Source organism: uncultured Brachyspira sp. (genome assembly GCF_949287625.1).
Taxonomy (GTDB): domain Bacteria; phylum Spirochaetota; class Brachyspiria; order Brachyspirales; family Brachyspiraceae; genus Brachyspira.
Genome location: NZ_CASEGO010000001.1, coordinates 57,672 through 115,342, shown reverse-complemented (window position 1 = coordinate 115,342; position 57,671 = coordinate 57,672). Strand labels below are relative to the sequence as shown.

Annotated in this window: 62 protein-coding genes, 1 other RNA gene and 1 pseudogene (1 of these 64 only partly in view); 19 read left to right on the top strand and 45 right to left on the bottom strand. The window is 27.3% G+C overall.

Annotated elements, in window-relative coordinates; genetic code table 11:
- The first annotated feature begins 53 nt into the window (after positions 1–53).
- The 3 genes from gltX to Q1X91_RS00635 all read left to right on the top strand — a co-directional run bounded on the left by gltX (position 54) and on the right by Q1X91_RS00635 (position 2,947).
- Positions 54–1,499 (top strand): glutamate--tRNA ligase, encoded by a 1,446-nt coding sequence (gene gltX / locus Q1X91_RS00645; RefSeq protein ID WP_300752352.1) that lies wholly within the window; start codon positions 54–56, stop codon positions 1,497–1,499.
- Positions 1,500–1,516: 17 nt separating this feature from the next.
- Positions 1,517–1,909: a response regulator gene (locus Q1X91_RS00640; protein ID WP_300752350.1), complete on the top strand. Its 393-nt coding sequence runs from the start codon at positions 1,517–1,519 to the stop codon at positions 1,907–1,909.
- Between the two features lie 78 nt (positions 1,910–1,987).
- A complete protein-coding gene (locus Q1X91_RS00635) occupies positions 1,988–2,947 on the top strand; it encodes a glycosyltransferase (protein ID WP_300752348.1) in 960 nt (319 codons plus the stop codon).
- Positions 2,948–3,028: 81 nt separating this feature from the next.
- Here Q1X91_RS00635 and Q1X91_RS00630 read toward each other — a convergent pair whose 3' ends face one another.
- The 5 genes from Q1X91_RS00630 to Q1X91_RS00610 all read right to left on the bottom strand — a co-directional run bounded on the left by Q1X91_RS00630 (position 3,029) and on the right by Q1X91_RS00610 (position 6,290).
- Positions 3,029–3,238: a hypothetical protein gene (locus Q1X91_RS00630; RefSeq protein ID WP_300752346.1), complete on the bottom strand. Its 210-nt coding sequence runs from the start codon at positions 3,236–3,238 to the stop codon at positions 3,029–3,031.
- 21 nt (positions 3,239–3,259) lie between these two features.
- Positions 3,260–3,706 carry a CAP domain-containing protein gene (locus Q1X91_RS00625; RefSeq protein ID WP_300752344.1) on the bottom strand — a complete coding sequence of 149 codons (447 nt, stop codon included), beginning with the start codon at positions 3,704–3,706 and terminating at the stop codon, positions 3,260–3,262.
- A gap of 78 nt (positions 3,707–3,784) precedes the next feature.
- A complete protein-coding gene (gene rfaD, locus Q1X91_RS00620; RefSeq protein ID WP_300752342.1) occupies positions 3,785–4,732 on the bottom strand; it encodes an ADP-glyceromanno-heptose 6-epimerase in 948 nt (315 codons plus the stop codon).
- Between the two features lie 24 nt (positions 4,733–4,756).
- Positions 4,757–5,215 carry a D-glycero-beta-D-manno-heptose 1-phosphate adenylyltransferase gene (rfaE2, locus tag Q1X91_RS00615; RefSeq protein WP_300752340.1) on the bottom strand — a complete coding sequence of 153 codons (459 nt, stop codon included), beginning with the start codon at positions 5,213–5,215 and terminating at the stop codon, positions 4,757–4,759.
- A gap of 85 nt (positions 5,216–5,300) precedes the next feature.
- Positions 5,301–6,290, bottom strand: a complete 990-nt coding sequence (locus tag Q1X91_RS00610) for a LacI family DNA-binding transcriptional regulator (RefSeq protein WP_300752338.1) — start codon at positions 6,288–6,290, stop codon at positions 5,301–5,303.
- 441 nt (positions 6,291–6,731) lie between these two features.
- Between Q1X91_RS00610 and Q1X91_RS00605 the strand changes: the two genes are divergently transcribed.
- Entirely contained in the window at positions 6,732–6,986 is a 255-nt protein-coding gene (locus Q1X91_RS00605; protein ID WP_300752336.1) for a DUF4160 domain-containing protein, read from the top strand.
- Between the two features lie 2 nt (positions 6,987–6,988).
- Complete coding sequence (locus Q1X91_RS00600; RefSeq protein ID WP_300752334.1) at positions 6,989–7,240, top strand: DUF2442 domain-containing protein; 252 nt, start codon at positions 6,989–6,991, stop codon at positions 7,238–7,240.
- 175 nt (positions 7,241–7,415) lie between these two features.
- Here Q1X91_RS00600 and Q1X91_RS00595 read toward each other — a convergent pair whose 3' ends face one another.
- The 3 genes from Q1X91_RS00595 to Q1X91_RS00585 form a co-directional block, all read right to left on the bottom strand.
- Positions 7,416–8,003: a PIN domain-containing protein gene (locus tag Q1X91_RS00595; RefSeq protein ID WP_300752332.1), complete on the bottom strand. Its 588-nt coding sequence runs from the start codon at positions 8,001–8,003 to the stop codon at positions 7,416–7,418.
- Positions 7,996–8,697, bottom strand: coding sequence for a hypothetical protein (locus Q1X91_RS00590; protein ID WP_300752330.1), 702 nt, complete (start codon positions 8,695–8,697; stop codon positions 7,996–7,998). The genes Q1X91_RS00595 and Q1X91_RS00590 overlap by 8 nt, the downstream gene beginning before the upstream one ends.
- A 98-nt stretch (positions 8,698–8,795) precedes the next feature.
- Positions 8,796–12,062, bottom strand: a complete 3,267-nt coding sequence (locus Q1X91_RS00585) for an N-6 DNA methylase (RefSeq protein ID WP_300752328.1) — start codon at positions 12,060–12,062, stop codon at positions 8,796–8,798.
- A 432-nt stretch (positions 12,063–12,494) separates the two neighbouring features.
- Between Q1X91_RS00585 and saoT the strand changes: the two genes are divergently transcribed.
- The 9 genes from saoT to saoL are packed head-to-tail and all read left to right on the top strand — an operon-like array spanning position 12,495 to position 18,957.
- Positions 12,495–12,758, top strand: coding sequence for a thioredoxin-like (seleno)protein SaoT (gene saoT / locus Q1X91_RS00580; RefSeq protein WP_020003912.1), 264 nt, complete (start codon positions 12,495–12,497; stop codon positions 12,756–12,758).
- A 7-nt stretch (positions 12,759–12,765) separates the two neighbouring features.
- Complete coding sequence (gene saoE / locus Q1X91_RS00575; RefSeq protein WP_300752324.1) at positions 12,766–13,872, top strand: efflux transporter SaoE; 1,107 nt, start codon at positions 12,766–12,768, stop codon at positions 13,870–13,872.
- Complete coding sequence (gene saoC / locus Q1X91_RS00570; RefSeq protein ID WP_300752323.1) at positions 13,866–14,318, top strand: Cys-Cys-COOH (seleno)protein SaoC; 453 nt, start codon at positions 13,866–13,868, stop codon at positions 14,316–14,318. The genes saoE and saoC overlap by 7 nt, the downstream gene beginning before the upstream one ends.
- 41 nt (positions 14,319–14,359) lie before the next feature.
- Entirely contained in the window at positions 14,360–15,532 is a 1,173-nt protein-coding gene (gene saoX / locus Q1X91_RS00565; RefSeq protein ID WP_300752321.1) for an ABC transporter substrate-binding subunit SaoX, read from the top strand.
- 40 nt (positions 15,533–15,572) lie between these two features.
- Positions 15,573–16,400 (top strand): ABC transporter substrate-binding (seleno)protein SaoB, encoded by an 828-nt coding sequence (gene saoB / locus Q1X91_RS00560; protein WP_300752318.1) that lies wholly within the window; start codon positions 15,573–15,575, stop codon positions 16,398–16,400.
- Positions 16,352–17,179 carry an ABC transporter permease subunit SaoP gene (gene saoP / locus Q1X91_RS00555; protein WP_300752316.1) on the top strand — a complete coding sequence of 276 codons (828 nt, stop codon included), beginning with the start codon at positions 16,352–16,354 and terminating at the stop codon, positions 17,177–17,179. Before saoB ends, saoP begins: the two co-directional genes overlap by 49 nt.
- A complete protein-coding gene (saoA, locus tag Q1X91_RS00550) occupies positions 17,166–17,945 on the top strand; it encodes an ABC transporter ATP-binding protein SaoA (protein ID WP_300752314.1) in 780 nt (259 codons plus the stop codon). Before saoP ends, saoA begins: the two co-directional genes overlap by 14 nt.
- A gap of 49 nt (positions 17,946–17,994) precedes the next feature.
- Positions 17,995–18,327, top strand: coding sequence for a DsrE-related protein SaoD (gene saoD / locus Q1X91_RS00545; RefSeq protein ID WP_300752312.1), 333 nt, complete (start codon positions 17,995–17,997; stop codon positions 18,325–18,327).
- 9 nt (positions 18,328–18,336) lie between these two features.
- Positions 18,337–18,957 (top strand): MerB-like organometallic lyase SaoL, encoded by a 621-nt coding sequence (gene saoL / locus Q1X91_RS00540; protein ID WP_300752310.1) that lies wholly within the window; start codon positions 18,337–18,339, stop codon positions 18,955–18,957.
- A 70-nt stretch (positions 18,958–19,027) separates the two neighbouring features.
- Here the strand turns inward: saoL and Q1X91_RS00535 are convergent, their stop codons facing one another.
- The 4 genes from Q1X91_RS00535 to Q1X91_RS00520 all read right to left on the bottom strand — a co-directional run bounded on the left by Q1X91_RS00535 (position 19,028) and on the right by Q1X91_RS00520 (position 26,681).
- Positions 19,028–22,369: a helicase-related protein gene (locus tag Q1X91_RS00535; RefSeq protein ID WP_300752308.1), complete on the bottom strand. Its 3,342-nt coding sequence runs from the start codon at positions 22,367–22,369 to the stop codon at positions 19,028–19,030.
- Between the two features lie 97 nt (positions 22,370–22,466).
- A complete protein-coding gene (locus Q1X91_RS00530; RefSeq protein ID WP_300752306.1) occupies positions 22,467–23,900 on the bottom strand; it encodes a hypothetical protein in 1,434 nt (477 codons plus the stop codon).
- On the bottom strand, positions 23,897–25,663 hold the full coding sequence (gene ptsP / locus Q1X91_RS00525) for a phosphoenolpyruvate--protein phosphotransferase (RefSeq protein WP_300752303.1): 1,767 nt from the start codon (positions 25,661–25,663) through the stop codon (positions 23,897–23,899). The genes Q1X91_RS00530 and ptsP overlap by 4 nt, the downstream gene beginning before the upstream one ends.
- A gap of 301 nt (positions 25,664–25,964) precedes the next feature.
- The gene (locus tag Q1X91_RS00520) at positions 25,965–26,681 is read right to left on the bottom strand and encodes a 5'-methylthioadenosine/adenosylhomocysteine nucleosidase (protein WP_300752301.1); all 717 of its coding nucleotides are present in this window, start codon (positions 26,679–26,681) and stop codon (positions 25,965–25,967) included.
- A 325-nt stretch (positions 26,682–27,006) separates the two neighbouring features.
- Between Q1X91_RS00520 and Q1X91_RS15585 the strand changes: the two are divergent.
- Positions 27,007–27,137, top strand: a pseudogene (locus Q1X91_RS15585) (transposase); the annotation flags it as partial.
- Positions 27,138–27,511: 374 nt separating this feature from the next.
- Positions 27,512–28,459 (top strand): alpha/beta hydrolase, encoded by a 948-nt coding sequence (locus Q1X91_RS00515; protein WP_300752299.1) that lies wholly within the window; start codon positions 27,512–27,514, stop codon positions 28,457–28,459.
- Between the two features lie 396 nt (positions 28,460–28,855).
- Here the strand turns inward: Q1X91_RS00515 and rnpB are convergent.
- The 3 genes from rnpB to Q1X91_RS00500 form a co-directional block, all read right to left on the bottom strand.
- Positions 28,856–29,196: RNase P RNA component class A (gene rnpB / locus Q1X91_RS00510), an RNA gene on the bottom strand.
- A gap of 241 nt (positions 29,197–29,437) precedes the next feature.
- Complete coding sequence (locus tag Q1X91_RS00505; protein WP_300752298.1) at positions 29,438–30,205, bottom strand: TSUP family transporter; 768 nt, start codon at positions 30,203–30,205, stop codon at positions 29,438–29,440.
- A 1,519-nt stretch (positions 30,206–31,724) separates the two neighbouring features.
- Positions 31,725–32,873 (bottom strand): site-specific integrase, encoded by a 1,149-nt coding sequence (locus Q1X91_RS00500; RefSeq protein WP_300752296.1) that lies wholly within the window; start codon positions 32,871–32,873, stop codon positions 31,725–31,727.
- 498 nt (positions 32,874–33,371) lie between these two features.
- Between Q1X91_RS00500 and Q1X91_RS00495 the strand changes: the two genes are divergently transcribed.
- Entirely contained in the window at positions 33,372–33,569 is a 198-nt protein-coding gene (locus Q1X91_RS00495; RefSeq protein WP_297285459.1) for a hypothetical protein, read from the top strand.
- A gap of 455 nt (positions 33,570–34,024) precedes the next feature.
- On the opposite strand, the gene Q1X91_RS00490 is transcribed toward Q1X91_RS00495, so the two are convergent.
- The 26 genes from Q1X91_RS00490 to Q1X91_RS00365 all read right to left on the bottom strand — a co-directional run bounded on the left by Q1X91_RS00490 (position 34,025) and on the right by Q1X91_RS00365 (position 52,270).
- On the bottom strand, positions 34,025–34,456 hold the full coding sequence (locus Q1X91_RS00490) for a thermonuclease family protein (RefSeq protein WP_300752292.1): 432 nt from the start codon (positions 34,454–34,456) through the stop codon (positions 34,025–34,027).
- Between the two features lie 362 nt (positions 34,457–34,818).
- Positions 34,819–35,004 carry a hypothetical protein gene (locus Q1X91_RS00485; protein ID WP_300752290.1) on the bottom strand — a complete coding sequence of 62 codons (186 nt, stop codon included), beginning with the start codon at positions 35,002–35,004 and terminating at the stop codon, positions 34,819–34,821.
- Positions 35,005–35,009: 5 nt separating this feature from the next.
- Positions 35,010–35,741, bottom strand: coding sequence for a putative phage tail protein (locus Q1X91_RS00480; RefSeq protein ID WP_300752288.1), 732 nt, complete (start codon positions 35,739–35,741; stop codon positions 35,010–35,012).
- Positions 35,741–36,949 (bottom strand): baseplate J/gp47 family protein, encoded by a 1,209-nt coding sequence (locus Q1X91_RS00475; protein ID WP_300752286.1) that lies wholly within the window; start codon positions 36,947–36,949, stop codon positions 35,741–35,743. Before Q1X91_RS00475 ends, Q1X91_RS00480 begins: the two co-directional genes overlap by 1 nt.
- A gap of 9 nt (positions 36,950–36,958) precedes the next feature.
- Positions 36,959–37,405, bottom strand: coding sequence for a phage GP46 family protein (locus Q1X91_RS00470; protein WP_300752284.1), 447 nt, complete (start codon positions 37,403–37,405; stop codon positions 36,959–36,961).
- A 9-nt stretch (positions 37,406–37,414) separates the two neighbouring features.
- Positions 37,415–38,035, bottom strand: a complete 621-nt coding sequence (locus Q1X91_RS00465; protein WP_300752282.1) for a hypothetical protein — start codon at positions 38,033–38,035, stop codon at positions 37,415–37,417.
- Positions 38,036–38,074: 39 nt separating this feature from the next.
- Complete coding sequence (locus Q1X91_RS00460) at positions 38,075–39,298, bottom strand: hypothetical protein (RefSeq protein WP_300752280.1); 1,224 nt, start codon at positions 39,296–39,298, stop codon at positions 38,075–38,077.
- A gap of 191 nt (positions 39,299–39,489) precedes the next feature.
- Positions 39,490–39,666, bottom strand: a complete 177-nt coding sequence (locus Q1X91_RS00455; RefSeq protein WP_014487955.1) for a hypothetical protein — start codon at positions 39,664–39,666, stop codon at positions 39,490–39,492.
- A 27-nt stretch (positions 39,667–39,693) separates the two neighbouring features.
- Positions 39,694–40,944, bottom strand: coding sequence for a DNA circularization N-terminal domain-containing protein (locus tag Q1X91_RS00450; RefSeq protein WP_297285450.1), 1,251 nt, complete (start codon positions 40,942–40,944; stop codon positions 39,694–39,696).
- The gene (locus tag Q1X91_RS00445; protein ID WP_300752278.1) at positions 40,945–42,780 is read right to left on the bottom strand and encodes a hypothetical protein; all 1,836 of its coding nucleotides are present in this window, start codon (positions 42,778–42,780) and stop codon (positions 40,945–40,947) included.
- A gap of 10 nt (positions 42,781–42,790) precedes the next feature.
- The gene (locus Q1X91_RS00440; RefSeq protein ID WP_014487959.1) at positions 42,791–42,931 is read right to left on the bottom strand and encodes a hypothetical protein; all 141 of its coding nucleotides are present in this window, start codon (positions 42,929–42,931) and stop codon (positions 42,791–42,793) included.
- Between the two features lie 62 nt (positions 42,932–42,993).
- A complete protein-coding gene (locus Q1X91_RS00435) occupies positions 42,994–43,413 on the bottom strand; it encodes a hypothetical protein (protein ID WP_300752275.1) in 420 nt (139 codons plus the stop codon).
- Between the two features lie 3 nt (positions 43,414–43,416).
- A complete protein-coding gene (locus Q1X91_RS00430; RefSeq protein ID WP_020003535.1) occupies positions 43,417–43,797 on the bottom strand; it encodes a hypothetical protein in 381 nt (126 codons plus the stop codon).
- A gap of 316 nt (positions 43,798–44,113) precedes the next feature.
- A complete protein-coding gene (locus Q1X91_RS00425; protein ID WP_300752271.1) occupies positions 44,114–45,586 on the bottom strand; it encodes a phage tail protein in 1,473 nt (490 codons plus the stop codon).
- Positions 45,587–45,720: 134 nt separating this feature from the next.
- Positions 45,721–46,410 carry a hypothetical protein gene (locus Q1X91_RS00420; RefSeq protein ID WP_300752269.1) on the bottom strand — a complete coding sequence of 230 codons (690 nt, stop codon included), beginning with the start codon at positions 46,408–46,410 and terminating at the stop codon, positions 45,721–45,723.
- 19 nt (positions 46,411–46,429) lie between these two features.
- Positions 46,430–46,810, bottom strand: a complete 381-nt coding sequence (locus tag Q1X91_RS00415) for a hypothetical protein (RefSeq protein ID WP_300752267.1) — start codon at positions 46,808–46,810, stop codon at positions 46,430–46,432.
- On the bottom strand, positions 46,807–47,061 hold the full coding sequence (locus tag Q1X91_RS00410; protein ID WP_300752263.1) for a hypothetical protein: 255 nt from the start codon (positions 47,059–47,061) through the stop codon (positions 46,807–46,809). Before Q1X91_RS00410 ends, Q1X91_RS00415 begins: the two co-directional genes overlap by 4 nt.
- A gap of 24 nt (positions 47,062–47,085) precedes the next feature.
- Positions 47,086–48,174, bottom strand: a complete 1,089-nt coding sequence (locus Q1X91_RS00405; RefSeq protein WP_300752261.1) for a major capsid protein — start codon at positions 48,172–48,174, stop codon at positions 47,086–47,088.
- Between the two features lie 91 nt (positions 48,175–48,265).
- A complete protein-coding gene (locus Q1X91_RS00400; RefSeq protein WP_297298577.1) occupies positions 48,266–48,634 on the bottom strand; it encodes a hypothetical protein in 369 nt (122 codons plus the stop codon).
- An 11-nt stretch (positions 48,635–48,645) separates the two neighbouring features.
- Positions 48,646–49,722, bottom strand: coding sequence for a head maturation protease, ClpP-related (locus Q1X91_RS00395; RefSeq protein WP_300752259.1), 1,077 nt, complete (start codon positions 49,720–49,722; stop codon positions 48,646–48,648).
- Between the two features lie 201 nt (positions 49,723–49,923).
- On the bottom strand, positions 49,924–50,151 hold the full coding sequence (locus tag Q1X91_RS00390) for a hypothetical protein (protein ID WP_300752257.1): 228 nt from the start codon (positions 50,149–50,151) through the stop codon (positions 49,924–49,926).
- Positions 50,152–50,167: 16 nt separating this feature from the next.
- Positions 50,168–50,428, bottom strand: coding sequence for a hypothetical protein (locus Q1X91_RS00385; protein ID WP_300752254.1), 261 nt, complete (start codon positions 50,426–50,428; stop codon positions 50,168–50,170).
- A gap of 91 nt (positions 50,429–50,519) precedes the next feature.
- A complete protein-coding gene (locus Q1X91_RS00380; RefSeq protein WP_297285438.1) occupies positions 50,520–50,813 on the bottom strand; it encodes a hypothetical protein in 294 nt (97 codons plus the stop codon).
- A gap of 1 nt (position 50,814) precedes the next feature.
- The gene (locus Q1X91_RS00375) at positions 50,815–51,225 is read right to left on the bottom strand and encodes a hypothetical protein (protein WP_300752249.1); all 411 of its coding nucleotides are present in this window, start codon (positions 51,223–51,225) and stop codon (positions 50,815–50,817) included.
- 13 nt (positions 51,226–51,238) lie between these two features.
- Positions 51,239–51,820: a glycoside hydrolase family 19 protein gene (locus Q1X91_RS00370; protein ID WP_300752246.1), complete on the bottom strand. Its 582-nt coding sequence runs from the start codon at positions 51,818–51,820 to the stop codon at positions 51,239–51,241.
- Between the two features lie 165 nt (positions 51,821–51,985).
- Positions 51,986–52,270 (bottom strand): hypothetical protein, encoded by a 285-nt coding sequence (locus Q1X91_RS00365; protein ID WP_300752244.1) that lies wholly within the window; start codon positions 52,268–52,270, stop codon positions 51,986–51,988.
- 195 nt (positions 52,271–52,465) lie between these two features.
- Between Q1X91_RS00365 and Q1X91_RS00360 the strand changes: the two genes are divergently transcribed.
- Entirely contained in the window at positions 52,466–52,762 is a 297-nt protein-coding gene (locus Q1X91_RS00360; protein ID WP_300752242.1) for a hypothetical protein, read from the top strand.
- A gap of 20 nt (positions 52,763–52,782) precedes the next feature.
- The gene (locus Q1X91_RS00355) at positions 52,783–53,424 is read left to right on the top strand and encodes a phage tail protein (RefSeq protein ID WP_300752240.1); all 642 of its coding nucleotides are present in this window, start codon (positions 52,783–52,785) and stop codon (positions 53,422–53,424) included.
- Between the two features lie 55 nt (positions 53,425–53,479).
- On the opposite strand, the gene Q1X91_RS00350 is transcribed toward Q1X91_RS00355, so the two are convergent.
- From Q1X91_RS00350 to Q1X91_RS00335, 4 genes are all read right to left on the bottom strand, one after another.
- Complete coding sequence (locus Q1X91_RS00350; protein WP_300752238.1) at positions 53,480–54,445, bottom strand: hypothetical protein; 966 nt, start codon at positions 54,443–54,445, stop codon at positions 53,480–53,482.
- A gap of 58 nt (positions 54,446–54,503) precedes the next feature.
- Positions 54,504–56,120: a phage portal protein gene (locus Q1X91_RS00345; RefSeq protein ID WP_300752236.1), complete on the bottom strand. Its 1,617-nt coding sequence runs from the start codon at positions 56,118–56,120 to the stop codon at positions 54,504–54,506.
- 24 nt (positions 56,121–56,144) lie between these two features.
- The gene (locus tag Q1X91_RS00340; protein ID WP_300752235.1) at positions 56,145–56,441 is read right to left on the bottom strand and encodes a hypothetical protein; all 297 of its coding nucleotides are present in this window, start codon (positions 56,439–56,441) and stop codon (positions 56,145–56,147) included.
- Positions 56,442–56,523: 82 nt separating this feature from the next.
- Positions 56,524–57,671, bottom strand: the 3' portion of a protein-coding gene (locus Q1X91_RS00335) for a terminase gpA endonuclease subunit (RefSeq protein WP_300752234.1). It continues 814 nt past the right edge of the window; only the last 1,148 of its 1,962 coding nucleotides appear in the window; the start codon falls outside the window, past its right edge; it ends in the stop codon at positions 56,524–56,526.

The following is a 57,671-nucleotide window of genomic DNA, read 5'->3' as shown; positions in this document are numbered from 1 at the left end:
TATTTGTTTTGATGTATAATTAGGAAAGTTTAAAAGAACAAGGAGTAATTTTTATGTCGGATATAAGAGTTCGTTTCGCTCCATCTCCAACAGGTTTTTTACATATCGGAAATGCTAGAACTGCATTATTTAATTGGCTATATGCCAAAGCTATAAAAGGTAAATTAATTTTAAGAATAGAAGATACTGACCAAGAAAGAAGCACAAAAGAAGCTGTTGACATGGCTATAAAATCATTAAAATGGCTTGGTATAGATTGGGACGAGGGTCCTGAAGTTGGAGGAGATTACGGACCATATTTTCAGTCTGAAAGACTTGATATATATAAAAAATACACTGAAAAACTAATGGAAGAGGGTAAAGCATACTATTGTTTTTGTACTTCTGAAGAGTTAGAAAAGAAATCTAATATGCAGAGAACTCTTAATCAGCCCATTATTTATGACGGTAAATGTAAGGATATACCTTTAGAAGAGGCTAAAAGAAGGGTAGCTAATGGAGAGCCTGCTAAAATAAGATTTAGAGTGCCTAAAGGACAAGTTGTTGCTTTTGATGATTATGTAAGAGGTGTTGTAAAGACAAACAGTGATGAAATAGGCGATATCATTATTGTAAGAGAGAATGGTTTTCCTACTTACAACTATGCTGTAGTTATAGATGATATGCTTATGAAAATATCACATGTTATAAGAGGTGAGGATCATATATCAAACACTCCGAAACAGATACTCATTTATCAGGCATTAGGTGCTGAAGTTCCTAGATTTGCTCATACTTCCTCAATACTTGGAAATGACAGAAAGAAATTATCAAAAAGACATGGGGCTGCAACCTTAATGGAATATAAAGATGAAGGGTATCTTCCTCAGGCTATGAGAAACTTTTTAGCTTTGCTTGGCTGGACGCACCCAGATGCTTTAGAGACTATGGTTGATGATGATATGATTAAAGCTTTTAAATTAGACCGTTTCTCCAAAAGTCCTGCTATTTTTGATACAGCCAAATTAAGACATTTAAATGCTTGGCATATTAAAAATACTGATTTGGACGAAATAACTAAATTATTTATACCGTATTTGGTTAATGGCGGATTTTTAAAAGAAAATTATACGGAAACTGAATATGCTTGGGCTAAAAAGCTGGTATCAGTTATAAGATATAACTGTGTTGTTTTATCAGATATTGTCAAATATGTACCAGTATTTTTTGAGAATGATTTTGAGCTTACAGATGAGATGAAGGAACTTGTAAACAAAGAAGAAAGCAAAAAACTTCTTCAATTCATAAAAAATGACATAGAAAATACTGATGAAATCACAGATGAATATATGAAAGCCTTAATTAAAAAAGCACAGAAAGAAACAGGATTAAAAGGACCTAATCTATACCACCCAATACGTTATGTATTGACTGGAAGTGCCGCAGGAAGCGAATTGTCTCATATATGCGAACTTCTGGGCAAAAAAAATGTTCTTTACAGACTATCTAAATACATTTAATATTGGGGAATTAAAATATGATAAATGGTAAACCTTTAATACTTGCTGTAGATGACGAAGAGCCTATTAGGGATCTTATAACATATACTTTAGAACCTCATAATCTTGAAGTTGTTACAGCAGAAAACGGCAAATCTGCTATAACTATATTAGAACATAATCCTGTAGATGTTATTATTACAGATTTGCTTATGCCTTCTATGACAGGGCTTTCTCTTATAAGAGAGATGAAGAAAAGAAAGAGTTCTATACCTATTATAATAATTACTGCTTACGGCAATACTGAAATGGTAAAAGAAATTATTGCTGAAGGAGTATTCAGACTTATAGAAAAGCCTCTTGATTTTGATGTATTAGTTCCAATAGTTTATGAGGCTATAGAATATAAAAATAAGCAGGAAAATAAATAAATTAGTTATTTATATAAAAAAGGCTTGAGTTTAATTAAAAAACTTAGGTCTTTTATTTTTTATAATTAAGGAATGATTATGTTTTTTTTCAATAAAAAATTACACTTTCCTCCGCAGCCTGCATCAGGAGATAGCTATACTAATTTCAAACATATTAACGATGAGAAATTATATACTGATAATGAATATGCATTAGAATTCTTAAAAAATAGTGTAAATAATTATACCGCAGATAAAGAAAATATTTCTTATCATTCATATTGGTATGGTAAGATAAATGAAAAACATGTTTTTTCGATAAAATCTCTTTTATGTACACAAAAGAATAAAAAAGTATATTTATGGCTTGATAATAAAACTATAAAAGAAAATTCAAACAATAAATATATTAGTGAAATAGAAAACTATATTGAGATAAAAACTTATAATCCAAAATTTGAAATAAAAAATACATGCTTTGAAAAATTTGATTATATTTTTAGTCAAAATAAAAATTTACCAGCTAGAGCAGATGCTTTTAGATTATTAATACCATATAAATATTTATCTGAAAATAAATATGAAGGTGTAATATATTTTGATTTGGATGTACTTTTTTTAAGAGATTTTTCAAATATATTAAATGATAGTTTCTGTTATCAATGGGAAAAACAGCCTTATGCTAATACAGCGGTATTATTTTTTGATAATGAGAATATAATAGAAAATACTATTAGCTCTATAGATAAATATAAAACGGTTTTACCATGGGTGGTATTTAATTTTTCCAATTTAGAATTAAAAGATATGATGGTTTTTCCTTGTACTTATTTTGACCCTGTTTGGAATATAACAGACAAAACAAAATATGATTATCCTATATTGTATCCTGATGATTTTTTTAAAAATTATTCTGGAAATATAACATCATATAAAGAATTCTTTACTGGATGTTATGCATATCATTGGCACAATCAATGGAATGTAAAACCAGACAGTAATTCATTATTCAATAAATTTCATGAGGAATTTAACTATATATTAAAAAATAATAAATAGTTATAAACTAAAAAATAATAAAAGGCTTGAGTTAATAAAAACTTAAGCCTTTTTAATTTTTCACAGCAAAATATTGACAAATCAATCAAAAAGATTCTCTATTTTTTCTCCTGCTTCATCTAATGCTTTCTCAGCTTTCTCACCTGCTTTTTCCATATTTTTTTCTGCTTTATCCATTGACTTTTCTATTTTGTCAGTTACTTTATCAATTTTCTTTTCCACTTTGTCATCTTCGCATGATATAAATATCATTGAGATTATCATACAGGAAATAAAAATAATTTTTTTCATACAGTTTTACTCCTAAAATATTTATTCTGCTAATGAACAGTAAAGTATAGCCCAATATGTATTCTTAGCATTTTTATATATTCCAATGCCAATATGAGTATAATCCATATCTAATATAGAAGACGAATCGCTAGGATCTTTAATCATAGCTTTGAAAATACCGCTTGCTGTTTCATATCCAGTTCTTATGGATTCTCCGTAATATGCAACTCTTATACCGTTTTCTGCATATATGGTATGCATTTCGCTTCCGTCAGGTCTTTTAGATTCGAAAACTTTAGATATCTCTTCTGCCCTGATAGCTGCTGCATTTTGCAAATCTTCATTTGTTTGATATGCCTCAAGTCCTGCTTTTTGCCTCTCCTCATTTATTAACTCAAGAAGTTTTGCTGACTGCTCGGGATCTTGAGAGAATAAAGGCAATGCTAAAAATAAAATGCTAAATACAATAATACTTATCTTTCTCATAATAAAATCCTAAAAAAGTTTATATAAATATATAATCATTATAAAAAATAATTGTAAAACATTTTATACAACTTTTTTTTACATTAAATAACCGCTGCTTTTTTCCAAAACTTCAGCATATTTTTTCACACCAGTATTAACATTCATAAAATCTTTATTGTATCCAGCTGCTCTCAATTTTTTCAAATCTGCCTGAGTGTATTTTTGATATTTACCATTTAAAGCATCTGGAAATCCTATATATTCTATTTCAGAAGATTTGTAAACTTCTCTTAAAGCCTTTGCTATTTCTACAAAACTTTCAGCATTTCCAGTACCGCAGTTAAATATACCAGATTTATTTTCATTTTCAAAGAAGAAATTATTAACTGCCGCTACATCATCAATATGTATAAAATCTCTTAAAAAGTTTTCGCTTCCTTCAAATATTTTCATTTTTTCTCCTGCTTTTATTTGATTAAACAAGTGAAAAGCAACAGAAGCCATTCTTCCTTTATGATTTTCCTGCGGACCATAAACATTGAAATATCTAAGTCCAACTACCTGACTTTGAACCTTATTTTCTTTGAACAATTTATTTAAATATCTGTCAAACTGATATTTGGAAAAAGCATAAACATTCAAAGGATATTCATTTTTTTCGTTTTCTTCAAAGCCGTTATCTCCGTTTCCATATACTGAAGCACTTGAAGCATAAAAAAGTCTTATTTTCTTATCCAAACATACATGTAAAATATTTTTAGTATATTCATAATTATTTTTCATCATATATTTACCGTCTGTCTCCATAGTATCAGAACAAGCACCTTGATGAAATATTGCTTCTGTTTTATTATTATTTACAAAAGAGGCTGCGTCAAAATCCTCTTTATCCATATAATCTTTAAACTTAATTCTATTTAAATTTTTGTGTTTTGAGGCATTTTTAAGATTATCTACAATTAGTATATCATCAATGCCCAAATTGTTTAATCCCCTTACAATATTAGAGCCTATAAATCCAGCTCCTCCTGTTACTATAATCATATTAATAACTCCTATAATTTTATTTTAACTGTTAATTTTTTTTATAATATTTGTAGTAGAATATCCATCAACAAAATCTATAAGTACAGTTTCCTTAGCAAACTCTCTTCCGACAACATCTTCTATTTTATAATCGCCGCCTTTTACCAATATATCGGGCTTTACTATTTTGATAAGTTCAAGCGGGGTATCTTCATCAAATATCGATATATAATTAATACATTCCAAAGCTGATAAAACAATAGCTCTGTCTGTTTCATTATTGATTGGTCTGTCATTACCTTTTAAGCGTTTAACAGAATTATCGCTGTTAAGTCCTAGTACAAGCAAATCTCCAAGTTCTCTTGCTTTTTGCAGGTATTCAACATGTCCGCGATGAAGTATATCAAAACAGCCGTTTGTAAATACTATTTTTTTATTTGCTTTTCTATATTCTGACAGTACATTATTTAACATGCTTCTTTCTATAAGTTTATTATTCATATTTGTTTCCAAGTATAAAATTTATTTAATTATAGCATAGAACATATTAATAACAACAATATAATATTAAGGCTATATATTAAAATTATTTTTTTTCGCTGCCTCTTAAATGAAATTGTGCAGAATAATTATATATTTGTTTTGGAGTATTGAGGCTTTTTTGTTCAAGCAGTACAGTTGTAGCATTAACTCCTATGTCAAAAGCAGGAAATACAACTTCTGATATATTATCATTTTCATAGTATAATGATGGGTAAAGATTTACTAATTTATCGAAAGTAATTATTGATACATCATTAGGTATTGATAATTTTAATTCTCTTAAGGCTTTTAATATTCCTATTGCTAATATTTGATTGGCTGCCAAGATAGAATCAAATTCAACTTTTTCTTTTACTAGAGTTTTTACCATATCATATCCGCTGTAGCTGTTATTAAAATCTCCGTAATAAACTCTATTAATACCATTATCCAAGTTATGATTTTTTATGCTTTCCAAAAATCCCTCTTTTCTTTCTTGGGCATTGCTTAGATTCAAACTCCCTGTTATTATGATAGGATTTCTAGCTCCGCCTTCTATCAATAAATCTGCGGCTTTTTTTGCAGCACTGAAGTTATTAGACAAATTTTTTATATATATATCTTCAAATTCCAAATTTCTATCAACCAATGATATGATATTAGCATTTTTATTATAGGGCAGTTTATCTCTTTTATCTGAAGCTGGAACCCATATTACACCTATACCTTTATCTTCTTCTATTCTTGAGAAAATTTTTATTTCTTCCTCTATAGATTCATTAGTTAAATATATTTCAAAAGGTATATTATTTTTTTGAACCACCGAAACTATTCCATTAAACAAATCCAAATAAAAAGTGTTGCTCAAATCTGGAATAACTAATATCACTCTTTTTACACATTTTATACCAAAGCATTTATCCATGCCGTTATTTTTTAATATATTATTAACTTTATTTCTTGTAGATTCTTTTACAGAATTTGGGTCTTTTAGCATTCTAGAGATAGTAGCAGGCGAAATTCCGCTTATCCTAGATAGTTCTCTTATTTTCAATTTTATATTTCCTCAAAATTATTTGCAAATTTAGTATTTGATAATAAATATCAAAAATATATTATAATATTAGATAAAAAAAATCAATCTATATTATTATTTAAAAAAAAATAATTACTATTAAGAATATTATACTTGTTTTATCATTATATCAAATAAATATTTATAGTATTTTATAATTAGTTTTTTTAATTAGAGTAAAAGCCAATTATAGATTCTATTTGTTTTTCTGCACTATCAAATCATATTTTCTATACAGGCATCCAGCTACTCACCTATCTAGCGCACTCCCACTTGCCGTAGTGGCATTCCGCACGGTATTGCAAAACGTTATCAAACGCCTCCTATACGTGCGGCTGATTACCCAATATTAAACAATAATAAAACATTTGTAAAAACATAATATGCATGTTAAAATTAATAAAAAAATAAGGACTTCAAATGCCTGTTATATCAAGATTTTATGGTATCATTATCAAAATGTACTTTCAGCAAAAAGAACATAATCCTCCGCATTTTCATGCTATATATGGTGAGTATGTTGGAGTTATTGATATAAACGAATTAAAAATGATAGAAGGTGATTTACCTAATAAAGCATGTTCTCTAGTATTGGAATGGGCAAAAAACAACCAAGAGGAACTATTAAATATTTGGAATACACAAAACTTTAAACAATTAGAACCTTTGGAGTAATTATGATTTTCCACAAAATAAAAAATGTTAAAGCTATGGACAATCTAATCTTAAAAATAATTTTTGAAAATGAAGAAGTAAGATATTATGATGTAAAGAATCTAATTTGCGAACATAAAGATTTTGAGATATTGAAGGATATCAATTTATTTACTCTGGTAAAAGTAGATACAGGCGGCTACGGTATTTCTTGGAATGATGAATTGGACATATCATGTAACACCCTATACTATTCTCACTACTCGCCTAGCTAACGCACTCCCTACGGTCGGGGGCTTACCGCCTACAAGCTGTAGCACCTTCCCGCACAGCATCGCCCACATTACTGATAGTCAACAGTATGCGATCGAAGGAAGTACTGTAAAGTATGTGGCTGATTACCAAATAAATATAATCTATAAAACAAAAATTTTATAATTTAAAATATTATCATAAAGGAAGTACATCTTCAATTCCAAGATTTATTTTTGCATCCTTAAATGAGTAAATCTTTAAATTATTAGTTTTATATTTTTTCATATTTTTATCTTCTGTTAGTAACCAAAATTCAGAATATTTATCATTATTATAAATATTATTAGCATAGGCAGATGCTTGAGCTACTATTAAAGCATCAATTTTATGTTTATATTTTTTTGATTTACATACTTCTTTTTTATTATCACATTGACATTCTATTAGGAATCTAGTATTTTTATATAGGTTTCTGTATTCTGTAATAGAGTCTTCATTAAGATCTATAATTTCAACTTTATCAATACCAAAAAAATATTTAAAGAAGTTAAAAATTTTTTTTAATACTAAATTACTATCTTTGTTATCTTTGGATTCTTGGATATTTATATTTAATGATAATTCATGCATTACTAGTGAAGATATTACAAAGACATCTATTTTATTTTTTATAAGTTCAAAACTATTATACCATTCTTTTTCACTCTTATTTAACTCACTTTCTTTTTCTAATAAAAAAGATAATGCACATGTATCTAATACGCAGCAAATTTTATTATTCATCTTTATGCCTCATATCTAAAATTCTTTCTGTCAAATTACTGAAATCTACCTCTTTAATTAGCTCTTGAAATTCTTTATAAACTTTTGTATTATCTATTTTTTCAATAGGTTCTAATTTAAATATCTCTATTCCTTCAGTAATTGTTCCATCAGTACCTTTTTTTACTTTGGCATAAATTTTAACATCTTCATATAAATAAATACCCCATTTTTTAGCAATTTTTTTATCCTTAATTGGAAATTTTATTGTTTGATTATTTATAAGAATATGAATATTAATATTAGGAATTTTACCGCCAACATCTGTAATATGCCCCGCAAAATAACCAACATAATTATATATAATATCATCATATATATAATTATTTTTCACAGATTCAAGTAATACATCATTTTCTTCTATGTCTATTTTATCTATACCGTACCTTTCATTAGGGAAGAACTTAGTACTTAATACATCTTTTATTTTATTAATCCAATTTTCAGATTTTTTATTACTATTTTCTATAAATTCTTCCATATCTAATGAAATAAGCAGAGAGCCAGATTTTATATTATTAAGTTTAAAATTTTTATCAATTTTTCTTATTGTTTTTACAAAATTTTTAATAACAGAAATAGCATCTTCCGGCTTCATATCATTAAGATTGATATTATTTCCTTGTAATTTAAAAGTAATAACTTTATTCTTCATATAAAATATATTAATCAATAATAATAAAAAGTCAAATATTTTTTATCTTATTTTGAGTCAAAAAAGAACAAGTAAAGGTTTGCTTTCTTTCCAAAGAACTAACCCTCAATAATCTTTATTTCTTCATCATTCAACCCATAAAGCGAATAAACAATCTCATCAATATTTTTTTCTAAAGCGGTAGTATCTTTATTTTGTTTTTTTAGTATTATAATTTCATCGACGAGTTTTGTTATATTATTTTTAGTCTTAGAGTCGGCTTCTGGAATGCATAATTTTTCTAAAAAATCTTTTTTGTATCTGAAACCATCATTTCCAAGACCTCCACCTGCAAAAAACTTTTTGAAAGCATACTCCCCAAAACGAGAATTAAGAACACCCAACAAATATTTAATATCTTTTCCTGTCATCAAAAAAGTAGTAGCTTCTGGATAAATACCAGTATCATCATAACTAAAAGACGCCCCACGTACTATTTCAGCGTATATCAATTTAGGTTTATCAAATTCTTCATAATAAGAAGCTGCACATCTCTGTAAAGCATACCATTCATACCTAATTCCTGTTTCTGATTTATTTCTATTTGATAATTTATCTTTATGCTCCAATAAATGATTATAAATAGCTTTATATTGCTTTTTAAATTCTTTTTCTGCTTTTTCAGATGCACCTGTAATACTATCATCTTTATGCAAAGGAAAATGCCAAGGTATAAATAGTAAATATAAACCGCTATTGACATAAGAATACCTTTTAATATCACGTCCCCTAAGTAAAGGCTTTATTAAATCTGCACTCTTTTTATCCTCTTTAATAAGCCTATCTTTAGTTTCCTCATCTATAATAAACGCCTCATTATAACCAGTCTTGATACCATAATTAATTTTTATATCCCAGTCCTTCAAAGCCTTGTACCTGCTAATCTTGTTAAAAATGCTCCTCTCCAAGCCGCTCATTATCACCCATTCTCTGCCAGCCTCACTCACCACAGCGTCAAACTCGGCACTTGCAATCTCTTTCAAACTGCCCGAATATGTAACCCCTTCAAAACTACGCTCGCCCCGAGTATGTTTTTCTTTAGTTTTAGAATAAAAAATTATGTTAACATCCACCGTAGCACTTTCAAACCTGCCTGCTCCCAAATCTATGATACGAAACACATCGGCATTCTTATAAAAATATTCCCTAGTACTAGCTCCATAACCTGCACGCATCCACTTATTAGAAGTTATCAAACTAGCCGCCCCGTCATCGCTGAGAAGTCCCAAGCATTTTTCATAAAACAGCTGATATATGTCCCCAGTCGATTTAAAACTCTCATAACCAGCATTCTGATACATCTCTTTTAATCCCTTAGCCATACCCTGAAGCTGTATATAAGGCGGATTTCCTATCACAATGTCAAAATCTCTATCAATACCAAACTGCACCAAAGGCGAAAAGAACTCAGCCGATTTATTATCAAACGGACACCAAGACAAAATTTTCGCTTTTATACTCTCATCTATAAAAGCAGAATTTTTTACAAACTCCCGAAACTCTTCAAATTTTATTTTTACCCTCTCTTTTTCTTCCAAAGACGAAGCCACATAAAACATTTCAGATATATTTTTCATCATTGTTTTTATGCCCTCTAATACGCTGTACTCAAAAGTTCCTTTCTTTATATTAAAATCCACCCCTATTAACGCATTGGTGCAAAGAAATTGAAACTCCAAATTCGGCAAAGTTCTAATACCCAAATTATGCTCTTTTTTCTCTTTTTTCTCATCAACTACCAAAGATAAAAACGCCCTCAATTTACTAACTTCAATCGCTATAGGCTGTATATCCACCCCATGTATCATACTCTGAAGTATATCAAGTTTATACGCATAGCTGAATTTCTTTGCATCATACAATTTTTTAAACTCAGCCTTAGCCCCAGAAGGCAGCTTATCAATAACATAATTTTTATAATATTCATGATTAGGATCTAGCTTATCAATCACATTAAAAACCCTCTGCAGTATCCCCAAAGGAAAAGCACCGCTTCCGCAGGCAGGGTCTAATATTATCATGTCATGTATATTCTTCAAAATACCCTTTCGCTCTTCGTCTGTATATTTTACGCTCTCATCAACATCAAAAATCCTGTCAATCTTGTTTTTCACCATATCGGGCATTTTCTTATACAGATAAAGTTTTATAGCCTCCATTACCATATAGTCCACAATCTCACGAGGCGTATAAAATGATCCCGTCTCCTTCCTAGCACTCTCTTTTGTCTCTGGGTTTATCTCTGCAAGCAGATTTTCAAAAATACGTCCCAGCATCTCTGGGTCTATGCTTATCTCCACATCAAAAGGGGCACTCTCATCAACAGTGAAATTATACATCTCAAAAAATTCAAACAAACCCTTTATTATCTCATCATCTATACTCTCTACCGCCTCATCGTCCTCTTTCTTTGAAAATAATCCCCCGTTCAAAAATGGTATAGCCTTCTCATAATTATATATCACTCTCTCTTTTGAAAATTTACGCTTCTCCATATCCATATTAAGAACATTAAAAAACAAATCCTCAAGCACATCGCTGTAATAATTTTTCTTGTATTTAAGATTTTCAAAAACACCGCTGTTTAATATCTCATTCGGTATCAATTCCTTCTCCCGTAAAAACCAGCAGAAAAGCACACGTCCCAAAAACCTTAATGCAAACTCTTTAGCCTTGTTTTCGTCATTATCAAAATATTTTATGATATCATTATGTATTTTCTTAAAATATTCCTTAACCCCTTTATAAAACTCCTCATTAACACCCTCTATACTAAAAGCATTTTCTATACTCTCAACACTTCCAAAAATATCGCTTGTAATCCTGCTTGCCGGCGTATGTACCTTTATTCCCTCACCAAGCAAAAAAGTATATCTTTTAGGATTACTGTAATCATCTTTCATTATGATAAGACCATTTTCGCCTTTTACACCTGTCTTGTCATGCTTTACATACGATATCCTATAATTATTTTTATTATCTTCATAAAGTATAAAAAATATACCCTTACCATAATTCCCAGACATTAATATTCTGCTGCAAATCCTAGAAATTTTTACTCTGCTAGCAAGCCTCGTATTTTTTATATATACTTCAAACACCCCAATCGTTTCATTTTCATTTATATTCAAATCCCCAATCCAAATAATGCTATTTAAAAAATCTTTATTTTTTTCTATTATCTCTTCTTCGCCAGACACAGAGCCATATTCTTCTTTAAAATTCTCTCCGAAATGCTCTGCCCATTTTTGTTTATTGTAAGGCTCATCAAATTTAAAATAGTTATTTTGAGTATTAACATTTTTCACACTATTATTTTTTTTCATAATTATTTCCCTTAAAATAAATTGATAGTTAATAATAATACTTAATATAATAATATATTAAAACATCATAAAAATAAACATTATTTATCTAGTTTTTATATACCAAAAAGATTTTTTATTTATAATAAAATAAGTTAGAATATATTAAAAAAAAAACAAAAAGTGATAATATTTAATTGACTTTAATCTAATTTATGTTAATATATGTTTATCATTTATAGGGTATAATTAATATGTTTATAATTAATAATTTAAAGCTAACTTTATTTACTAATCAGTACGCTTTTCCCGAGACACACTCTCTATAATATACCGTGCGTATATTCTAAAAATCATATCTAACAATAATAATTAAATTATTTTAAAGAAATTTTTATATTAGTTTTTTATTTTTTGAAATTAAGTTTTATTAACATTTTATAAGGATTTTTTATGTCTAAAGTATTAGTTGAATTTATTAATACATGCCCAACCTGCGACGGCTACTCATCATTTTTAAACGAATTGCAAAAACAATACAATGACCAAATAGAAGTAAAACTCTATTATGCAGGTAAAGATTTTGATTATTTAGAAAAATACGGAATGGTAGACAGAGGTACATTAATTATAAACGGAAAAGACAGATACGATGTCTTAAGCAAAAAATTAATAGAAAAAGAAATTAAAAAGGCACTAGAAGCACAAAACGCTTAATAAAATTATGATAATGAATTTTTTGTATGTATTTTGGGACTTTCTCCTAATAAGTTCTGAATGGATTGTCATAAGTTTGATATTATCTGGAATAATACATGCTTTTGTACGTCCGCAGGTACTGCAAAAATCAATAGGCAATAAAAAAATATCTTCTTTAATAAAGACTACAATATCGGGAGCAATTCTTCCTATATGCAGCTGCGGAGTACTTCCTCTTGCATTAAGTTTGTACAGAACAGGTGCCTATTTAGGACCTACACTTTCATTTTTGGTATCAACCCCAATAATTAACCCAGCGGCAATAATAGTGGCTTTTGCTATGCTAGGCAAAGAAATTACTATTATATATATATTATGCGGAATATTTCTTCCCTTAATAATAGGAATATTAGGAAATACTTTTGGAGGCAAAGAATTAATAGCTCCTGAAGTTTTAAAATTGCAAAGTATGAATATTAAAATCCCAGAAACTAAATATATAGATAAAACGCCTTGGTACAAAAAATTATACAATGGCATTTTATGGGGATTTAATAATCTTGGAATAGAAATAAGCAGATTTATTTTAATAGGTACTTTATTTGGAGCAGTTTTACTAACGGTTGTTCCTCAGTCATTTGTTATGCAGTATTTAAGCAATCCCAAATTGGTATCAATATTAGGTATAACTTTAGTAGGCTGTATGATGTATGTATGTGCTTTAGGTCATATACCTTTAATAGCAGCTTTAATATCTGCAGGTGCTTCCCCCGGCATAGCAATAACATTTTTGATTACAGGGGCAGCAACCAATATTTCCGAATTAATCAGCATATATAAGCTCATAGGTAAGAGAACTTTAATCATATATCTTGTTTCTATGCTTTTCTTTGGTATCTTGATAGGTTACATTACAAATATTTTATTAACGGATAATTTTACGCCCATCTTTGATTTATCAAATTCTAGTAAGCAGATAGAAATAGCCAATAATATAAATATAACTTTTCCCGATTGGTTTAAGAATATATGTGCTGTTGCAGTTTTATTTATGGGCTTATATTCATGGTTTGTGATAATAGTAAAAAAAATAAAGCTGATTATGAGCAGGGAAAAAGAAGTTCAATGCTGAGGTTATTTTTAGTTTTATGTGTTTTTATATTTGTTTCATGCGGTGATAGTATACAGGATATAAAAAGTGCAGAAGGCATAAATAATGATGAGCTTTACAAAGCCTATATGAAAGAATACTCTGAAAAAGAGCTTCTTACATTTTTGGAGGGAGATTTCAGCGGTGATAATAAAGACGATTTAATAATAATTTACAGAGAGTCTAAGTATTCAAATAAATTGGTTGGTATATACAAAGACTATAACAGCGGAAAAATATTAATGACATCTCCTATACCTGCACCTATAGAGAGTTATACTATGAAGTTTTATAATATAGATGAGAAAGTGCCCAATGAAATTTTGGTGTCTGGTAAAAAAGGGGCTCATATAGGTTTTGCTGTTTATAGGCTTGAAAATGGAGAGTTTATAAGTTTATTTGAAAACGGAATGGAAGATTGCTGTTAAGAAAAAAAATATATATATATAATTTTTTAAGGAGAACAATAATGAAGAAAACTATGATTATTTTTTCTATGTTTATTATGATGTTTGCTGTTTCATGCGGAAGCGGAAATAATTCTAAAGAAGCATCTCAAATACCTGAAGATGTACAGGCTATAATTGATGACTATAATTTGGAAGAATTAAGCGACGATGATAAAAAATATAAAATCAATTTGGGTTATTATGATTGCGACCATATGACAGCAGCTTGTATAGGTGAGGATAGCGGTATATATAAAGCATTAGGCTTGAATGTTACAGTAACAGGTAATGGTAATGTTCCAGAGGCTATGAGTGCAGGTCAGATGGATATGGCATATGCAGGTTTTACAACCACTTTAAATGCTGTTAAAAATAAAGTACCTCTTTTTATAGCCGCAGAAAATCATACTGGAGGAGCCGAATATTTCGTTGTTGCTAAGAATATAGATAAACCAGAAGATCTTTTAAATAAAAAAATATGTGTAGGAGCAAATCCAGAAACACAAAATTTAAACTGGGCAGAATGGTCAGAACAGTTAAATATACCTAGAGATATCACTAATTATGAAAACTTTGCTATGAGTGATTCTGATGCCTATTTTGCTTTAAAACTAGGTCAGTTAGATGGATATGATACCTGCGATCCTTGGGGTTCTATGGCAGAATATGAAAATACAGGTAAAATATTGAGAAGACAAAATACTGACAGAGAAATAGATGGGCATGGAACTTGCTGTAAAGTTTGTATGAATTATAAATTTGCTAAAGCTCATCCAAAATTGGCAGAACGTATACTTCTTGCTCATGCTATGTCTATAGAATATATGTATCTTCATCCTTATAAAGCAGCTCAGATATTTGCTGAAAATTATAATGTACCTTTAGAAGTTGGTCTTATGACTTTATGGAAAAAACTTAATGAGGAAGGAAGAACTATTACTTGGAAATTAAACAGAGATTATGTTCATAACCAAATGAAAACTATGAAAAGATTAGGTGTAAGAGATGATATTAACTCTCTTGATATAGATGATTATATAGATTTGTCATACTTTGATAATTGCGGAGCTAAAGATTTTGATGTATTTCTCAAAGAAGAAGTTGACCCTATATTCCCTCTTGGTATGAGTTATGAAGAATGGAGAGCTAAAGCTGTAGAAGTAGATAATATTAAAGAAGAACCTAAAGTGTGAAAATATAATGATAAGTTATATATAGTAATAAAGGAATGAGATGGGGCATATAATAAAAAGAAATAAATATATTATTATATTTAGTATTGTTTTTATAATATGTTTCATCTTATTTCAAAACTATAAAACTTCATTAAACGATATAAATAAAGATAAAATTACAGTGGCATGCGGCAATGATGCTTCTGGAATGCTTTTTGATTATATAATAAATGATAAAGATTCTAATATAGAGTTTTCAAATATTGATTATGTTCAGTTTTTGGATTGCTGCGGTTCTCAGGCTGAGTTTGCTTTTATATCTGGAAGAGTAGACATGGCTGTTTTATGTCCGGATGCGGCATTTCAATTAATTTATACTGATACAAATTATTATATAGTAGACTCTATAGTTAAGGGCTCTAATATATTGGTTTATTATAATGAGGATTATGATAATAATATTGAACCTAAGAATATAGGATATATGAATAAAAGGCTTCTTCAGGAGGCTTTGCTTAAATGCAGGTATTCTAATTCTAATTATTACCCTATGCTTGCAACTGCACTGCCTTATGCTTTAGAGAAAAAAACTGTTGATGCTATTTTTATTGATATTATATTGGCTTTAAAAATCAAGAATGCCAGATTTAAAAAAATTGATACTGAAGAATCCGATTATTATTTGGTTGCTTCTAAAAAACTAAAAGATACTGTTATTCTTAATGATTTTATCAAAGTTTACAATGAAGCTGTTGATGATATAGAAAATGATACAATATTATCTAATATACTTATTAGTTATTTAGATATTTCAAACTCAGAAGGAGAAATGAATATATGGAAAACAATGGGCGTCAAGTTCAGCAAAATAAAAGCAGAGTTATAAATTTGGGTAATGCTGGAAATAGTATTTTTATGAAATTCTACAGTGTTTCTGTGCTTATAGTTATAATGATAGTTTGGTATTTTCTTGCCAAAAAGATAGATAATAATTTACTTCTTCCAGATTTTTTATTAACCTGCAAAGAATTTTTTCTTTCTTGGGTAGACCCTTATACTGTTCAAAATTTGCTTATAACATTAGAGCGTGTATTTAGAGGGTTTATCATAGCTTGTATAATAGGTTTGCCTTTAGGTCTTATTATGGGATATTCCAAACCTATACTTTTAGCCATTTCTCCGATTATAAACTCTATAAGACAAGTTCCTATAATGGCTTGGATACCATTAGCAATAGTATGGTTTGGTCTTGGAGACGGACCTACTATATTTTTAATAACTATGAGTGCTATATTTCCGCTTATAATAAATACTATAGACGGAGTTAGAGGAATTGACCCCAACTATATTAATGCTGCTAGAAGTATGGGAGCTAGGAATATAGATATTATGTTTGATATAATTTTCCCCGGTGCTTTGCCTTCATTTTTGACTGGATGCCGACTTGCTTTGGGGCTAGGGTGGATGAGTGTTATTTGTGCCGAGTTTATTGCTACAAGCAAAGGTTTCGGATTTATATTGGTTGAAGCCCAACAGAGACTTGAAACACCTAAACTTTACGCTCTTATGATAGTATCTGCTATTATAGGATTTAGTATGGATAGGGTGCTTGTTGTATTAGAAAAAATATTAACTTCTTGGAGATTTAAAAATGGCAATTCTTGAAGTAAATAATGTGTGTAAATCTTTTAAAACTTCAAAAAAAGCTCCTGAAGTTGAGGTATTAAAAGACATTAGTTTTACAGTAGAAAAGGGGGAGTTTGTAACTTTGCTTGGACCTTCAGGCTGCGGTAAAACTACACTTTTAACTATAATAGGCGGTTTCCAGAGTGCAACATCTGGAGAGGTACTGCTTGAAGGAGAGAGAATAGAAAAACCTTCTTCAGACAGAGGATATGTTTTTCAGAATTATGCATTATTTCCTTGGATGAATGTTGAAAAAAATATACTTTATTCTCTTAAATTTTCAAAGATGAGCAAAGAAGAAAAGAAAAAACGTTTGGAAGAACTTCTTGAAATGTCGCATCTTAAAGGGCATGAAAAGAAGTATCCTATTTCTTTATCTGGAGGAATGCAGCAGAGGGTAGCTGTTGTAAGGGCATTAGCACCTTATCCTAAAATACTGCTTTTAGATGAACCGCTTGGAGCTATAGATTTGCAGATGAGAGAGCATATGCAAAATGAGCTTTTGCAGCTAGTTAAAGAAAGCAACAGTACTATACTTATGGTTACGCATGATGTTTCTGAGGCTGTTTATATGAGTGATAGGGTTATTGTTATGAGCTTAAATAAAGGTGAGATAGTAGCTGACATAAGAATAGATATTAAGCACCCTAGAGAAAGAGACAGTGAAGAGTATATAGAATGTGTTAGAGAACTTACTAATAATGTTAAAAAGGCTTTTATCAATAAAGTACCTGTTTCAGTATAAGTAATTTTATTTAACATATAAATTATAAATATTTTGAAGGAGTAAATAAATGAAAGTAGCTTATGTTTTTAGCAGCCAAAATTCGCATATGATTTTGGATAAAATGATAATTCCGCAATTATTAAATGATAAACATGGTGCGGAAGTTGTTGGTATGATGTTTTTTGCTGATAATACTTTTCTTCTTACAAAAGGAAGCAGTGTTGGAGACAGACTTGCAAAAGTATTAGAAAGCAAAAAAATTCTTCTTATGGCATGCAATATATGTGCTATAGAGAGAGGTATTGATGACAAACTTATAGATGGTGCTTGTATAGGTTGTTTCCCAGACTTATATAAGGCTTTGGAAGGAAGCGGGGTTGAACAGGTTATAACTTTATAAGGATTCTTTATGTTTGATACTGATTTTATGGAGAGATACGGTATATCTGACAAATATCATAATTTACCTTCAGATATACAGGATGCCAGATTAAGATTGATGAATAGGGTTATAGATACAGGCTGTACCATTAGCAAAGATGAAGCTGTAAAGATATGCGGCGATGAAAATTTATATAAGACTCTGCTTGAAAAAGAAATCATCACTTTAAGCGGAGATGATGTTGCTTTTCTTTATCCTGTATCTGCTATGGAAACTAATCATAGGGTAAAACTTGCTGACGGAAGAGAATTCTGTTCTATGTGTGCTATAGATGCACTTGGCTCTTACAGTTTATTTCATCAGGATACTGAAATTAATTCTATATGCAGTCAGACTGGCGAAAAAATATATGTAAGAATTAAAGACAGATGTATTGCTGAGCATTCGCCTGATGATATACATGTAATACATGTTGATTTAAATAAAAATAAGAATTGGGCTAGCACATGCTGAAATATTATGAATTTCTTTGGGTCAAAGAATGATATGAATGAATGGCTTAAAAATCAGGATATAGATAATAATACTATATATCTTTTAGATTTAGAAACTGCTTTTAAAGTGGCAACTGCAATATTCAGACTATAAGCTGTTTCCTTAAAATTAATTATATATTATAGGTGATAGATATATTTTTTATATCTATCACTTTTTATTTTTAATTGTTATATTTGCTGAACTCTTCTTTTACTATCAAATATGAATCTTCGTATATGCTTTGAAGATTATTTGAAGAATAATTAAATTTTTCATTTACCTCATCAAAAGATATAATATTTTTAAGTATTTCCACAGAACATCCGCTTTTTGATTTTAATGCTTTCTCTATTTCTTTTATAGTTTTATCAGATAAGTATTTATTTTCTGTAATACTTATCAATTTTTTTACATAATCTCTCTCCTCATCATTATTAAGATATTTATAAAAATTATTAAGTGCTGTATTGCTGCTTCCTGCTTTTTTTATATTTTTTCTTCTTTTTAATTCATCTTCAAAGTTTTTTATATTTTCACTTGGAGGAATATATTTTTCATTTTTATCAGCTTTTAGAGTTTTAAATATATTTTCAATATTAAAATCTATTTTTGAGTTTTTTAATAGAGAACCGAATACTCCGTTTTTTGATTGTATTATCTCTAATAAGCCGCTGAAATTTGACTGTCTTCTTATCACTATATTATTTTCTATTGATTTTATTCTCTCAAGAAGTTTATCATCATTTTTTAATTTGTTATAAACATCTCTGTATTCATTATCCCAGCTTACATCATCATCAGTTAGAATTTCATTTTCTCTTTTTAATGAGAAGAGCGAATTAATTTCATCATCTTTTTTTAATATTTTTGTATCATTTCCGAATATAGCATTTATTAAGTTTAATTTAAAATTAGATATCTGCCAATTCTTTATATCTTTCTGAGCTTCAAGTCTAGGAATAAAGTTGTGTATATATATTTTATCAAATAGTTTTTTTCCTATTCTATTTATACGTCCTACTCTCTGTATTACTCTTGTAGGATTGTAAGGGATATCATAATTTATTATTATACCAGCCCTATGGAGATTAATGCCTTCTGATAATGTATCAGTAGCTATGAGTAAGAAATAATTATCTTCTTGTTTATTAGTATTCAAAGAAGCGTCAAAATTTGAGGCTATTATATCTCTGTTTTTTGACTGCGATGTTGATTTTATAGGTTTAAATAACTCTCTTAATTCATCATCTTTATATACAGATTCATATAAATAATCTGCTGTATCTTTAAACTCTGTAAATATTATAATTTTTCTTTTATCATTTTCTTTTTTGAATTTTTTTAATTCTTCTATTAGTTTAATGAATTTTTTATCTTTATCTGCTGATATATTATCCCAATCTTTTTTTATCTGTTTTAATATTTGTAAATCATTTTCAAAATCTTCAAAAAATTTATCTTCTAAAACTTCTTTAACATTTTCTATTATTTTTACATCTTTAATTTTTTTATTTGCCTTATTAAAATCTAATACTTCATCATATTCAATATCATTCTCATCATCTGATGTTTCGTCATATGAAAAGAAATCTTCTACATATAGAGTATCACCTTTTTTATAAATAGGGTATAAGTCTTTATTAATCCAAGTTTTTATGTTTTCGTATTTATCTATCATATTATCTATACTTTTTTTAAAAGCATAAAGAGAACTTTCAAATCTTCTTACAAGCAGATGCTTCATAAATTTAGTAAGGTTCCTTGAAGAAGTGGAGGCAAAATCTGCATTAATATTTTCTCCGTATACGTATTCTATTATTTTATCAGCATTTTTCTTTTCTTCTATTGTAGTATATTTAAGATAAGTTAAAGGCTCATAACGTACAGCTTTGAATTTATTATTATTGATTTCTCTATCATTATCATCAAATAGAGTTTTGTCGTTTTTATATTTATCTTCATCATCATTTGGGGTAATTTTTTCAAATGTATCAGAGTATAATTTTGATATATCTCCCAAATTATAATCATGAAGTTTAGGATCTTCTACATTATTAAACTCAGTTTTTTGCTCTTCTAAATCTTTTCTATACTCCAAATCCTCTAATAAATCTTTTCTTGTCCTTCGTATTATTATAGGATTAATTAAACTTAAAATTTGTTTTGATATGTCTTTTATTTTTTCTTTAGTTTCTTTTTCATTATCATCTTTTTTATATTTGCTTTTTATAATTCGCTCTTCTTTTAGAATAGATGATTTAATTTCTGATATACTTTTGTCTGTAGTGAGCATTCTGTCAAATATATCTACCAAAGAAAATATATCAGAAGTTGTATTATGCATAGGAGTTGCTGTAAGAAGCATAACTTTATTTGCTGAGCATATATTTTTTATAATATTGTAAGATTCTGTTTTGCTGTTTACAAATCTATGAGCTTCATCTATTATAATAAGTCTTGTTTTTTTATGGTTATGCACATATTCGTATAATTCATCTAATTTACCGACACTTTTTATTAAAGCATTTAATTTGAACTCGGAATTATAATTCTCCCAAGAATATATTATTTTAGGCGGAGATACTATTATAATTTCTTCAATAGCTTTCATTTCAACTAAATTTTTAGCTATTGCCGAAGCTATTATGCTTTTTCCAAGTCCTACAACATCAGATATTAAAACTCCGCCGTATGTCATGATGCTTTTAATCCCGCTTTTTATAGCGTCTATCTGATATTTATAATTTGAATAATTGAAATCTTTAGGAGTGAATAATAATTTTTCATTGGTAAAAAAATTAAAATATTCATATATAACTTTTAAATATATCTCATAAGGAGTATGGTATTTATCAGTTTCTTTAACATCATTATTATTTTGTTTTATTTCTTCTTTATCTTTTATTCCAACTTTATCAAAGAATTCTTTTTCATTTTCTTTGTCTAATATACTTGATGTGTTTTTCCATTCATCTTGAAAAAAATTATAAAAATCTTCAAATCCATCTTCTGTATATGCATTAATTTCTTTTCTTTGATGAAGACCTTCTCTCGAAAAATTACTAGAACCTATTATTGCACAGCCATGCATTTTCTTTATTGTACTTTTATCATTATATCTTAATACATAGAGTTTTGCATGAGTTTTATCGTTTGCACTTCTTATTTCAAGAGTAGAGTTTTGACATTTTTCTTTAAATAGTTCTAATACTATTTTATTGTTTTGATTTTTATTTAATTCGTTAATTGTATACTCAACAAAATCATTAAATTCTTCAGTAGTTGTTTTTGTATTATTTTGATTATAATTAATATATAAACACTGAATTTTAGGGTCAATATTCATACCCATAATAATTTTTACGTTTGCTTCTAAAAATGTTTTTCTTGCTGTTTCATCATTTGCTATATCATAAAATGCACTATAACTGCAATAAGCAGAAAGTATTCCTATTTCTTTAATATTTTCTTCAGTTTTAAAAATTTCAAAAACTTTAGTATTAACATTATCTAATATATTCATAATATATTCCAACTTCTAAATTTATAAAAATTATAACATCAAATTTCTTTTTTATGAAGTATAGAATATTGTTAATAATTAATAATATAATAAAAAATTAATCCACGCTGTATTCTGCTTCACTGTCTCCGCTTATAACAAATCTGTACGGGTTGGTAGGTAGTATTTTTATTAAATAATTATATAATAAAGTGGAGCTTTGAAGAACATTGTTATTGGTATTATAATAAAAATATTTAGGATAATCCAGTACATATTCATAATAAGGATTATTTTTAGAGCTTACAAGTTCGCCTATTTTGTTATTAACTTTCCAAAGAAAATATACTGATTTGTCGGTAAAGTAATTTGTTTCAGGGCTGTTTAATATATATGAAAAGAAATCAGAAGATTTTAAATAGTCATAATTTTTATATGAGTTCATAGCTGATTTATAATTTTCAAATATATCTTCTATATTTTGTATATTATTAGTCATATATCTTAAATAGCTCCAGCCAACTATAGGTCCGTAGTATGTATCATATCTTACTAAAGCCCAATCCTCTCTTTCTCTCTCTTTAGCATTATATACATTAGTTTTATTTAATACGGTTACAAAATCATAATTGTATAGTCTGTAAAGTTCTTTCTCTGTTCCTGAAGTTACAGCAGGTATTCTGTCTCTTATAATAATACCATTTCCTATTACATAATATTCTTCTTCATATGCTGCTCTTATTCCTTCTATTCTGTTTTTCACAGCTTCTACAGTATCATTATAGTTTTTTTTCTCATTAGCAGTTAAATCAAATGGAAGAACATCTGGGAAATATGATTTATTATTTAATATACTTTCCTGCAATACGCTTGTTCTGTAGCGTTCAGAGAATCTTTTTAAGTATGTGATATTAGTTATAAATTTTGCTTTATCATTTTCATTTTCTATATTGCTAAATCTGTGTCTTATACTGAAATAGTAGGCAAAATCTTTTAATGGAAAAGCACTTTCTTCATCTTGAAGTATTCTGTCAAAAGTATATCCGTTAAAAGAGTACTTTCCATCTTTTACAACAATTCCTAACTGGCTGTATATATTGTTTAAAGAAGCTGTGAGATTTGTAACATTATCATCATTATTCTCTTCGCCTTCGACTATTCCCTCTGATAATAATTGCGTATAAAACTCTTCTATATATAAGGGTTCATTTTCTACCATGTATATTAAAGCCTGACCTAGTAAATAAGATGCTTCGCTTTCATAATAACTTGAAGGATATGTGAATAAAAATCTTGCTAAAGTCTCAAAACCTTCTTTATAGTTTGATGATAATATTTGATTTCTTCCTTTAATAAAGGCTGTTAATTCATTGTATGGTGATTGGGCATTTTCTCCTTCAGTTTTAGGAAGTGTTTTTAAGAAATCTCCTAAAGGTCCGTAATCCTCTGTTTTTTCTATTGTTTTTAATTTTTGGTATTCATCTATAGATTTTGTTACTTTGCATGATATTAATATGCATGCAGCCATTAATATTAATAAAATTTTTTTCATTCACTTATGCCTTTATAATTTTTTATATCTATTTTTTTAATAAAACTATATAAAATTGATTTAGAAAAATTGTTGTCGCATTTTTCAAGCATTTCATTTACCAATTTTGTGCATTCTTCTATGCTTATACTTCTTATAAGATTTTTTATTTTAGCAATAGAAGTAACAGACATAGAAAGCTCTCTTATTCCAAGACCAAGAAGAACAGGAGTATACATAGCAACACTAGCCATTTCACCGCATAATGTTATAGGCTTATTATTTTTATTTGCTGTTTCTATTACTCTTTTTAATACTCTTAAAACAGATATATCTATAGGGTTGTACAAATAGGAGAGTTTCTCATTAGTTCTGTCGCATGCCATCATATACTGAACCAAATCATTAGATCCTATAGATAAAAAGTCAGCTTCTTTTATTATTAAGTCTATTATTACGGAAGCAGAAGGTGTTTCTATTAAAGCACCTATTTTTATATTTTCATTAAAGGGCTGATTTTCCTTTCTTAATTCTTCTTTTATGTCTTCAATAAATCTTTTAGTTTCAATAAACTCTTCTAAAGTGCTTATCATAGGAATCATAATTTCTATATTTCCATAATGCGAAGCTCTGAGCAATGCTTTTATCTGATCTTTAAACAACTGTCTGTTTGATAAACAGAATCTTATAGCACGCCAGCCCAAGAATGGATTATCTTCTTTAAAATTAAGTCCCAAAGCAGGAGATATTTTATCGCCTCCTATATCTAAAGTTCTTATTACAACTCTTCCTTTCATCTTTGAAGCTATATTTTTATATACTTTAAATTGAGTTTCTTCGCTAGGAAGTGTTGTAGCAATATCTTCTTCTGAAAATATATATAAAAACTCTGTTCTGTATAATCCTATAGAATCTACACCATGTTTTAATAAATTATCTGTCTCTTCTGGTATATCTATATTCGCATGAACTTTTATTTCTATATTATCTTTTGTTAAGGCTTTTTCTTTTGCATCTATTATAGACTGTTCTTTGAATTGTTTTATATTTTCTGTAAGTATAGTATAGTTAGCAATATCCTTTTCATTTGGATTCATAATTACAATATTACTTCTGCAGTCTATTATTATTTTTCTTCCGTTTTTTATTTTGCTTGATATATCGGCTATATTAAATATTGTTGTTATGCCGAATGATTTAGCAAGTATAGCGGCATGCGAAGTATATCCGCCGCTTTCTATTATAAATCCAGCTACTCCTATACTGTTAAACTTTAATACATCGCTTGGAGTAAGTGTTTTTGCTATTATAATACAATTTTCTGGTATTTGAGAATAATCTCCAGAATTAGGCTGTATTAGATTTCTTATAAGTCTTGATTTTATATCCGCTATATCGCTGCTTCTTTCTGATAGCATTTTATTATTAACAGAAGATAGTTTATCAAGATATCCTGATATTATTGTATCGTACACATGCTCTACATTAAATAGTTTTGCTTTTACTTCTTCTTTAACTTGTCTTATTATTACTCTGTCCTGAAGCATTAATATATGAGTATATAAAATATTTTTAATATTATTATCCACATGGTTTTGAAGTTCTTCAATTTCTTCTATTGATTTTTTAATTGCTTCATCAAATCTTTTATATTCTTCTTCTACATCGCTTTCTTCGATTTTATAAACAGGGGTACTTAGTGAAGGTGTGTAAAGAAAAGAATTTCCTATTGCAACATCATCACCTACGCCGTTACCGTTTAATATCGTTCTTTTATCAGGCATAGAAACTCCGATATTATGTTAATTAATAATGAAGATTATATTATAAATGTATAATATTTTCAATAGTAAATTTATTGTAAGCAGTAATATTTTATATATGTATAATATGTATATATAAAAAACTATTTAATTTTAAAAATTGCGAATTATTTTATTTGTTAATCTGTAAAATAAGATGATTTATAAATACTATATTTATACGAAACATAAAAACGCATGTAATACTTGAATTATAAACAAATAGAGCCGTTTAAAACTTTATATATTTATTTTCAAACAACTCTATTATTTATTTTAAAAATTATTTCATATTCTCAAGCATTTCTACCACTATTTTCATAGAGTTCTGAGCAGATTTTACTACAAATTTAGGAAAATCTACTACAGCATCGCTGTCAGCTTTATCAGATAATGAACGTATAACTACAAAAGGAACTTTATACATCAAAGCAGCATGAGCCGCAGCAGCTCCTTCCATTTCTATAGCACCTGCTTTAAACTTATTGTGTATCTGCTTAACTTTTTGATTATTACCTACAAACTGATCTCCTGTAGCTATGGTATCAATATATATTTTATTGTCGGTAATAACTTTTTGTGCAGATTTTTCGGCTAGCTCTATTAATGATTTATCAGCAGGATAATAATTTTTATCATATCCTTTTACAAGTACAGTAAGTTCATCACCGTCTAAATCGCTTGTGTCAAAATCATGCTCTATTAAGTCTTTTGATATCACTATATCAGATATATCATAATCTGGATTTCCAGAACCAGCAACACCTGTAAATATTATTTTTTCTACATTAAATCTCTCTATAGCTATAGTTGTAGCAATAGCCGCATTAACTTTTCCTATTCCGGATTTTAATAATACTGCATTTTTTCCGCATAATACTCCTTTATAATAAGTAATATTAGCTATTTCAATTTCTTCTATATTTTCTATCATACCTTTAAAATTAGTTATTTCAGAATCCATAGCTCCTATTATAGCAATTCTTTTTACTTCAGACATAAAATAATCTCCTTAAAATAATATAAAAATAACGAATGATATTATTATACATTAAAAATATCTTTTTATAAACTTATTATTTTATTTTTTATTATAAATATAATACTTAATTAGTTTATACCTAAACAAATATAGTTTCTAAATTTTGACCAATTTATTAATATAATGATAAGTTATAAATAGTAAAGTATTACTAATTATTTATAAAATAAGTTTTAAATGTATGATAATACCTCTATTTTAGTCAAAAAATGCAGTCTTTCCGCAAAGTGAGGCATTAACACCGAGCAGCTGCCTTACCTACAGCATACAGAGCAACGAAGTACATAACTGTGACCAAAAAAATTTTATGACTTTTGTAATCAGGAATTAACTTTAGAGAAAGCTAATCTGAAATTAAGAAAATATAACAATTTTTGGGACTATAAACGCATACATTCTGATGCAAAATTATAGCACACCGCTTGTTTACTTTAATAAATTAAGGAATACTTAAATGCAATATATCAGACTACCATACATTTTATTTAGAGCACATTTATGTTTTATAATACAGCAATTTTGGAAATTATATACCAACTACACCATAATATATAATTAAAAAATTTTTTGTTTTAGTTATTGACATTTTTTTAAAATAGGTAAAAATTAAACTTATTTAATATAGTTGGAAATAGCGGGAATTTAAACCTAGTATATATATCTTCAAAAAAAAATTTGAGCAGGGACACACAAAAGAGGAAAGATGTAACTAGGAATATAGACATTAACTGCCTTATAGGTGAAAGACATATATAAATCCCGCAATTTTGTACTAAATGGAAATATTTATGAAAAACTACAAAGACTTTTATGAAGAGTATATAAAAGTAAACGGAATAGAGCATTATCTTATTCATTATTATAGAAAGTCTGATAAGACTATAATATTTCTGCATGGAGGTCCTGCACAATCTGAGGCTCATTTTTTATATATAACAGAAAATTATAAAAACTGCTATAATTTGATTTATTATGACCAAAGAGGAGCAGGTAGAACTCAAATAAAAAATAATACTAAAACAGAAGATATTACCATTGAAAATCTAATAGAAGACTTAAAATGCATAATAGATTATGTCAGAATAAAATACAAAAGTGATAATATAATTTTGCTTGGACATTCTTGGGGGACTGTTTTGGGTATTGAGTTTATAAAAAAGTATCATAATTATGTTTCAGCTTATATAGGAATGGGGCAAGTTGTTAACTTTCTTAAAGGAGAAAAGACAGCATTTACTCATTGTTTTGAAATAGTAAAAAACTCAAAGTCGAAAAAATACATAAAAAAAATGGAAGAGATGAGAGACTATCCTTTTAATATAGATAAAGATAATATTTGGAAAGCTGTAATGAAATTTAGAATTATACAAGTAAAATACGGATTGGCAGGCTATCATGAAGGAACTCTAAAACTTATGAATATTATAAGAAAGAGTCCTATATTTTCTTTGAAGGATCTTTTTGCATATATTTCAGTTTTGAAAGTTAATAAAAATCTTTTGGATTATCTTATAGATTTTGATATAAGTTCTTATAAGAGTTTTAAAATACCTATATTTTTTATATGCGGTTCTCATGATTGGCAGGTTCCAACTATAGAAGTAAAAAAATATTTTGAAACTATAATATCTCCAGAAAAAAATATATTTATAGTTGAAAATGCGGGGCATCTGCTTAATATAGAAAATGTTCAAGATTATAATATTATACTAAACGACGTAGCAGACAGAGTATAAATATAAATAGCTGTAATAAATCTAAAAAACAAAATATAATAATGAATATAATAAACAGATACATGAACATAATTGTATTAGTTTGTAGTTATCTATAATTTAAGATAAAAAGTATTACATATTTTTTATTTTATATAATCTGCTCTCACCTAAGTTATTTATTACGAATGTACGATGCTTCATTTTGTCAGTTAAAATATTGGTTTTAATTATGTTTGAAATGGAAAAGAGAAGAGGTGAACATTACAGATAGTATTTTGATTTTTCATTAGAAAAAGTGTAGAAACTTGAAGTAAGACATGAGAATAATAAAATAATAATAGATAAGAAATATTAATATATAATCTACTTGTTTAGGATAATATTTTATATGTGTAAGATATTTTTTTATTATAAAAAGTAAGCGGAGCTATAAGCCGTATTCTGTCATTTAAGGTAAACATTTATCTTGATATTATATTACTATAATATTCCAGCGAGCCACCTGAAACTTAGGAAAAGGGCAATCCGTTTCTGTTTGCTCTTGCCTCTCATGGGGTTTACACTGCCATTTATGTTGCCACAAATGCGGTATGCTCTTACCATGCCTTTTCACCCTTACCAAATTGGCGGTATATTTTCTGCTGCACTTTCCATAGACTTTCGCCTTCAAGCCGTTAGCTTGCATGATGCCCTTTAGAGGTACGGACTTTCCTCAGTATTAGTTACTTAAATACCGCGTTTACCCGCTCCGCATGCCGATTACTCTATTATAAAAATCATAAAATGTCAATCATAATTTTTTATATAAGTATTTAAATATTTTTATGACTATAAAAAAGAAGTACTAAATAATTACTTTATATTTATAAAATTAAATGATTATGTATATAAATTTATTAGTTTTTTATTTGCTTGCATTTTATTATTGATGAACTCTATATTGATTAACTTATAATTGCATCAGTTATTTATACTAATTATCAAAAAATATATTTGTTATCTAATTATATCTATTAATATTTTTAATGTGGTAAGTAGTGATATGGTTACAAATATAGGCTTTATAACTTTTATTCCTTTTTTAATTGCAAACTTAGCACCAAAGTAGGTTGATATCATTATAAAAGGTATAACAAATATTCCAGCCATATAGTTAACTTTTCCTTCTATTGCAAATATTATTAATGAGCATAAATTGCTTGTAAGATTCAAAGCCTTAGCGTTACCAGATGCAAGAAGGAAATCCATTTTATAATAAAGCACAAAAAACATTATTAAAAAACTTCCAGTACCAAGTCCAAATACAGCATCATAAAAACCCAAAAGAAATGCAAAAAACATACCTGCTATATAATTTTTTCTTTTTAAATTATTTTCATCAAATAAGTTCTCGGTTCCAAAAGTTTTTGAAAATAAAGTATAAATACCGACAGCTAGAATTAATATCATTATCAAAGGCTGTAATATTTTAGCGTCTATCAATACTATAACCTGCACACCTGCAATAGATCCTAATATTGTCATAGGTATTAAAAATTTTATTAGTTTTGAAGTAACTTTTCCATTTTTAAAGAAGGTAAAGGCAGATACTACAGCACCTGAAGTGGATGTAAGTTTATTTGTAGCTAGTGCCGTATGCGGAGGAATACCAGCTATTAAATATGCAGGAAGACTTATAAGTCCGCCTCCTCCAGCAGCCGCATCAACAAAACCTGCTATTGAACAGCCTATAATTATTATAATTAGATTCTCTATACTCAGCATAATACATAACACCGCTAATTTATTTTTTATTAACGAAAAATATTATACCTATGATAAATTTTTGTCAAATGATATTGATAAATTTATTTATTATAAAATACATATTATACTTGCTTGAAAAATTTTTATTGTTATTTAATAGTAATTTAAATATTATTTATAATTGCAGTTTCAAGATATTTTTCGATGTCTGTATAGCCGTTAAGTATTATAAATTTTTTATTGAGTATATACCTAAACAAATACAGTTTGTCAAAATTAGTTTTTATATTTTTATTATTTTCGGGGACTAGCCCCCGCTCCCCGCTTCTTTTGTTGCCACAAAGAAGGAAAAAGGCTGCATTTTATTCTAAATTTAGCAATTTATCCCACATATAAAACATAATTAGTACGATTTAATAATAACTTCAATACTTGCACTTTCGCGAAGCGTATCCGAGCTTGTCGAGGATATAAGGTTCTTTTGGCGAAGCCCGCAGAGCGAAGGCTGGAAAAAGAACAACAAAAAATTGACAAACTTAAAAGTTTAACGAATTTTTTAAAATCTATAAAAAAGCAGTACAAGTATTTGTTTTTATTGCGAATAAAATTACAAGAAGGATTATAAAATTGAGAGTATAATATAATCATTACTTGTACTGCATTTCTAGCTATTAAATTAAAAGAACTATTACTAAACTTGCTCAAAGTATACAATATACCAGAGCATAATACAACTATATTACACATGTTTTATCCTTCAATGCTAAAAGGTTTCTCACGCCTTTTTTAGATAGCATTTAATAATTTTATTCGCATTAACTAATATACACAAAATAATTTTAAAGTCAACAAAATACAAAAAATTTTTAAAACTAATTTTTTAATAAAATAAATTTGAGTAAGTCAGTCTGTCAGTCTATTTGTTTTGGCACATTTTTTGCAAAGTTAGTTAACTGACTAACTGACTTTAAAGACTTTCTTTTTGATTTAAAGATTTTAAAAATAAAAAAACTAAAAAACATAGTTATCTAGTAATTATAAAAAAGCCGTGTTTTTGAAGTTTTTTAATCTGGTATACATAAATCTATATTAAACCTAAAAAAGCCCTAAAAACAAGCCTCTACGCTTCAAATAAAGCCCTTCAAATCAAAAATCAAAACTCAATTTTTGATGATGTTATCGCAATAGCATAAATTAAAAATTAAAATAGCTCCTAATAGAAAAAAGGCAGTAAATAAAATCATAATTTTTTATAGTAAAGTGTACAAAACGTGCATGTTCATTTCGTGCATCTCACCAGTAAAGTGTACAAAGTGTGCATGTTCATTTTTTGCATCTTACCAGTAAAGTGTACAAAGCGTGCATGTACATTTCGTGCATCTTAACAGTAAAGTGTACAAAGTGTGCATGTGCATTTCGTGCATCTTATAAAAAATCACCAAATTAATGATAAAAGTTACATCAAAAAGTTTTGATTATTAAGAGCTATGTTATTTATAAATACCATAATACAGTATAGTATTAATACATAGCCTAGCTATACATTTTTTGTACTCAGTTTATCAATCCTATTATTAAGCTCATTCATTTTTATCACTATTGTATTAAGCGTATTTGTAATATTTTCCTGAAAATCATTTTTTATATTTTGGATTTCATTATCTCTATTTATTTTTTCTGTATTTACTTTATTGAATGGGTGATTACTCATTGCATTTTTTATCATATTCATAAGCACATAAATATATCTGCTTGTTGTTGTATTGATATTTGAATGTCCCATCATCCTGCTTATTAAATAAGTTTCTGTTCCGCTCTCTGCCATGTCAGTTGCAAATCCTCGCCTAAAAGAATGGCAGGTTATTTTTATTTTATTTCTTTTTGATATTATTCTCATAATCATGGTTATAGTTTCTATTGCTAAATCCTGACCATTATTTTTTATAAAAAGATTATTCTGTTCTTTAATTTTATTTTTTCTTAATATCTCATCACGTTCTGCTATATAATCAATTAATACATCTTTAATCATATCAGAAAAAACAACTATTCTCGGTTTGTTTCCTTTGGTTTTATAAATAGTTATAGTTTTGTTTTCAAGATTAATATTTCTAATATCTATGCCTGCAGTTTCTTTTCTGCGAATACCTGTGTTTGACATTAAAAGCATCATTAAAATATTTCTTTGATTTATGAAACTGTCTTTTGAAGTTCTTTCTATTTTTTTTATAATATCTAAAGTCTGATTTGCTTTTACTACCAACTGTTCTTTTATTATTGGTTTAGGTCTTTTTATATCATCAAAAGTATCTATCAATATTTTAGCTTCTATTATTTTTTTCTTATGCAAAAACTTCATATAACTTTTAACAACATTTATTCTGCAGTTAATAATATCAGATGATAATTTAATTTCTGTTTGATATGATATATATTTTTCTAATAATTCTTTATTTATATTTTGGTATAAAACTTCAGTACTGCAAATATAGATATAATCTTTTTCAGAGAAAATAGAATAATCATTATCTTGTTTAATTATGAACTTAAAAAAATATATAATATTATTTTTGTATGTTTTTACAGTTGATGAACTTTTATCTATAGAAAGATAATCAGCAAATTGAAGAATAAAATTGACATCTTTGGAATAATCATAAAGATTATATTTTTCAGCATTAAGCATAAAAAAACAACTCCATTTTTATTCTAAAAAATTTGCTTGACTTTTGAAAAAGAATAGAGTTGTTTTCTTAGATGTAATTATTATCGTCTTAAATAAATTTTCATTAAATATTTTTATTATATTAAATTTTTTGTATTGTACTGTATATATTACATTTAAGTATTGTTTATTACTCTATTTCATTATTAAAGAGATAATCATTAAAAAATAATTATGACAAAGTTTAATACTTTTTAACAAGTATTAATTAAAAAATATTAGCTATATTGCAATGATTTTTGAGCATTTTATAATTTTGATAAATAAAAAAATGGCTTAGAACTCGGCAAAGTCCTAAGCTATAGAATACTTCAAAAGGAGGTGATTCCTTATGAATGGTACTGAAATATTCATCATCATAATAGCATTAACATTACTTATAAAAGAATTAAAAAATTAATGTTAATACTAACTAGCATTATTTTATACTAACATTAAATAATATTCAAGGAGTTTTTAATGTCTAAATTAAAAGAGTTTGAAATACAAAGTGAAGCTAAAAGTATAAAGGGCTGTGATATGATAGCCGTACGTATACCAAAAGAAATAGGAAAAGAAATAAGAGAAAATGCTTTAAAGTACAATATGACGCTTAAGGAATATATAATAAATGTACATAAGTTTTATTTAGCATATTTAAAAGAAAATAAAAAATAAAGAAATAGGAAAAATCTGCAATGAATGTAAGCGAATATTTAATAGCACTTCATAGAATGTATATGGAGGAGCAAAACAAAAAGTAAAAATTATTAAAAAATAAAAGGATAAGGTTCTGGGAAAACCTTACCCTAAAAACATAATTTTAACTTTGGAGGCTAAAACCATGTCCAATATAAATATTATAGTACTATTTTTTAAAATAGTAAAGAGTATTATTATATCATTAGTATTTTTAACTGCAGTAATAATAATATTTTTAATTGTTATAGATAATAGCAATATAGAAATAAAACTAAATATTTCAAATAAGCCAGCATTTATATATGAAATATTTTTTAATAAAAAATAACTTATTACATCAACATATTAATAGCAATCAATGCATTTATAAAAGTATTGATTGCTATAATAAAAATATTCAATAATTAAGAATGGTAATAAAAATTATAATATTACCAACTATCTTTAGTACCGCCGTTATAAGGTTTCGCATAATTATTTTTTATCATATAGTCTTTTACATCTATATCATCAGCTTTGACATCAGCAAGTATTCTAAAATATTTATCTCTATTAAGATTATATAAAGTTATTTTTCTGCCTTCAAATAATTTGATTAATGCCTCTTTTGATTTTCTTGCTAGTTCTTTAGTTTCTTCTGTACCACCTCTAATTTCCTGAGTGTCTATGCCTCTTATGCGTACACTAATATTTGATCCTATAAGCCAATGAACATCAGGAATATTAACAAAAAATGTATCTCCATCATATATACGTATTACTTCAATATTATAAAGAATATTGTTATTTATATTATTTTCTGTAGTTTCAAAAGCAAATAGACTAATAGATAATACCATATAAATTAATAATAATTTTTTCATTTTTTTATCCTTAAATAAGTTTTATAAATATTGTTAAACAAATAAAATTTGCATTTTAAGCCTAAAAAATATATTTTTTTAAGGTTTACATCTTTTACAAGGTTCATATCCTTTTTTATAGCTTCAGATAATGTTATTTTTATTTTAGATCTTCTTAATGAACTGCAATGTTCTAAATGATATTTTTCGCCTGTTCTTGTAATATATACAATTTTTTCCTGAGATGAAGCTGTTATAGATATTATTAATAATAATAAAAAAAAGTTTTATAATTTTGAGTTTCATAAAATATTCCTATAATTTAATTTTTTATATAATTATAGAAATATAATTTCTTATATAAACAATATATAAAATGCTTTTTATAAAATCTTATCTAGTATATGTTTAGATATATTCATTTCTATGATATTGGTTATTAAATTTTTATTTTTTTCAAAATCATTTATTTCTAACTCCGTTATAGTATTTAGCATATTTTTAGCTACAATATTATCAGATTTTGATTTTAGATATTCTTTTACTTTTTGTATTTGTTCTTTATTCATAATTATTAACTCCTTGATTTTATTAAAGCCCAAGTATGAGCTGGTTTAATAGATAAAACTAATTGTTTAAAATACTCTAATCTGTCAGCTGGTATTATAACAGGCTGCATATTTATGATTCTGCCTTTATCATCTCTTTCTACATCTCCTCCTATAAAAAAACAAAAAGGAAAATATTTTGATTCTGTAGGGATAAATGCTTCAGTATCTAATGTTTTATATTTTTCAAAATATCCGCAAACAAGTTTATTCTGTCCTGCATACCAGCCGCCTCCAGCTACAACTTTTATATCTGGTATATCTGTTTGAAATGGAATAAAACCATTAGTTAATATCCAGTCAGTAGAACTTAAATCTTTCATAAATAAATTAGGATCTGTTATAGGTATGTTTTCATAAACACGAACACTAAAACCATTACCTTGTAGTATATTTTGAAGATAATAAGCTGACTGTCCGCCTTTATCTTTCCATCTCATAGCTATAGTATTTCTTCTGATACTTTCATTTTTATTCGGTGCTATTATTCCATATTGTTCTTCCCACAATTCTAAACTTCTTGTACTATTAGGGAATAAATCTAAATATATTTTATCTATATATTTTCTAATATCATCTGGTAAAGAAGTTAAAGCTTTTATAAACTTAGTTAAGTTTTTAGTTTCTATAAAACTCCATAATCTTGATTTTGGAAATAAAAGTTTAAAAATATTAAAATACTTTTCATTATAAGACATTAAACTATCTCCTCATTAATTTTTAAACTTTTTAATTTGGCAACTTCTCCTTCTTTTAATGTATACCTTGGAGTAACAGAATCATTCAATAAATTAATGGCTGTTGTAAAACTTCCATTACTTGCAGATAATATATCATCTATTAAAGCTGTTATATTAGTTTCATTTATCACATTTTTAGAAGGAGGCAAACTCAGACCATCTAAATAAGGTTCTCTTTCAAGATAGTAAGAAGTTAAAGATTCTTTTATTTTTAATGATATTTCTTCTATATTTTCAACTTCCATTTCTGTAATTTCTACATCAAACTCTTTTATTACAATAGGTTTTATATTTTTATAACTTTTGTCTCCGTCTGGGTCAATAATAGCTCCTATTGGCCTTCTGCTTGCAAGCCCTGTAGAAGGGTCCTTATCTATATATTCTCCTACTTTTTTTAATAAAGCATCATCTGGTATTCTATCCTCATAAACAGAAGAATCGGCAAGAATATATATCATAACATTTCCGGGATCTCCGGTATAAATATATGCATTTGCTACTCCTTCAACTTCTTTGCTCCATTGTCTGTAATCACTTAAAGCACCTCCCTGAGGCTGTAATTGAAATCTATTTTTTATCTTTTCTCTATAGCTAGTTTCATTTTCTCTGTCAGTTCCAACAGATATTAAATCATTTACTGTTATAGTTCCTTCTATTGAAGATAAGGGAGATGATATATTTAGAGTATCACCTTTATGCATATTTCCTTTTGAACCGCTTTCAGAACAAGTCAATTCTATAGTTTCTTCTTCAGAATTAAAAGTATAGCTTTTAGTAGTTATATATGTAAGTCCGTTTAATGATGATATAAATTGAGTTCCTGAAAACATTGTAGAACCTATGCTTTTTACATTAACAATAGCAGTTATTTTGGTTTGAGTTGCTGGAGTAGGATCTCCTATTCCTATTAAACGTCCCCATTCTATAAGCGGAGTAATTTTATTTCCTAATACCGTTATTTCATCAAATGAAGCTGTTGATACAAATATTTGCAAAAATATCCAAGAACAGCTTTTATATAAAATCATAAATACACCAGCAAGAACTTTTGAAAATATACTTATAAATGATTTTGGAAGTATTGGAATGTTTTCTCCTATTTCTGCTTTCATATGTTCCATAATTAAATTATATATTTCATCTACTGTTTTTTGTTCTAATGCCATATAATACTCCTATTTTACAGTTTCCCAATTTGTTTTATAATTACTCTTTGAAATTAATTTATTATCTCTTAAAACTTTTAATTGTATTTCTAATTCATTGAAGTTTGGTATTGTACAATTAACTTCTATGGTATCAGCTATATTTTGTTCTATAATCCAATTCAAATCTAATAAAATGGCTTTTTCTAATAGCTGTAAATTTCTTGCATTTGCATTTTTACCTGTAATAATAGATAAAGTATTACTTTGATAATAATCTATGCTTTGTATATTATTTCCCCACCATGTATATTTTTCATTTGAATTGCTGCTGTCATCTTTTTCATTTCCTCCAAATAAAGATAAATATATTGCTGTTTCAAATCCTGAAGTACATTCAATTAAATTATTTTTTATATTTATATCTAATCCATCATTTGTCATTGATAGCAAAACGTCTCCGTCTTTATAATTCATTTTATACTCCTATGGTATTTGCAGTGTATCTGATTTTGAAGATGATATATTTAAAGATATATTAGTTACAGAAGGAACTGCAGGAGGTGTTGATGCTCCGCTAGGAGTACCGTGTGTATGGAGATTATATTCTTTTATAAATCCGTTTAATTGCTCTTTTAATGTGTTCATTTCTCTGTCAAGTTCATTAAACTTTACAGCATAATCATTTCCTTCATTAATAACTACTTTGTTATCGCTTTTTATATTAATATCTTCTTTAGTTTTTATATCTAATGTTTTTTCTCCTGTTATTGTTATAATATCTTTTGATTCTATCAATAATGCTCCTGTGTTAGTCAAATATATTTTTGTCATTACATTAGAATTAGAATCTCTTGAATATAATATTTTTTCTCCTTCTTTAGCTCCCTGAGATTCGCTTATAACACCTACAAGTACATAATTTCCAATACCGCCGGCTTCTATTAAAACACCTATATCATCTTTTATTGGTACGCTGTCTTCTCCAGCTGATGCTGCTATATCAGCATTAATACTTATTCCAAAACTACGTTTGACAGTAGCTATAATTTTTTTCATAATTCCATTATTAACTTTATGGGACTGTATTTTTGATAATATGCTCATATTATTGCTATCTTCATTTATACATTTAAAGTATTTATTTTACTTATTAACATCATATTTTAACCAAGGCAGTTTATTAAATAATTCATTTGTGTTTATATCTGTTGTATAAGATTCTGGTAAAACTAAAGTCATTGTTGTTATATCTCCGCCTCTTACTGTTCTATTTAATTCAAGTTCTTTTATCAAAAAAGTAGTATGCTGCATAATAGCCGCATTTGGAGCATATACAGTGATAAAATCTCCTTTTTTATATAATTCATTAGTTGTATTATTTTTATGTCCTTCTACAACTAAAGTATAACTAATACTATTAGCAAGCATTCTGCCATATTTTACTTTAGCAGAAGTATAAGGATCATAAGTAATTCCTTTTTTTACTTTGCATACAAATATATGAGTTCTTTTTAGCAATATATTAAAAATAGATTTATTATTTCTTAAAGGTGCTGGAAGAATATCATTTCCCATAGGATAATTTCCCATAGTGTCCTTTATATTTTTATCACTGTCTATTTCTGATAAAGCTACTATATTTGTGAAAAAACTTTGAGGATTAAAAGAAGGAGATGCATCTATAAAAGGGTATTTATCTTGTTCTATTATACAGCTTGGTAATTTGCTTATTATTTTATGAAATAATAAATCTCCATTGCTATTATTAGTTATTAAAGTTCCTTCATTTTTTATTAAATCTACTAAAAAATCAAATATTGTTTGTTCTGGTTCTATGGCTACTTTGCTGAATGGTTTAAAATCATATATATTTTCTATTACAGTTTTTATTCCATAAGGCGAACATATTTCATTTGCTATTTCCACTAATGGCATATTTTCAAATTCAAATTTAGAGTTTGCTTCTATAGCAGCTATATTTACATCATTAATTATGGAAGCGGAAGCCGCAACAGTTATTTGTATTATTTTAGAACTTTCTGAAATTGAAGGTATGGAAGAAAGCAAAATACCATTTAATATTAATTCATCATCATAGTAAACTTTACACTCTTTAAAACTTAAAGGAGTAAATAAATCTAAAAACGGATCATGTTTTATATTATTTTTTGATAAATAGTTTTCAAAATATGGAATAGTTAAATCTACTTTATCAAAAGAATCTATAGTTGATACAAATTTAAAATCTATTATTTGATTAATACTATATTCCATAACATCTATATTAGATTTTATGGTTACTCTTAAACCTTTATTAGATTTATTTATAGTATTATTAAATATATTTTCTATTATATTACTAAGCATTGTTAAATAATAATCTAACAAATTATCATTGCAATATAGCTTTAATTTTTGAAAATAAATTGTCAGTAAAACTATGTATCTTTAGTATACACAGCCTACAAGCGAACAGTTTTTTATATATTCAAATAAAAAACTGTGAGCCTGTGTATACTTTAGTATACACAGCCTACAAGCGAACAGTTTTTTATATATTATGGAATAAATAAAATGTCGCCTTCTATTATTTGAGGTAAGCTGTTAATTATTTCTCTAACTGCTAAAAATGAATTTGACTTAATAATTAAATTAATTTTTTGAGTGGTGCCATAATATTGTATTGCTATTTGTTTTAAATCTTCATTCTGTTTTACTAAATGTTTGGAAGGCATAAATATAAAGTTTTACTCCTTTTCAATTTATAAATAATATACTATTTCTTTTCCTTTCGGCAGTATTTCTATTTCCTGTATATTTAATTTATTCAATGATATAAAATCATCTATATTTTCTAAACTTCCATAAAGCTCGCTTACTAATTCAAATATATTTCTATCTTCATCTAATATTATTTTATTTGCAGAAGATAGATTGAAAGCATTATTAACAAGGTAATTTTTAGTTTGTGATATTAACTCTAATATATTATTATAGTCTGATTCATCATCTGTGAAGGATAAAGATTTTATATTATCATCTAACCATCTCTGAATATTATTATAATTATTATTTATTCTATCATTAATTTCTAATGCTTTATCCCTTGTTTTTATTTCAGAATATATGACAGACTGACACATTCCAGCAGCAGCTGTATACATAAAAACTTTATCTATAGCAAAATTTGTGTTTGCTATATTTGCATCATATATAGATTTATTATATTTAGTTTTTAATTTTGGATTAATTAGGTTTTCAAATATATCAAGTTTACTGCTTACATCATAATTAGGTATTTGAGCAGGAATAAGCATAGCACTCATAAGCATATTTATTGCATTAATGGGCTTATTTCCTATTTCATTTATTGTATCTATAAATGAATCATTTAAAAGTTTTAATATACTGTCATAATCATCATTTATGCCTGCTATATAAGATATTTGATTAAATACATCTGTAAAAGACTGTGTTGCTATATCTCTGATTGTTATAAGTTCTCCAACAGAGGTGACTGCAAAAGTTTTAACAAAATTAAATGAAGCATATTGAGCATATACATCAACACAATTTTGTATTTTATCAATTATATTAGATATACTTCCTAATAAAGAATTATCAGTACGTATATTATCTTCTATAAATATTATTTCAAATATGCATTGATTAGCATTATTGACTATACCATCATTTCTTTTTATAGTTCCAAAAGGTACTACTTTTTTTATACCATATTTAGGGTGAATTAATGTTCCTCGGCCTTTTTCTTTTAATGCTTTAATAAATCTGTCAGCTTCCAAGTCATAGTTTTCACCGCAAAATATTATATTGAGAGGATATCTGTTTTCTCCGACTCCCATATCCTGAACATAAGCACCATCTATATCAGGAAAAATAAAAGATGTTGTTTTCTTATCAAATTCATAAGAAACATCTTCATAAAGAAAATTAAAAGGTATGCCGCTTGGAGATATATAACTTGCTTCTAATAATCTATCTTCCCAAGACATTTAAAAAGCTCCTGAAGGCTTGAAAGTGATATTAGGATTTTTTGTATTAATAGGTCTTGTCATTTTTGCTTTTCCTGTAGTATCTCTTATTTCTACAATTCCTTTAGTTGTATTTTCTATAGTTTTAGTTACATTTGCTCTTTCTTCTTTTGTTGTAGGTGCTACAAGAGAGCTTTTTATATCATTCATTTTTTCAGATAATCCGCTTGTTATATTTCCAACTAATGGTATTTTAGAAATTAAACCTAATACATTTTGTAAAGGAGTTATTAATAAAGCTATGATTCCTTTTCCAATTTCTATTAAAGCACTTTTTATTCCATTCTCTTTGAAAGCATTAACAACATTTTTCCATACGGCAAGCAAAGTTCTAACTAAATCTATGCCGATTTTAAAAGGCATTATAAAAGCCTGCAGAAACCAAGGAGCCGAATCTATAAACTCATATATTTTATTAAAAAGATTGTCTAAAAAATTGAATGCTGTATTTACAAAATTAATAACAGCATTTTTAACAGTGTCCCAGTTCTTTATTAAAATATATATTAATCCTATTAATATACCTACTGCTATAATTATTATACTAATTGGATTAGCAGCCATTATTATATTAAAAGCCATTTGAGCAATCGCAGCAGCAAGCATAATAGTTTGATATGCTTTAAATGCAGCAACTATACCTAGTATAATAGGAATAAAAGGTTTTAATACACTAATTATTGTAATAGAAGTTTTTATTAAATTAAACATGAAATTAAGTATAGTTTTAAAATCAATTTGTTTTACAAAATGAAATATATGGGAAACTATATCTTTTACCTTATTAAATATTGAATTGAAATCTATCTGTTTTATAAAACTAATAATATCAGATATAGTATTTTTAATATTATTGATTATATAGTCAAAATCTATTGAAGATACAAATGTTTCTAGTTTTGAAGCAATATCTTCTACATCTATACTTTGTATAGCTTTTAAAATAGAAGAACTTATTTTTATTAATCCCGGTAAAAATACACTTCCTAGTCTTGCCAGTATTTGACTTATAGTAGTTCCTATAACTCTTCTTTGATTTGCCAGAGAATTATCCATAGTTCTTAAAAAATCTCCCTGAGCATCTTTACTGGCTTTCATTAAATATTTATATCTGTACATAGTTTTTTCTGCTGATGTAAGAGATTTCCAATCAATATCAAATGCTTCTTCAAGATTTCCAACACTCATATCTATACCTAATGCTTTTAAAGGTTCTGTTTCTCCGCTTATTCCAGATTTTATTTTCTCAAAAGCATCTTCAATATCTAAATTATAAAAACTAGCCATATCTCCAGCCAATGCTGACATATTTTGACTCATAGTAACTAATTTATCGCCTGCAATTCCGCTGCTTTTCATCATAGCACCTAATGTGCTTGTAAACTTTTTAGCTTGAAGCTCTGAAAGTCCGAAAGACTGTAAGGCTGTTTTGGACCATTGATTTATTTTATCAGCATTTTTTCCAAATGTAACATCAACTACGTTTTGAACTTCTGTTAAATCGCTTGCTAAATCTATGGCATCTTTGCTTATTTTTATAAAAGCAGCACCTGCTACACCTGCTGCTACTGATGAAGCTATGCCTATTTTAGCTGTAATTTTTCCTATACTTGATACTGCTTTTGAAACATTTTTACTAAAATTATCTTTGAACTTTAATGCTTCTCTTTGTGCTTTGGCAAAGTCTGTCTGTATAGAAGCTGATAATTTATTGCTTGACTTTTGCATATTCCTAATAGGGGCTGTAAATTGATCTATAGCTTTAAATACTGCTTCTATACTATATTTGCTTGCCATAAAAAACCTTTCATTTTTTTAGTTTAGATATTTCTTTTTGTGTTTCTATCAAACTGCTTATTAATGGATTATAAAAAAATTTTATCTGTTCTATAGTCATATTTTCTATATTGGGTAATGAACTATAATCTGAACATATTTGCAAAAGCATAGTGCATATTCCTGATACTCCTAATACTTTTGTTTCTCTTGCGTTTTTAGCTATTATAGAACTTACCCTTGTATAAAAAGTATCATAACAGCTTGTAATAATTTACTGTCTGCTCCGTCTAAATTGGATATAAATTTAGGATCTCTTCCTATCATATTTCCTATTACAGAATACATCTTATGGACATTTTCTTTTTCTTTATAATTATCCATAGACATATAATCAGCACCTTTCAAACGTCTTATTTTTAATTCTTCTCCTGATTTCTCTGAAAACTCTGATACAATATACTTTAAAGTTCTATCTTCTTTATTGATAGTGAGTCTTCCCTGCATAATAGCTTTAATAATTGTGTTTTTTTGTTTCTCAAAGCCTTCTTTATCTTCTTCGCTCATTGTAGAAACATCATTATCTATGTCCCACATTTCGCAAAAGTCATTAAACTCTATTTCTGCAGTTTTTCTTTCTATTTTTATTTCCATAAATTATCCTTGTTTTTCAAATGTTCCCTGAAAACTTACTGTTTTTGTTTGTTCTTTTTTAGAAGTATAAGCATCTCCGACTATTTGTCCTAAACCGCTGAATACATCTCCGTTTATAGTAGTAAATGATATTTGTACAAACTCATGTTTGTTCATTACATTTTGTAAAAATTCTTCATCGCCTCTGCTGTCATCTATAACTATAGGTATATCATTCAATTCAGAAGGTTTTATTGATTTTACAAGTCTTTGAGTACCATCTCCATTAGGTTTAACTTCATTAGTAAAACCTCCCGGAAAGAATTGAGCATCAACTTCTCCATCTACTCCGAAGTTTCTGCCATCAATATATATTCCTTTAATAGGTCCGCCAACTCCTGCCATATTTCCTCCTATTTTTGCTAATAAAAATTGTTCGCTTTAACTAGTCTGTCAAGTAAACTTGCCAGATGCTCACAATTTTTATCATTATCTTTTTAATATTAAAAATATTATTTTTTATTATTGTTATACTCGCCTCAACCTATAATCATCAAATAAATAAATTTATTTGCTGGCCTCGGCTCGTTCTTTTATTATTTTTATACTTGCCTCAGCCTATAATCATCAAATAAATAATTTTATTTGCTGGCTTACCCAAAGGGTACCTACTCGGTCGGCTCGTTTTTATTGTTGCTAATAAAAATTGTTCTATCTATTATTATTTTTCTAAATATACTCCTACATATATATCTCCGCTTATTATTTCAACATTGCCAGATATTTTTACTGGAAATGTCCAATTAATTCTTTTAGGATTTTGTTTATCTATAGATGCTGTTATATTTGCTTTTGTGAACTCTTTATCACTAATAATTGCATTTTTCTCCAAACTGTCAGCCAATGTCATTAAAGCAGCCTTAGCATTCTTAGGCTGTTTGGCTGTAGGATTTTCTGTTACAGCTGAATCAGGCAATAGTGGAGCACCTTTCCATTCATCACTTGCAAATATTAATTCACAGTTAAATAATACGTTCATAATTTTTACTAAATCACAAACATATTTATAAACTCCTATATCATCATTAGCAGGGTGATAAAATGTAACTATATCATTTAATACAGCTGTATTTCCTACTTTAATATTTGTAGAGCTTCCTAATTTAACTGCATTATTTCTTACTGTATAATCTTCCTGTTCTTCATCTTTTCCAGCTTCAAGCTGAGTTAAATATCCTTTATAATTTTGAGGAGGATTATTATTTGCCGTACTAACAATATCTTTTGCTAATCCTCTTGCCGCTATGCAGAAAGGTAATTCTCTGCTTCCTACACTTGTAATTAAAAAGTTTATTCTATCTGTTATTTGAGCATCTCCATTAGTAATAGCTGTTCTAGTATTAAAATCATCTGTACAGCCATTTGCTACTAAACAAGGCTTTCTAATTAAATTATTCCATCTTCCTTCACCAAAGTTTCTATATTTAGATAATGTATCTTCATCATCATAATTTAAAAGATTTAATATGAATGTTTCCCATACTTCTCCTATTTTATTTAATGCAGTATCTACATCAGGATTTAAAGCACCATTAGAAAATTTAGTAATTGAAAAAGTAAGTCCTTTAACTATTGCTTCGCTTATATCTATACTTATTTGATTACCGCTTTCTCCTTTCCATTTAGCAATAATAGGAAGTTTAGAATCAGATATTTCTCCAGTAGTTACAGGCATTTCTAATACACTATCTATAGAAGTTTTTATCTTTGTTAATACAGAATCTGCATTATCTCCTTTAGATACTAAAAATTGACAAGCTATTCCTCCTATATATATTTTTACAGATTTTTGTTCTGCTGCATTTCCTGTTACTGTTATTTCTCCATTAGCAGCTGCTGAACTTTCTTTGTCTGTAAGAGGGTATATAGTTACTGGAATACCGCCTATACCGTCATTATTTGTAGGAAAAAGCATTCTGCATGCAAGATGTATAGGAGAACCATATCCGTATTTTTCTGCTACATCTCCTAAAGTTGTTACTAAATATTTATCTAATGTATATTGTGCATTTGAATTTCCCTGTCCTATAATTGCTATTCTTTGAGGTAAAAACACAGCACTTCCTACATTAAAATTACGAGGTGTTACATCTATACCTAAAACTCTGGATAAAGCACTAACATCTACACTCATATAAATATCTCCTATTATTGTTATGTTCGCCTACATCTATTAGTATCAGCATAATAAATTATGCTGATGGTTTCGGCTCACTTATATAATTTGTATTAAGTATTATTTACCTTCTATTATATTGTTATGTTCGCCTACATATTAGTATCAGTTGTTGGCTTACTTATATAATTAGCATTAAATATCACTTTGCCTGTATCATTTAATAAACATTCACCTATTATGCTTTCCAATACTACAGGATCTTCTTCAAAAGAATGTTCAGCATAATCAACAATTAATGTTAATCTGCAAACTGCTACGCTTTCTGAAGAATTAGAATCACTATTTTGAGTCAATTTTTCTCTTTTTGTGATATAACGTCTTACTACTAAACCTTCTAAACCTAAACATAAATATCCGCTATACATTAATATATTTCTTATTATAGTGGATATTCTGTCAGCCTCTTTGCTTGAAGCCTCATCTGCATTTTCATCAAAACTCTTATTTTTAAAAGCATAACAATCTATATAAAAAGTACCCTGCGATTTTTGTCTTACAATATTCATACTTCCTGACTGTGTGAGATTATCGCTTTCAAATGTAATATTAACTAATGGCAAAGCACCTTTTTCATCGCCGTTTATTTCATTAGAATAAATTAGCCAAGGATTTATTCTTTCTACATAAATATCTATATTATATTTGTTATCATCTTTTCCTTGTTTTTTGGCTAGTTTCTTTTGATTTTCAAGCTCATATTTTAATATACTAGCTATCTTTAAACGTATAATTTCAAAAGTATCTTTCTTATCAATTAGTTTATTTATTATTGCATTCATATTAATTGTTATGCTTCATTTATTCTTTTATAGGTATTTTATCAATTTTCATAATTTCAAGAACTAAATTATATATACCTAAAGTTCTGTCCGGTCTTATCTGCTTTATTGAGAAATAAAATTCTTCATTATTAGTATTTATATAGCTTAGAATCCAATTTTTAGAAGGATAGGCAAAACCTTTATTTTTCAAAGTTTCTATACAGCATGTAATTTCTACCTGTCTTGAAGATACTCCAGCCATAGTATTAGTATCTAAAAAAAATCCTATATCAGAAACATTGCATATAATAGATTCTATTTTTGTACCGTCATTAAATTGGAACTCTGTACCAAAACCATTATTAATATCTTCTAATGTAAATCTTAAATCTTTTTTAGCTTGCTCTAGCAGATTCAATTTCTTTTAGCTCCCATATTTTTAGAGTATTTCTTTTCTTTACTTTCTTCTTCTGAAATAGTATTATTTTCTTGCTGACTGCTTGTTTCTGTATTATCATCTTTTTTATCTTCTTCTATTTTCTCTATAATTTTAGCATTCAGCAATTTTTCTGCATTTCCGTCTAATAAACTTTCATCTATTTCTTCAAGCTCATTTATAATACCTTTCCTAGTAGAAATTGCTTTACCTTTACATATCCTATATCTCATTTAACACTCCTTAGTTCAATAAAATCATACTGTTGTTTTTATGCATCCGAAACTATCTAGTGAAACAGGAATTAAAAGCGGTCTTGTAGATATTTCAGCAGATAAACTATCAGCTGGTTCATTAAGCCAAGCTCTTATTGTGTATGCTCTGTTTTCAAGATTCATATAACTAGGTATTATACTTTCTAAGCGAGGATCTACTCCAGTTATAGTAGATGATGTGCAGTATACTTTTCTGAAATCACAATTAATACTTTCTGAATCAGGTATCATTATAACTTTATCAGGATCAAGGAAATTAACATCTTTTCCGCTTGCATTTGTATAATATCCTTCATAACAGTAACATCTAAATCTATTAGTACCTATAAGAAGCTCACCTAAATAATCAGCATCATCATATAAATATTTAGGATCTACTATTCCTACATTAGCATTTCTAAGATTCAATTTGTCTTTTACTTTGGAGTTATTGCAATAATTCTCCCAAGCATTAGATCCGAATATAATATTTACAGCTCTTGTTTTTCCATCTTTTAATATTTCTTTATAAAGATTGGATATATCTTTGTCAGGATCTGAATTAGTATAATCAGACCAAGCAGTCGATACTGTAACTATATGGCTTGCTTTAGGCTTATAATCTATCTCATAAACATTGTTTCCTTTATCATCTTGCAATGTTAATTTTCCAGTTTGGAATATTTGAGAAGCCTGATATTCTATATTTCTTGCTATTGCCAATTCGCCTTCACGCATTTTATCCATTATTCTTGACTGTAAATCTGCTATATATGGAACATTTGCAGATGCATAAGGATCTAACCCAAATACTTTTGTATCTATATCTTCTGCTGTTATATCAAATCCTATGGCTACTTTAGGCGGAGTGAACTCTTTTTCTGTATATTCTGTTCTTATTAGTTTTGCAGAATGTTCTGATAAAGCAGTAACAACTGTTGCTACTTTTGAAGAACTTCTCATTATATCTATTTTTACTTTCCCAGCACTTACTATATCTCTTGGTGTTGTCTTAAACCATTTACTTAAAAAAGGATTAAGAACTTGTCTTTCTTTATATGACTTTAAAAAAGCCTCTCTAATATTTGGCATGTAAACTCCTATTGCTGCTATACTCGCCTCAGCTTATAACTGTTAGCTTTAGCTCGCTTTTTATATTCACTTCTATAATATTTAAAAATTATTACTTTCCTATCTCTATGTAACTTTCTAAATATATAGAATACATTCTTAATTTGTCTTTTATTTCTGTTGTGATTCCAGCTCCTGCTTCTTGACCTTTTAAAATTACTCTGTTTATATCAGCACTTCCAGAAAGCATTACTCCTACAGGATAATCGCCTGCTTCTGTTTCTTCTACATCATTTAAAGCTATGCCTACTGGATCGCTTGAACCTGTTTCATAAGGTTTGTATTTGTCGCCGTTTCTCATTAATATAGTGCCTTTTTTAATAGGGCTTGAAGCTTCAAGAGTAACTAAAGCTGTTTCGCTTTTTAATACATTTCTTATTACTCCATCGTATGATATTTTTTCTTCGTTGATATTACTCATTCATATACTCCTTATCTTTTAGGATTATATTTGTTTAACTCTTTCAAGTATTGTTCTTCTAATGCCTTATCTTTATCTTCTTCTGAAAGCATATTAGTATTTTCAGGATTTTCCTCTATATGCATATTAAGTATATTTTTACTAAGCTGAGCACTATGATACTCTGCTAAAACTTCATCATCACTAATAGAGGCTCCGTTTTCTATATAGGAAATGGATTTATCTATAAGATTGCTTGCCTTTCCTAATTTTATATGAGCCATTACTCTTTTCCTTTCATGTTCTATTCCAAGATTGAACACTGTTTTATATAATTCTGGCTGCTGTTCTTTTAATTCCTGTAAATCCATAATTTTCTTATCCTCTTTTTTTATGTTATTATTTTCTGATGTATTAATGAACTCTGCTGTTTTTGTGATATTATTACTGCTGTTATTTAAATCATTATTTTCATCATCTGTATTTACTGCAAGAGCTAGAAAAGCAACCGCTTTTTTCAAGTCATCTTTAGCCTTGTTGCTTTCTGACATTTTATTTATGCAGGAATATATTCTATTTTTGGCCAATATATATGCTTCTTCCTTATTAGAAACTTCTCCATTTCCATTACTGACAACTTCATCTGAAAAGCCTAATATTTCCTCGCCATAATAAAATGTTTCATTGTCCATCAGTTTTCTTATTTCATTAATATCTATATTTAATTTTTTAGAATATGCTTTTGCTATTATATTTGTTAATGCTTCTATTTCTTTTGCTTGTTTATTAAGTTCTCTGTAATCTCCGCTTGTAGAAATGCTTACATTATGAATCATAAATACAGCATTATCGTAACTTATGATTTTATCGCCTGCCATAGCTATATATGAAGCTATAGAAGCACATAAGCCTATTATTTTAATAGTAACTTTACCTTTATTATTTGAGTATTCCTTTATTAGATTATGTATTTCTATACCTGAAAATACAAATCCGCCCGGAGATGTAATTTCTATTTCTAAATCTCCATTCATATTTTGAGTAAGATTTCTAAAATCTTTTGAAGTAAAATCCCAGCCTATTATTCCAGATATAGATATTTTGTTCATTATTATTATGCTCGAACTTGTCAAGCCGTAAAATAAATTTGCCAGCTTGCCAAGTTCTTATTCCTTTATTGTTGTTCAATATTTAATGGTTACTACTTTATCAACTAGGTATAAATAAATTCATATCTAGTTTATTGAAGTATGTTTATAATATAAAACGGTGTAAAAAGATTGCAATATAGATAGCATTTTTAGGCATTTTTATTTATTATAAAAATAATTTGAAGATGTATTTATTTTATACCATTCCTGCCATTCTGATATTTTTTTCAAGCTGTTTTGATATTCTTTTATTAAATCTTTTTGTGTGATCATATTTGTATTAGGATAATAGAAGGCAGGTGGATTAGATAACGGTATAGTTATATATTTTGTAGATTGGCAGCCCATCAGGAATAAAGTTAAGATAAATATAAATATTTTATTCATAATTAACGGCCTTATATTATTTTTTATTGCTTGCTATTTTATAATAATTTTCTATGCTTGTATTCAAAGCTCTTAATTCATTTTTTGTAAGATTTTTATTTTCTATTTCATTTATTAAATTACTGCTGTTTTTAAAAGTTTCATTTATGTATATCTGTCTTTTTTCAAAGTTTATATTTTTTAAAGCAGTTATATTTGATATTTCTATTTTTGCTGTATATATTTCTTTTTCTAAAGATTTTATTTTTTTATCTTTGGTTTTTATTGTATAATTCAAAAAACTTATATATCCAAATATAATTCCTGTAATTAAAAAATATATAAAATATTTTGATTTCAAAAAACTTAATAGTTTTTTCTTAAAAAAATTAATTATTATGCTGATTATTACTGTCATTTTCTTTATAATTTTCTTTGTAATTATATTTTGCCTTAAAGAAATTATTTATAATAATGCTCAAATCAGTTGTTCCTGTAACTAAACTTGCTCCCCACATTACTATAACTATTGCAATAGATTCATTATAGTTAGGAAATCTTTTTTGAGTTATCATTATGAAACTTGTCATAATAATTCCAAAAGCAAAAGCTCCTACACTTGTAAACCAGCTTGTTTTTTTACCCAAGCCTTTAGAATCTAAAAAACCAAATAATTTTTTCATGTTACTTTCCTATGAAATGATTGGTAAAAAAATATATTGTACCTAATATAGTACCCAATGCTGTAAGCACTCCTGCCAAAAGCAATATAAAATTTGCAGCTTTTTTTATTTTTGTACTTGTAATACTATCATCTATATTTTTTTTAATCTCTTTCATTTCATTAATAATTTTTTGCTGTTCTTCATTATTTACTTTAGCCAAACTTTCTAATTTTTCTAATCTATAATCTATTTTTACCATATCCTCTGATAGATTATCTAAATATTTTTCATGAGAATCTAATTGTTCTTTAATTTCTTTCATAGTATTAATTAAACCATTGCCGTTTGAACTGCCGTCTTCATTTATTCCTATTCTATGACATATACTAGCTGTTCTTTTATCTAAATCACTTATAGTTGTTCTTGGCATATAATAAAAATCCTTAAATATCTTTGATTAATTCAAAACGTCTTATCCTATCCTGAAGCCCGTTATATCCGCCGTTAATCTTTTTAGTAATTTCTTTAATATCTCTTATTCCAATTAAGCCTCTATTTTTATAATAGCAGCATGCCGCTTCTGAAGCTGCATCTTTTTCTAATAATAAATCAGGATTGTTAATTAAATCTAAACCTGTCAATTTTGAATATTTACTATAATTGTTTCTTCCTGTAAGCTGAATTATACCTCTGCCTATGAATTTATATCCGTCTCCTGCATTTATATTGCCTAAATCTTTTCTATTGCCGTAAACTAATTCTGCTATAGATTTCCAGCCTTGAGAACATATATTTTCAGCATTTTCTAATGTTTTTACTTTAGACGGAAAAACTTCTAAAAGTCTTTTAGGAGAATATTTAAAACTTTCTTTTAATACGGTAAAATTCTTACTTTCATGACTGGTTTGTGCTAAAAACATTTTTATATCATATTCATCAGTAATAGAGTATTTACTAAAACATTTTTCTAAATATGGAAGCCATTCAAGATTAATTTCTAATTTAATTAAATATTCTTTTATCATATTACAAACTCCGAATATATTTTATTAATATAAATTAGAAATATTTTAATGCAATATAGTTTGTTTTTTGAGATGATATAATTACTAATAAAAAATGGTAGAAATTTATTAAGATCAAAATTTCTACCATTTTAATTTTTTAATAATTACATTTAATAGTTTTATTTATAATTCCTCTTTTTCTGAATAACTATATGAAAAATTATATGATTTTATTGTTAATTTATTATTGTCATCAGATATTATAATATCTTTAAAATCAACGTCTTTGAATATAGATTTTATTTCATTTTCAAATTGAGCTTTATTATTTGTTATAATACCTTTATATCTTAAAATATTTGGAGTAATATTTTTTAATCTTATTTCTAAATCAATATCATTCTTAATTGGAATATCAGCAAAACCATAACCTTCAAGATTATTATTTGTTATTGTATATGTTGCCATTATATTCTCCTTTAAAATTATTATATTGATAATATATATAAAGAAATCCTTGTAAAAGTCAAGCTAAATTTATTTTTTAATAATACTATTTTATAATATATTAGTTTATATATTTTTTAGTAATATTAAATTGTATCTTGAATTGAAATTAAACTGTGCTAATATTTAGTAAGGTCTATTGAATATTTTAATTTTTTGTTAACATTCGGTTCATTATCGGAAGAAGGTCGTTCTAGTGGTATTCAGGGTGATGCTATTAGAAATATTCATGGATCTTTAACTTGGGTATATGACACAGGCTCAGGTTCAATAAATAATTCTTGGGGAGCATTATATTGGAATAAAAACGTCGAAAATGCACACAAAACGATAATTGAACCATTTAGTCCTTCCACAGGTGGAATCAATTTAGATGCTAGTAAAGTAGTTCCAACTGGTTTGGAAAATCGTACGAAAAATAGAAAAATTAGAATATATAAAAGAATAGCTTAATTTTTATAGGAGTATTATATATGAATATAGTAATTTTTAACAATAATAAGGTAAAAGAGATTATTTCTACTGATGAAAATATTGAAATAGCACTAAAAAAGCTAAAAAATCAAGGTTTTATTGGTGATAATGATGAATATAAGGTCTTTGATAATGTTCAAAATATGGGCGTAAAAGATATTAGAGCTATTAAGAATGATGGTTCTGTAATGAGTATAGAAGAACAAATTGAAAATAAAATATTAGTTTTAGAAAAAGATGAAGAAATAAGAAACGGACAAATATATAAACTTGATAAAAACATACAAAAGGATTTAATTAAATTAATAGAATTAGGCATTGAAGAATTAGAGTCTACTCAAAAAATAGAAATATCTGAAGATGGTACAAAGTACATAACAGAAAAATCTATGGAAGAAAAATTAAGAGAAAATCTTATAACTCAGGAAGAATATGATAATTATATAATTCAAATAAGACAAATGCAATATCGAACTAATTTAGATGGAGCCAGAGCAGAACTTTTGGACAGTGTTTTAAGTAATTTATCAAATCAAGGTCTTTTAACAGAAGAACAAAAAACACAATTAGATATGTTAAATAATAAAAGGATAGAAATAAAAGAATTAAATCCTAAATCTGATATTTTATTAAATGCCTAATTTGGTATAAAAAAGCCCTATAAATTGATAATTTCATATTTTATAGGGCTTTATTTTATGCAATTCTTTTATAAACTCGTATTTTTCTATTTTTACTTCTGATTTCATTATTTGATATAGGTATACCTGAATTATTAAAAATAATTTCTGCTCGTGAGTTTACCCACTTGGGATAAGGAAGCGTATTTGTATATGTTGTAACTGGACCCTCAGAATTTACAACAGATATTTTAAAAAACCCGCTTTGATATGGTTGTCCATCACTAGACCAAGACATAAACGGGAACGTTCCATAAATATTTCTAACAGCATCACCCTGAATACCATTAGAACGACCTTCTTCCGATAATGAACCTTCTGTTCTAAAAAACACACTTTCAGTGTTATATTTTAATTGCCAAGTACCTCCAAAAAGTTTTTCTGGAGATTTGCTTGCATCAAAAGTTCCATTATCTTCAGCAAATTGTATGTATGTTGATCCTATTGGATGTAATAAATCTATAATTTCTTGTTTTCCCATTCCTTCACCTCTTATTAATTTAAATTTACTATCTATATATATAAATTCAGTTGAACTTTTTTCAAATAAAATAAAAAAGTCTGTACCATATTGTATATATACATTATGGTCAGTATTATTTATTATTAATATATTGCTTATATAGTTTATATTGTTTTCTGCAGTTAAATTAATATTATGAACATTTTCGTTTATATCTATAACAAGATGCCTTTGATATCTTTTTAATTGATAACCTGTATCATCATTTAATTCTATATGAGAATTTATTAATTTCATTATTGCCTCTAATTTCTGAGAATTATCTGCACTTTCATCTTCTCCATTTGGACTGATAGAGGCTGTTTTTAATAATGCCTGAGAAAATCCCCAATTATCATTAAGTAAATCTGCTATTATTTCTGTCCCGTTTGTGGCTCCCGGACTATTAGCATCTACTGCTTTTGTATTTGGAAATTCTTCTCCATTGGTATTTATAAATGCTTGACTGTAATCTTTCATATAATAATTAAAACTGAATAAATACATTTATATATATTCATCAGTTTGCTCCTTTTTATTATAGTTCTTTATCTTCTATATCATTTATATTATTTATAGGTTTGCCTGAAGAATCTTCTATATCTTTAAAACTAAGTCCCATTTTATCCATTACATCTTTTTCTTTTTTTAATATTCTCATAACTTCTTGGAAAGATTTTCCTACTATTCTTTTATTCCAAAAATCTCTTGAACCTATGCCGTATTCTATAGCAGTTGCTGCTGCTGATACATCTTTTTGTATATCTACGCTTGGTCTTGATATACTGCTCCAGCTTGCATTGGTCCAAGAATAAATAGTTTCTATATCATTTTCCATTATTGCTTTTAATAAATTTTTAGCTTCTAATTTACCGTTTAATATGCTTGATATTACTTTTTCATTATATATTGGCTGTAAAAACTCTTTTGAAAATTGATAATTTCTTGCCTGAAGATAAACATTAAATTCATTATTGGCCTGTCTTGAAGCTGAAAAATTATTCTGAAAATATAATCTTACTATTTCAGGCGGTATTTCCAAACTCCAAGAAATAGTATTTAATATAGTTTCCTGAAATATTCCAAAGTTAACATTTGGTCTAACTGTATTAAAACTAACAGGCTCTTCTCCGTATTTTAATTCATCTAATACCATACCCGGCAAATTATCTGTTATATTAAACTTTCTGCTTTCTTCTTTATCATTTATTATAATATCTGTTTTCTTTATAGCTCCATGCTGATAAGGTGCTGAACCTAATCCTTTTTCAGCTTTTTTTATGAATAATGGAAGCATAGCATTAATAACAGCTGCACGCATTTCTGAATCTTTATATCTGTCTAAATCTTTCATCATATATAAAATATTAGAAAGTATTGGTTCGCCCCGGCAGTCATCTAATAATTTATCTGTACCATATACAAGCCATGCTAATCTTCTTCCAGATTTCTCTCCATAAGCTGGTATTCTTTTATATTCTAAAAGATTGTCATTATAATTATTTGAAATATAATATGCTACTTGTCTTCCTAAGTTATCAAACTCTATGCCATGAAGTATTTTATTTCCTTTTCTAGGTGTATATCCTAAAGGTGTTCTTACATGACTACCATCTATTAATTGAATATAAGGCATTTTAGTTTTAGGAGATATTCTCAAAACTACCAAACAATCTCCGCTTATTAATGCAGTTTGTCTTACATCTAACTGTAATTGTCCGAAAGTTTTTTGATTATAATAATCGCATAATTTAGGATTTTCTGCCCATATATTAAAATCTAATTCAGCTTTCTGACTCCATAAAACGGTTTCTTCTTCCATCATTTTTGTATACATAGTTAAAGGATTAGCCTCTAAAGTTAAACCTTTATTTATTTCATTTCTTAATATTCTTCTTAAAATACCTCTGGCATAGGGATTTTCTTTAAATAATTGTACGCTTCTTTTTCTTAAAGTATAATAATCTACAAAAGTATAATCTTTAGTAATTCCAAATGAGCCCGGAAATGTATCGCCGTTAAATATTGTTTGTACTATATCAGTTAAATAATAATTGTAAGGATTATTCAATCTATCTGTATTATTATCTATTAATAAAGGCTTATCATTATATTTATTTATATTAATATCTAATCCAAATATTTTGAATTTCATTAATTTTTACCTTAAATAAAATCATTACCAAGAAGGATTTACATGTATTACAGAAGGCTTACCTATACCTAAATGCATTTCTAATTCTCTCATTTGATTAAGTATATCTTTTTTAGCTTCTATTAATTCTGATAAATTATGTCTTGTAACTGTTTGTGTTGTTTGTCCTGTATTAAGAGTATAGCTTTTATGGTTTTGTACAGATAATATAGCTTTATCATATTCAAAAAGCAGTATTCTTAAATTGTTATATTCATTTTTATAATATTCTTCACTGGATAAAGAATTTATATTATTATCATCATCAAGTTTATTACTCATTATTATTAAAGTTCCTAAAGTAGGTCATTATTATAAAGTTATATTAAATGCTTGGAATAAAAATGCAATATAGGTAACTTTTCTAATTAATTTTATCATAAAAATAACCTTGCTTAGAATATTCCCAAAAATCTTTCCAATTTAGATACTCTATATTTAATTCATATTTACAAATATTAAATGCAAAAAATTCCAAATTAGCTAAATTATAGCAATGTGTATCGAATAAATGGTTTTCCCGTCCTGCTGTTAATTTCCATCGTGTGCGTATATATTTATTTGTTATTTTATCATATTCATCAATTCTATTTTCTGCTGAATAATGATCAAAATAATCATCTGCAAAATCATTAGGAAAATTAATATACCAATCGGGTAATAGCTTATTAGTTTCTCTTGGTAAATTAAGAGTTCTTGCTATAAAGTCTTTTTGCTTTGTAGTATTTATATGAAGTGCTAGAGAAAGCCCTGCTTTTAATATAGTATCTCTATTGAAAGCCTTATAAGTTAATCCGCCTTGTATATAATCATTTCCTTTTATGGCATAGACTCCGTAACTATAATGTTTGCAAAACTCATATACATAATCCGTATATTTTCCGCTGTCTATAAATGTACTATTTATTCTGTATATTTTTTCATCATCTGAAATCCAATTCTTATTCATTACTATATCATCAAGCTGTTTCCAAACTATAGAATTATAATTTTCTGTTTCTCCTTCTATGAAAAATGCATCTATCAAATAGCTTATTCCTCTTTCACACCAGCCTCGTATATCTACCCATAATCCGTTTTTTTGTACATCTACAGCTGAAGTTAATAATAAAATACCGCTTCCTGTTTCTTCTATAAACTTTTTATTATTTATTTGATTTTTTAAATAATGATAACTTCTGTTTTGTTTTACTTTATCTGCTCTTATAGCTTCGCCTCTTTCTTCAAATGGAAGTCCTTGCATAAGGTTTCTAAACTCTCTATATTTCTCTTTATCTTTTAATCTATTATTTTTTATATCCCAGCATTGATTCCATTTTTGAACTATATCTTCCCAAGAAAACATTCCTACAGCTGAATATAAAGCAGAAATATGATAGCTTATTAATTTAGGATCTTTAGATTTTGAGGTTGAAATCCATTCACCTTCCTGAAGTATTATAGCTTTATCATGATTTTTCATTATATGTCCGCAATATTTGCATTTATATCCTACAGAACTATAATCTATTT

What these genes read in the sequence shown, in the direction of transcription:
- Q1X91_RS00370 (WP_300752246.1), bottom strand. Translation starts at nt 51,820, where the DNA reads ATGATAAAAGAATATTTAATTAAATTAGAAATTAATCTTGAATGGCTT.
- saoP (WP_300752316.1), top strand. Translation starts at nt 16,352, where the DNA reads ATGGAAAACAATGGGCGTCAAGTTCAGCAAAATAAAAGCAGAGTTATA.
- Q1X91_RS00380 (WP_297285438.1), bottom strand. Translation starts at nt 50,813, where the DNA reads ATGAAAAAATTATTTGGTTTTTTAGATTCTAAAGGCTTGGGTAAAAAA.
- Q1X91_RS00445 (WP_300752278.1), bottom strand. Translation starts at nt 42,780, where the DNA reads ATGGCAAGCAAATATAGTATAGAAGCAGTATTTAAAGCTATAGATCAA.
- saoA (WP_300752314.1), top strand. Translation starts at nt 17,166, where the DNA reads ATGGCAATTCTTGAAGTAAATAATGTGTGTAAATCTTTTAAAACTTCA.
- Q1X91_RS00475 (WP_300752286.1), bottom strand. Translation starts at nt 36,949, where the DNA reads ATGGCATTAGAACAAAAAACAGTAGATGAAATATATAATTTAATTATG.
- Q1X91_RS00590 (WP_300752330.1), bottom strand. Translation starts at nt 8,697, where the DNA reads ATGAAGAATAAAGTTATTACTTTTAAATTACAAGGAAATAATATCAAT.
- Q1X91_RS00460 (WP_300752280.1), bottom strand. Translation starts at nt 39,298, where the DNA reads ATGCTTAGTAATATAATAGAAAATATATTTAATAATACTATAAATAAA.
- Q1X91_RS00435 (WP_300752275.1), bottom strand. Translation starts at nt 43,413, where the DNA reads ATGGAAATAAAAATAGAAAGAAAAACTGCAGAAATAGAGTTTAATGAC.
- Q1X91_RS00585 (WP_300752328.1), bottom strand. Translation starts at nt 12,062, where the DNA reads ATGAAAAAAAATAATAGTGTGAAAAATGTTAATACTCAAAATAACTAT.
- rfaE2 (WP_300752340.1), bottom strand. Translation starts at nt 5,215, where the DNA reads ATGAATAATAAACTTATAGAAAGAAGCATGTTAAATAATGTACTGTCA.
- Q1X91_RS00500 (WP_300752296.1), bottom strand. Translation starts at nt 32,873, where the DNA reads ATGCTTAATGCTGAAAAATATAATCTTTATGATTATTCCAAAGATGTC.
- saoD (WP_300752312.1), top strand. Translation starts at nt 17,995, where the DNA reads ATGAAAGTAGCTTATGTTTTTAGCAGCCAAAATTCGCATATGATTTTG.
- Q1X91_RS00605 (WP_300752336.1), top strand. Translation starts at nt 6,732, where the DNA reads ATGCCTGTTATATCAAGATTTTATGGTATCATTATCAAAATGTACTTT.
- Q1X91_RS00505 (WP_300752298.1), bottom strand. Translation starts at nt 30,205, where the DNA reads ATGCTGAGTATAGAGAATCTAATTATAATAATTATAGGCTGTTCAATA.
- Q1X91_RS00430 (WP_020003535.1), bottom strand. Translation starts at nt 43,797, where the DNA reads ATGGCAGGAGTTGGCGGACCTATTAAAGGAATATATATTGATGGCAGA.
- Q1X91_RS00340 (WP_300752235.1), bottom strand. Translation starts at nt 56,441, where the DNA reads ATGAGTAATAAACTTGATGATGATAATAATATAAATTCTTTATCCAGT.
- saoX (WP_300752321.1), top strand. Translation starts at nt 14,360, where the DNA reads ATGAAGAAAACTATGATTATTTTTTCTATGTTTATTATGATGTTTGCT.
- saoE (WP_300752324.1), top strand. Translation starts at nt 12,766, where the DNA reads ATGATAATGAATTTTTTGTATGTATTTTGGGACTTTCTCCTAATAAGT.
- Q1X91_RS00485 (WP_300752290.1), bottom strand. Translation starts at nt 35,004, where the DNA reads ATGAATAAAGAACAAATACAAAAAGTAAAAGAATATCTAAAATCAAAA.
- Q1X91_RS00535 (WP_300752308.1), bottom strand. Translation starts at nt 22,369, where the DNA reads ATGAATATATTAGATAATGTTAATACTAAAGTTTTTGAAATTTTTAAA.
- Q1X91_RS00630 (WP_300752346.1), bottom strand. Translation starts at nt 3,238, where the DNA reads ATGAAAAAAATTATTTTTATTTCCTGTATGATAATCTCAATGATATTT.
- Q1X91_RS00410 (WP_300752263.1), bottom strand. Translation starts at nt 47,061, where the DNA reads ATGAGATATAGGATATGTAAAGGTAAAGCAATTTCTACTAGGAAAGGT.
- saoC (WP_300752323.1), top strand. Translation starts at nt 13,866, where the DNA reads ATGCTGAGGTTATTTTTAGTTTTATGTGTTTTTATATTTGTTTCATGC.
- Q1X91_RS00530 (WP_300752306.1), bottom strand. Translation starts at nt 23,900, where the DNA reads ATGAAAAAAATTTTATTAATATTAATGGCTGCATGCATATTAATATCA.
- saoB (WP_300752318.1), top strand. Translation starts at nt 15,573, where the DNA reads ATGGGGCATATAATAAAAAGAAATAAATATATTATTATATTTAGTATT.
- Q1X91_RS00355 (WP_300752240.1), top strand. Translation starts at nt 52,783, where the DNA reads ATGAATATAGTAATTTTTAACAATAATAAGGTAAAAGAGATTATTTCT.
- Q1X91_RS00450 (WP_297285450.1), bottom strand. Translation starts at nt 40,944, where the DNA reads ATGTCTTGGGAAGATAGATTATTAGAAGCAAGTTATATATCTCCAAGC.
- gltX (WP_300752352.1), top strand. Translation starts at nt 54, where the DNA reads ATGTCGGATATAAGAGTTCGTTTCGCTCCATCTCCAACAGGTTTTTTA.
- Q1X91_RS00345 (WP_300752236.1), bottom strand. Translation starts at nt 56,120, where the DNA reads ATGAAATTCAAAATATTTGGATTAGATATTAATATAAATAAATATAAT.
- Q1X91_RS00490 (WP_300752292.1), bottom strand. Translation starts at nt 34,456, where the DNA reads ATGAAAAAATTATTATTAATTTATATGGTATTATCTATTAGTCTATTT.
- Q1X91_RS00425 (WP_300752271.1), bottom strand. Translation starts at nt 45,586, where the DNA reads ATGAGTGTAGATGTTAGTGCTTTATCCAGAGTTTTAGGTATAGATGTA.
- rfaD (WP_300752342.1), bottom strand. Translation starts at nt 4,732, where the DNA reads ATGATTATAGTAACAGGAGGAGCTGGATTTATAGGCTCTAATATTGTA.
- Q1X91_RS00365 (WP_300752244.1), bottom strand. Translation starts at nt 52,270, where the DNA reads ATGGCAACATATACAATAACAAATAATAATCTTGAAGGTTATGGTTTT.
- Q1X91_RS00465 (WP_300752282.1), bottom strand. Translation starts at nt 38,035, where the DNA reads ATGAGCATATTATCAAAAATACAGTCCCATAAAGTTAATAATGGAATT.
- Q1X91_RS00495 (WP_297285459.1), top strand. Translation starts at nt 33,372, where the DNA reads ATGTCTAAATTAAAAGAGTTTGAAATACAAAGTGAAGCTAAAAGTATA.
- Q1X91_RS00400 (WP_297298577.1), bottom strand. Translation starts at nt 48,634, where the DNA reads ATGAGTAATATCAACGAAGAAAAAATATCATACGATGGAGTAATAAGA.
- Q1X91_RS00405 (WP_300752261.1), bottom strand. Translation starts at nt 48,174, where the DNA reads ATGCCAAATATTAGAGAGGCTTTTTTAAAGTCATATAAAGAAAGACAA.
- ptsP (WP_300752303.1), bottom strand. Translation starts at nt 25,663, where the DNA reads ATGCCTGATAAAAGAACGATATTAAACGGTAACGGCGTAGGTGATGAT.
- Q1X91_RS00520 (WP_300752301.1), bottom strand. Translation starts at nt 26,681, where the DNA reads ATGTCTGAAGTAAAAAGAATTGCTATAATAGGAGCTATGGATTCTGAA.
- Q1X91_RS00440 (WP_014487959.1), bottom strand. Translation starts at nt 42,931, where the DNA reads ATGCTTTTGCAAATATGTTCAGATTATAGTTCATTACCCAATATAGAA.
- saoT (WP_020003912.1), top strand. Translation starts at nt 12,495, where the DNA reads ATGTCTAAAGTATTAGTTGAATTTATTAATACATGCCCAACCTGCGAC.
- Q1X91_RS00595 (WP_300752332.1), bottom strand. Translation starts at nt 8,003, where the DNA reads ATGAATAATAAAATTTGCTGCGTATTAGATACATGTGCATTATCTTTT.
- Q1X91_RS00515 (WP_300752299.1), top strand. Translation starts at nt 27,512, where the DNA reads ATGAAAAACTACAAAGACTTTTATGAAGAGTATATAAAAGTAAACGGA.
- Q1X91_RS00395 (WP_300752259.1), bottom strand. Translation starts at nt 49,722, where the DNA reads ATGAACAAAATATCTATATCTGGAATAATAGGCTGGGATTTTACTTCA.
- Q1X91_RS00350 (WP_300752238.1), bottom strand. Translation starts at nt 54,445, where the DNA reads ATGAAAGATTACAGTCAAGCATTTATAAATACCAATGGAGAAGAATTT.
- Q1X91_RS00640 (WP_300752350.1), top strand. Translation starts at nt 1,517, where the DNA reads ATGATAAATGGTAAACCTTTAATACTTGCTGTAGATGACGAAGAGCCT.
- Q1X91_RS00455 (WP_014487955.1), bottom strand. Translation starts at nt 39,666, where the DNA reads ATGCCTTCCAAACATTTAGTAAAACAGAATGAAGATTTAAAACAAATA.
- Q1X91_RS00390 (WP_300752257.1), bottom strand. Translation starts at nt 50,151, where the DNA reads ATGAATAAAATATTTATATTTATCTTAACTTTATTCCTGATGGGCTGC.
- Q1X91_RS00480 (WP_300752288.1), bottom strand. Translation starts at nt 35,741, where the DNA reads ATGTCTTATAATGAAAAGTATTTTAATATTTTTAAACTTTTATTTCCA.
- Q1X91_RS00600 (WP_300752334.1), top strand. Translation starts at nt 6,989, where the DNA reads ATGATTTTCCACAAAATAAAAAATGTTAAAGCTATGGACAATCTAATC.
- Q1X91_RS00375 (WP_300752249.1), bottom strand. Translation starts at nt 51,225, where the DNA reads ATGCCAAGAACAACTATAAGTGATTTAGATAAAAGAACAGCTAGTATA.
- Q1X91_RS00470 (WP_300752284.1), bottom strand. Translation starts at nt 37,405, where the DNA reads ATGAATTATAAAGACGGAGACGTTTTGCTATCAATGACAAATGATGGA.
- Q1X91_RS00420 (WP_300752269.1), bottom strand. Translation starts at nt 46,410, where the DNA reads ATGAATGCAATAATAAATAAACTAATTGATAAGAAAGATACTTTTGAA.
- Q1X91_RS00625 (WP_300752344.1), bottom strand. Translation starts at nt 3,706, where the DNA reads ATGAGAAAGATAAGTATTATTGTATTTAGCATTTTATTTTTAGCATTG.
- Q1X91_RS00635 (WP_300752348.1), top strand. Translation starts at nt 1,988, where the DNA reads ATGTTTTTTTTCAATAAAAAATTACACTTTCCTCCGCAGCCTGCATCA.